Source organism: Streptomyces violaceorubidus, assembly GCF_000717995.1.
Taxonomy (GTDB): Bacteria; Actinomycetota; Actinomycetes; order Streptomycetales; family Streptomycetaceae; genus Streptomyces; species Streptomyces violaceorubidus.
On the sequence record NZ_JODM01000011.1, the window covers coordinates 1 to 57,671 of the forward strand.

The window sequence follows — 57,671 nt, forward strand, 5'->3', positions numbered from 1 at the left end:
GCCCGGTTACATTTCGAACCCGGAAGCTAAGCCTTACAGCGCCGATGGTACTGCAGGGGGGACCCTGTGGGAGAGTAGGACGCCGCCGAACAATTATTGAAAGGGCTGGTCCCGGAACTTCGGTTCCTGGACCAGCCCTTTTTTGTTCTCCGTCACTTCGAGTTCACGTTGCGGCCCGACCATCCCACATATGGGTACTGCAGCAATGCTCAGGGCCGCCGGCGTGGGCGTCGGTGACGAGGTCGTCGTACCTGCGTTCGGGAACGTGGAGGTCGCCGAGGCCGTGGCCCTGGTGGGCGCGTCGCCAGTCTTCGCCGACATAGATCCGGCGACCTACTGCTTGGACGCCTCTCTGGTGGAGGCGGCGCTGACGCCCAGGACCGCGGCCATCGTCGTCGTGCACCGGTTCGGGCGGCCGGCGGACATGGGGTCGCTGCACCGGATCGGGCAGCGGCACGGTCTGCTCGTGCTGGAGCGGGGCGAGTCCGAGGTGCCGTACGACGAGATAGCGCGGCGCAGGCAGCGGGCGGCCTACCTCGACGGGAAGTTGAGGGGCGTTCGGACCCCGGACGGGGGTGACGGGCACACCTACCAGCAGTACGTGGTGCGGGTGCCGGGGAACGGGCGGCCTGATCGCGACGCCTTCGCCCGCGCGGTGCGGGGGAGGGGTGTCGAGTGCCGGGTGCCGGTGAAGACGCCGGTGCACCGGATGCCTGGATTCCGGCGGTGTGTGTCCCTGCCGGAGACGGAGCGGGCCGTCGACGAGACGCTCGCGCTGCCGGTCGAAGCCGCCTTGACCAAGCGGGACATGCAGCGGATCGTGTCCGCCTGCAATGCGCTCGGTGGGCTGCTGCAACCCGCGTACTGAGGCAATGCCCGTGGTTGGGAGCACCGGCTTGTTCGGGGTATGATCTATTCCGTTGCCGCGAGGGAAACCTTGAAAAGCGACAGGCCCCTATAGCTCAGTCGGTAGAGCGTCTCCATGGTAAGGAGAAGGTCAACGGTTCGATTCCGTTTGGGGGCTCCAGTACAAAGGCCCCGCCCCATTGGGCGGGGCCTTTTGCATGCCCGCGCATGCCCTGGTCAGTCCGTGTGCGGCTCCGGGACACGCATCGCGAGGATCGCCATGTCGTCGGACGGGGCGTCGGACGCGAAGCGTTCCACCGCGCGCATGATGCGGGCGGCCACCGCGCCCGCCGTCAGGCCCGTGCAGGTCGTCAGGACGTCGGCGAGGCCGTCGTCGCCGAGCATGCGGGTGCCCTCGCGGCGTTCGGTGACGCCGTCCGTGACGCAGAGCAGGACGTCGCCCGGGTCGAGGGTGACCGTCTGCTCGTAGAGCTCCAGGTCCTCGATGACGCCGAGGAGGGGCTGCGGTTCGGCGGCGGGCTCGACCGTGCCGTCCTGGCGCAGGCGGAGCGGGAGCGGGTGGCCGGCGCAGACCACCTTCAGCTCGGCGCTGCCGTCCTCCTGCGGGCGCATCTCACCGTAGAGCAGCGTGAGGAAGCGGCTGCGGGCGCCCTCGTCGAGGATGGCGGAGTTGAGGCGCTCCAGGACCTCCGGGCCGCTGAGGCCCTCGCGGGCCAGCAGGCGCAGGGCGTGCCGGGCAAGGCCCGTGACGGCCGCCGCGTTGGGGCCCGTACCGCAGACGTCGCCGATGGCGAAGCCGTAGGCGTCGTCGCTGATGGGGAAGAGGTCGTAGAAGTCGCCGCCGACCTCGTTGCCCTCGCCCGCCGCGCGGTAGATGACGTCGACCTCGACGCCCTCCACGACGGGCAGTTCGGGGGGCAGGAGGCTGCGCTGGAGGGACTGGCTGATGGCCGTGCGCTCCGAGTACAGCCGGGCGTTGTCCAGGGCCAGGGCGGCCCGGCGGGACAGGTCCTCGGCGAGTTCGAGGATCTCCTGGCGGAAGTGGTCGTCGGTGGGCTTGCCCAGGGTGAGCATGCCGATGACGCGGTTGCGGGCGACCAGCGGCAGGACGACGGTCTCGCCGCCGACCGCGGAGGCCGTGGCGAGGGTCGGGCCGATGCCGGTGCTCACCGGCTGGGGCGCGCCGCCGCTGAGGCCGAGGTCGCGCATGGAGGTGCGCAGCGCCGCCTGGTGGGCCATCTCGGCGGGAGCCGTCCACACGCGGGCGCCCGGGGTGGGCACCGGGTCGGGCGGGGCGATCTTCGACAGCAGGGACTTGATGCCGTCGATGAGCTCCTCGTCCTCGTGCAGGACATAGGACAGGTACGGGTCCGAGGACTGGTCGGCGATGGTGTAGACGGCGCACCAGGTGGCCAGCGTCGGGACCGTCATCTGGGCCATGAGGGCCAGCGTCTGGTCGCGGTCGAGGGTGCCGGCGAGGAGGTCGGAGGCCTCGACGAGGAAGCTGAGCGAGCCGCGGCGCAGCCGCTCCAGCTCGCCCAGGCGGGCCGACTCGACGGCCAGCGCGATCCGGTCGGCGGCGAACTGGAGGCGCAGCGCCTCCTCGTTGGAGTACCGGCCGGGCGCCTCGGCGGCGACGCCTAGGGAGCCGGTGAGGCGGCCCTCGACCTTGAGGGGGACGGTGACGACCGAGCGCATGCCCGTGCTGTTGAGCAGCGGGACGGCGCCGGGGACGGACTCGAGGTCGTCGTGGACGGCGGGCATGCGCGCCGAGCCGTAGCGGCCGGGTCCCGCCTCGACGGGGACGCGGGCGAAACGCTGCCGGGCGGAGGGCAGGCCGGTGGAGGCGCGGACCTCCAGCTCCGTTTCGTCGTCGGTCGCCAGGAGCAGGAAGGCTGCGTCGGCGTCGAGCATGTCGCGAGCGCGTTCGACCGTGCGCTGGAGGAGACCGTCGAGGTCGTCCGGGGCCGGTGAGCCGATGAACACCTCGAAGGGGTCCGCGCTCTGGCCCTCGCCGGACGAGGAGTCGGAGGCCGGTACGCGCAGCGGGGTCTGCAGCACCGCGCGTTCGTGGTCGCGCACGAGCAGGCAGACCGTGGAGGGCTCGCCGTCGGCGTCGCGGACGCGCAGGTGGGAGGCGTAGACCGGGGTGACACGGCCGTTGGCGCCCCGCATGCCGTAGCTGCCCTCCCAGCGGGAGAGCTGGAGTGCCTCGGCGATGCCGGTGCTGGTGCCGGGGGTGTGCGGCCAGGCGGCGAGGTCGGTCAGGGGCTTGCCGGTGACCTGGTCGGCGGAGTAGCCGAAGAGCTCCTCCGCGTCCTCGTTCCAGGAGGTGACCGTGCCGCCGCGGTCGATCTGGACGACGGCGACGCGGACCCGGCCGTCGGCGAGCGGCAGCAGGGAGGCCGGGAGGGAGGGGCCGGCCGCGCGGGTGCCGACCGGACGCTCCGGCAGGTGGAGGTGGAACCAGACGTTCTTCAGGGTGGGGGTGTACTCGACGCCCCAGCGGTCGGCCAGGGCCGCGCACAGCTGGAGCCCGCGGCCGCCCTCCCGGTCGGGGCTGCCCATGTCGGCGGGGGAGCCCTGGAGGGGGACCTCGCGCTCGGGGTAGTGGTCGGCCACTTCGATCCGTACGCCGTCGTCGCTGCGCAGGCACAGGACGTCGGCGGTGGTGCCGGCGTGGACCACGGCATTGGTCACCAGCTCGCTGGTGAGCACCACGGCGTCGTCGACGATGTCGGCATGGCCCCAGCCCTGGAGCGTGTCGCGGACGAAGGACCGGGCGCTCGCCACGGATCGTCCGACGGGCTCGAAGCTGGCGGCCGCGCGCGCGGTGATCACAGAACTCCTCGACCCTCTCTCCCCGTGCACGGCCTCCTGGCCGAGCGGCTCGCGCCGCTGCTGCGGCAGTCCACCCGTCGGCCCGGGATCCGGGGGCTGCTCCCCCGGGATCAGTCCGGTGGTCATTCCGGCCGCCCCTCCGATGCCCGCTCGTCTCCGTGCCACCGCCCAGACCGGACGGGACCGGTTCGGCTGGACAGCCGTATGCAAGGTTACTTACCTTCGCCGTCCATCCGGAGGCCGGTCTGCAGTGTTTCCGCCCAGAGGGTGTGCGGACGATGTGCGAAGCTGCCGAACTGTTATGGCCTGGTTCGGCCGGGGTGAAACACTGGGCAAGCTGCTTGTGAAGGTCCGGGCAGGTGAATGCGCGCCGAGTCGGGTGGGCAGCAGCCCTGGAAGCGGTCCGGCGCGCCGGGCCGGACCGCCCGGCATCACGGGAAACAAGCGGAAGGAACCGGTCCGCCGAGCCTTGGCGGCCGGGCACAGCGGTATCGGTCGACCCCTGCGGGAGGGACACAGTGGAGTCTGGCGCAGCGACGCGGGCCACGAAGACGCGCGCGAAAGGCGGACAGTCCCTGAGTAACCAGGGCTCGTCGCGGGGTGGCGGGGCGCGGAGCGGCAGTACGACGGTGGACACGGCCGCGCTGAACCGGCTGCTCGCGGCGCTGGTGTCCATGCGCGAGGGGAACTTCCGCCGTCGGCTCACGGTGTCCGGCGACGGCGTGATGTCGGAGATCGCGGCGGTCTTCAACGAGGTGGCCGACCGCAATCTGCACCTCACGGGTGAGCTGGCCCGGGTGCGGCGCGTGGTCGGGCGCGAGGGAAAGCTCACGGAGCGGCTGGAGACCGGGGCCTGCGAAGGGTCCTGGGCGGCCGCGATCGACCACTCGAACGCGCTGGTGGACGACCTCGTACGGCCCGTCTCCGAGGTCAGCCGGGTGCTCTCGGCGGTGGCGGACGGTGATCTGTCGCCCCGCATGGAGCTGCGGACGCAGAACGACGAGGGCACCGGGCAGCCGCTGCGCGGCGAGTTCCTGAAGGTCGGCCGGACCGTGAACAACCTGGTCGACCAGTTGTCGACGTTCACGGACGAGGTCACGCGGGTGGCCAGCGAGGTCGGCACCGAGGGCAAGCTGGGCGGTCAGGCCCGGGTGCGCGGAATGTCCGGGTCGTGGAAGGACCTGACGGACTCCGTCAACACGATGGCGTACCGGCTCACCGCGCAGGTGCGGGACATCGCGCTGGTGACGACGGCGGTGGCCAAGGGTGACCTGTCCCGGAAGGTCACGGTGCACGTGGCCGGGGAGATGCTGGAGCTGAAGAACACCGTCAACACGATGGTGGACCAGCTCCTGGCGTTCTCGTCCGAGGTGACGCGGGTGGCCCGTGAGGTGGGCACCGAGGGCGCTCTGGGCGGGCAGGCGCAGGTGCCGGGCGTGGCCGGGGTGTGGAAGGAGCTGACCGACTCCGTCAACACCATGGCCGGGAACTTGACGGCCCAGGTGCGGGAGATCTCGCACGTCACGACGGCGGTCGCCAACGGTGACCTGTCGAAGAAGGTGACGGTGCCGGCCCGCGGCGAGGTCGCGCAGCTCGCCGAGACGATCAACCAGATGACCGAGACGCTGCGGATCTTCGCGGACGAGGTCACGCGGGTGGCCAACGAGACCGGTGGTGAGGGGCAGCTCGGCGGCCAGGCGAACGTGCCGGGCGCGGCCGGCATCTGGAAGGACCTGACGGACTCCGTCAACACCGTCTTCCGGAACCTGACCACTCAGGTGCGGGACATCGCCGCGGTCACGACCGCCGTGGCCAGCGGTGACCTGTCGCAGAAGGTCACGGTGGACGTGGCCGGGGAGATGCTGGAGCTGAAGAACACCGTCAACACGATGGTGGACCAGCTCTCCGCCTTCGGTGCCGAGGTCACGAGGGTGGCCCGTGAGGTCGGTGTCGAGGGCGAGCTGGGCGGGCAGGCGCAGGTGCCGGGGGCGGCGGGGACGTGGAAGGACCTGACGGACTCCGTCAACACCGCGTTCCGCAACCTCACCGGACAGGTGAGGAACATCGCCCAGGTGACGACGGCGGTGGCCAACGGCGACCTGTCGCAGAAGGTCACCGTGGACGTCTCCGGCGAGATGCTCCAGCTGAAGAACACCGTCAACACGATGGTCGACCAGCTCTCCAGCTTCGCCGGCCAGGTCACGCGGATGGCCCGGGACGTGGGCACGGAGGGCCGCCTCGGCGGTCAGGCCCGGGTCGACGGCGTGTCGGGTACCTGGAAGGAGCTGACGGACTCCGTCAACTCCATGGCCGGCAATCTGACCTCCCAGGTGCGCAACATCGCGCAGGTGACGACGGCGGTGGCGCGCGGTGACCTGTCCCAGAAGATCGACGTGGACGCGCGCGGCGAGATCCTGGAGCTGAAGAACACCATCAACACGATGGTGGACCAGCTCTCCAGCTTCGCCGAACAGGTCACCCGGGTCGCCCGCGAGGTGGGCACGGAGGGCCGCCTCGGCGGTCAGGCGCAGGTGCCCGGGGTCGCCGGTGTGTGGCGGGACCTGACCGACTCGGTGAACGGCATGGCCGGCAACCTCACCGCGCAGGTGCGCAACATCGCGCAGGTCGCGACGGCGGTGGCGCGCGGTGACCTGTCCCAGAAGATCACCGTGGACGCGCGCGGGGAGATCCTGGAGCTGAAGAACACCCTGAACACGATGGTGGACCAGCTGTCGTCGTTCGCCCAGGAGGTCACGCGCGTCGCGCGCGAGGTGGGCACCGAGGGCATCCTCGGCGGCCAGGCCGAGGTGCAGGGCGTCTCCGGCACATGGAAGGACCTCACGCAGTCCGTGAACGGCATGGCCAACAACCTGACCATGCAGGTGCGCAACATCGCCGAGGTGACGACCGCGGTCGCCAAGGGCGACCTGTCGAAGAAGATCACCGTCGACGCCAAGGGCGAGATCCTCGAACTGGTCACCACCGTCAACACCATGGTGGACCAGCTGTCGTCCTTCGCCGAGCAGGTCACGCGGGTGGCCCGCGAGGTGGGCACGGAGGGCATCCTCGGTGGTCAGGCGAGTGTGCCCGGCGTCGTGGGCATCTGGAAGGACCTCAACGACAACGTCAACCTGATGGCCAAGAACCTCACGGTCCAGGTGCGGAACATCTCCCAGGTGGCCGCGGCCGTTGCCAACGGCGACCTGACGCGGACGGTGACGATCGAGGCGCGCGGCGAGGTCGCGCAGCTCGCGGACACCTTCAACACCATGGTGCGGACGCTGCGGTCCTTCGCCGACCAGGTGACCAAGGTGGCCCGCGAGGTGGGCACCGACGGCATCCTGGGCGGCCAGGCGCAGGTGCCGGGTGTGTCGGGGACGTGGAAGGACCTCACCGAGTCGGTGAACCAGATGGCGTCCAACCTGACCGGTCAGGTGCGCAACATCGCCATGGTCACCACGGCGATCGCCAAGGGCGACCTGACCAAGAAGATCGACATCGACGCGCGCGGCGAGATCCTGGAGCTGAAGACGACCATCAACACGATGGTGGACCAGCTGTCGTCCTTCGCCGAGGAGGTCACCCGCGTCGCCCGCGAGGTGGGCACGGAGGGGCAGCTCGGCGGTCAGGCACGCGTGCGGGACGTCGACGGCACCTGGCGCGACCTGACGGAGTCGGTGAACGAGATGGCGGGGAACCTCACCCGGCAGGTGCGGGCCATCGCGCGGGTGGCGACCGCGGTGACGCGCGGCGACCTGAACCTGAAGATCGACGTGGACGCCTCCGGGGAGATCTCGGAGCTGCAGGACTACATCAACAAGATGATCGCCAACCTGCGCGACACCACGATCGCCAACAAGGAGCAGGACTGGCTCAAGGGCAATCTGGCCCGGATCTCCGGACTCATGCAGGGCCGCCGCGACCTCCAGGACGTGGCCTCGCTGATCATGAGCGAGCTGACGCCGGTGGTCTCCGCGCAGCACGGGGCGTTCTTCCTCGCGATGCCCCTGGTCGACGGCCAGGAGCAGGCGGGTGCCGAGGGCGACGCGTACGAGCTGCGCATGCTCGGGTCGTACGGCTACTCGATGGGCTCCATGCCCACCTCCTTCCGGCCGGGGGAGGCGCTGGTCGGCACGGCCGCCCAGGAGAAGCGCACGATCCTCGTGGAGAACGCGCCGACCGGTTACCTGAAGATCTCCTCCGGGCTCGGCGAGGCCCCGCCCGCGCAGGTGATCGTGTTGCCGGTGCTGTTCGAGGGGCAGGTGCTCGGTGTCATCGAGCTGGCGTCGTTCACGCCGTTCACCCACATCCAGAAGGACTTCCTGAACCAGATCGCCGAGATGATCGCGACGAGCGTCAACACCATCTCGGTGAACACCAAGACGGAGGTCCTGCTGAGCCAGTCGCAGGAGCTGACCGAGCAACTGCGGGAGCGGTCGGAGGAGTTGGAGCAGCGGCAGAAGGCGCTCCAGTCGTCCAACGCCGAACTGGAGGAGAAGGCAGAGCTGCTGGCGCAGCAGAACCGCGACATCGAGGTGAAGAACACCGAGATCGAGGAGGCGCGGCAGGTCCTGGAGGAGCGCGCCGAGCAGTTGGCGGTCTCCATGCGCTACAAGAGCGAGTTCCTGGCCAACATGTCGCACGAGCTGCGTACGCCGCTCAACTCGCTGCTGATCCTGGCCAAGTTGCTCGCCGACAACGCCGACGCGAACCTCACCCCGAAGCAGGTCGAGTTCGCCGAGACGATCCACGGAGCCGGTTCCGACCTGCTCCAGCTGATCAACGACATCCTCGACCTGTCGAAGGTCGACGCGGGGAAGATGGACGTCTCCCCGACACGCATCGCCCTGGTCCAGCTCGTGGACTACGTGGAGGCCACCTTCCGGCCGCTGAGCGCGGAGAAGGGCCTGGACCTGTCGGTGCGGGTGTCGCCGGGACTGCCCGCCACCATGCACACCGACGAGCAGCGGCTGCTCCAGGTGCTGCGCAACCTGCTGTCCAACGCGGTGAAGTTCACCGACTCGGGCTCAGTCGAGCTGGTCATCCGGCCGGCCCGGGACGAGGTGCCGCGGGCCATCCGGGAGCAGTTGCTGGAGGCCGGTTCGGTGAACGACCCGGACGCCGAGCTGATCGCGTTCTCCGTGAGCGACACGGGCATCGGGATCGCGGCCAGCAAGATGCAGGTGATCTTCGAGGCGTTCAAGCAGGCCGACGGCACCACGAGTCGCAAGTACGGCGGTACGGGCCTCGGGCTGTCCATCTCGAGGGAGATCGCGCAGCTGCTCGGGGGTGAGATCCACGCGCAGAGCGAACCGGGCCGCGGATCGACCTTCACGCTCTACCTGCCGCTGCACCCGAGCGAACTGCCCCCGCACGGCTACCAGCAGCCGCTGCCCTCCGCGGAGGCCGGTGAGGGGCCGACGTCCTCGGGTGCCGCGGGCGAGGTCGCGGGCACGGAGTTCCAGGCGCCGGCCGAGGTCAAGTCGTACCAGGACTCGCAGAACGGTGCGGCGGCGCTGTTCCGGCGCCGGCGCAAGTCGGCCGCGGACAACGAGGAGCGGCCCGAGCCGCAGGAGCGGCAGCCGGGCGCCGGGCGGGAGTCGGAGTCGGCACCGCACGCGCACCGGGGCATCCGGTTCGGCGGGCAGAAGGTGCTGATCGTCGACGACGACATCCGCAACGTCTTCGCCCTGACCAGCGTCCTGGAGCAGCACGGTCTGTCCGTGCTGTACGCCGAGAACGGGCGCGAGGGCATCGAGGTCCTGGAGCAGCACGAGGACGTGGCGGTCGTCCTGATGGACATCATGATGCCGGAGATGGACGGCTACGCGACGACCACGGCGATCCGCCGGATGCCCCAGTTCGCCGGTCTGCCGATCATCGCGCTGACCGCGAAGGCGATGAAGGGCGACCGGGAGAAGGCGATCGAGTCCGGAGCCTCCGACTACGTGACCAAGCCGGTCGACCCCGACCACCTGCTGGAGGTCATGCAGCAGTGGATGCGCGAGGAGTGAGCGCGGGGACCCGGTGACGGTGGCCGGGACCGGTGGCGGTGGCGGGACCGGGGGCGGGGGCCCGGCGGGAAGCGGCGGGTACGTTCGGACCCGGGGCCCGTAGTACGTTCGGGCACGGTGGCCTCGTACGTACGGGCACCTTCCGTGCGGTTCGCCCGGGTGGTGTGCGAACGTGGGGTGTGTGTGCACGGCGGGAACCTTCGGAGCCCACGCGCAGTCGCTGACTCAGCGTGCCCGAAGCCGTGTAGGAGTACGGGATTCGGGGAACCTTCTGGTCTCCCGCCGCGTTTCTGCTACGAGCACAGTGACATCACGGTGACAGGGTGTGGCGACAGGCGGGGTGCGGCTACGATGACCGGCACAAGGACGGACGGCGCAAGGGAGCCGTCCCACGGGGCGGCACCCGCCGGTGCCGTGCCGAGTCCTGTGGACAGGGGAGGCCCCACGCCGGGGCGAGGAGGGCGGGCCATGGTGCAGAAGGCCAAGATCCTCCTGGTCGATGACCGGCCGGAGAATCTGCTGGCGCTGGAGGCGATCCTCTCGGCGCTCGATCAGACGCTGGTGCGGGCATCGTCCGGGGAGGAAGCGCTCAAAGCACTGCTCACGGACGACTTCGCGGTCATCCTGCTGGACGTCCAGATGCCGGGCATGGACGGTTTCGAGACCGCCGCGCACATCAAGCGGCGAGAGCGGACCCGGGACATCCCGATCATCTTCCTCACCGCGATCAACCACGGCCCGCACCACACCTTCCGCGGGTACGCGGCGGGCGCGGTGGACTACATCTCCAAGCCGTTCGACCCCTGGGTGCTGCGGGCCAAGGTCTCGGTCTTCGTCGAGCTGTACATGAAGAACTGCCAGCTGCGTGAGCAGGCGGCGCTGCTGCGGCTCCAGTTGGAGGGCAACGGCAAGGCGGAGGCCGGCGAGGCCAAGGAGCCCGCGGGGCTGCTCGCCGAGCTGTCGGCGCGGCTGGCGGCCGTGGAGGAGCAGGCGGAGGCGCTGTCCAAGCAGCTCGGCGACGAGTCGACGGACGCGGCCGCGGTGGCGACGGCAGCCCATCTGGAGCGCAAGCTCACCGGGCTGCGGCGGGCGCTGGACGCCCTGGAGCCGGGCACGTCCGGAGGCCAGGCCGCCGTCAACTGACGCCGCGAGCGCCCTCTGCTGCCCGCGAGTCCCGCCCGGGCGGTCCGCGTGGCCGCCCGTGCGGTGTTCTGTGAGTGCTTGTCAGGGGCTGTGGTGGAAGCGTCAGTTCCGTCCCGGCGCGGGGGCGACACGAACGGGTGAAGCGGTAGGCACACGTGTCGACCGCCGTCTCCCCCGGTAACCTCACAACCATGGCCTCACGTCCCTCCGCAGCCAAGAAGCCGCCCGCGAAGAAGACGGCCGCTCCCGCGAAGGGCCCTGCCAAGAAGGCCGCGGTGAAGAAGCCGCCCGCGAAGAAGGCGCCCGCCAAGAAGGCCGCGGCGAAGAAGCCCGCGCCCAAACCGGCTCCGAACCCCACCGGGGGCGTGTACCGACTGGTGCGCGCCCTCTGGCTGGGCCTCGCGCACGCAGTGGGCGCGGTCTTCCGCGGTATAGGGCAGGGCGCCAAGAACCTCGACCCGGCCCACCGCAAGGACGGCGTCGCCCTGCTGTTGCTCGGCGTCGCCCTGATCGTCGCCGCGGGCACCTGGGCCGACCTCAGGGGACCCGTCGGCGACCTCGTCGAGATCCTCGTGACCGGCGCCTTCGGCCGCCTCGACCTGCTGGTGCCGATCCTGTTCGGCGCCGTCGCCGTACGCCTGATCCGGCACCCCGAGAAGCCCGAGGCCAACGGACGGATCGTGATCGGCCTGTCCGCGCTCGTCATCGGGGTGCTGGGCCAGGTGCACATCGCCTGCGGCTCGCCGGCCCGCAGTGACGGCATGCAGGCCATAAGGGACGCCGGCGGTCTCATCGGCTGGGGCGCGGCGACCCCGCTGTCGTACACGATGACCGACGTGCTGGCCGTGCCGCTGCTCGTGCTGCTCACCGTCTTCGGGCTGCTCGTCGTCACGGCCACCCCGGTCAACGCGATTCCGCAGCGGCTGCGGCAGCTCGGGGTGCGGCTCGGTGTGGTCAGCGACCCGGAGGCGGACGCGTTCACGGACGACGACGAGCGCTACGACGAGCAGTGGCGCGAGGCGCTGCCCGCCCCGTCCCGCAGGCGCGGGGCGCCCGCCGCCGAGCCCTACGACCCCGACGCGGCCGAGCAGGAGGCGCTCAGCCGGCGCCGCGGCAGGCCCCGGCGGTCCGCGGTGCCCCAGCCCGAGATGAACCGTCCGATGGACGCCGTGGACGTCGCCGCGGCGGCCGCCGCTGCGCTCGACGGCGCCGTACTGCACGGGATGCCGCCCTCGCCGCTGGTCGCCGATCTCACCCAGGGCGTGAGCACGGGGGACCGCGAGTCCACGACCCCGACGCCCACACCCGTGCCGGCCGCGCGGCCGCAGCCGGGGAAGCTCAGGAAGGACGCCGCCGAGGCGCCCGCACAACCGCCGACGGGGGGCGCGGTCCCGGACCTGACCAAGACGCCGCTGCCCAGGGAACGGGACCTGCCGCCGCGCGCCGAGCAGCTCCAGCTCTCCGGCGACATCACCTACGCGCTGCCCGCGCTCGACCTCCTCACGCGCGGTGGTCCCGGCAAGTCCCGCAGCGCCGCCAACGACGCCATAGTGGCCTCGCTGACCACCGTCTTCACCGAGTTCAAGGTCGACGCCGCCGTCACCGGCTTCACCCGCGGACCGACGGTCACGCGCTACGAGGTCGAGCTCGGTCCCGCCGTGAAGGTCGAGCGGATCACCGCGCTGACCAAGAACATCGCGTACGCCGTCGCCAGCCCCGACGTGCGGATCATCAGCCCGATCCCCGGCAAGTCCGCGGTCGGCATCGAGATCCCCAACACCGACCGGGAAATGGTCAACCTCGGGGACGTGCTGCGCCTCGCCGAGTCCGCCGAGGACGACGACCCGATGCTGGTCGCCTTCGGCAAGGACGTCGAGGGCGGCTACGTCATGCACTCGCTGGCGAAGATGCCGCACATGCTGGTGGCCGGAGCCACCGGTTCCGGCAAGTCGTCCTGCATCAACTGCCTGATCACCTCGATCATGATGCGGGCGACCCCGGAGGACGTCCGGATGATCCTGGTCGACCCCAAGCGCGTCGAGCTGACCGCGTACGAGGGCATCCCGCACCTGATCACGCCGATCATCACCAACCCGAAGCGGGCCGCCGAGGCGCTCCAGTGGGTCGTGCGCGAGATGGACCTGCGCTACGACGACCTCGCCGCCTACGGCTACCGGCACATCGACGACTTCAACCGCGCGGTGCGCGAGGGCAAGGTCAAGCCGCCCGAGGGCAGCGAGCGCGAACTCCAGCCGTACCCGTACCTGCTGGTGATCGTGGACGAGCTGGCCGACCTGATGATGGTCGCGCCGCGGGACGTCGAGGACGCGATCGTGCGGATCACCCAGCTCGCGCGTGCGGCCGGCATCCACCTGGTGCTCGCCACCCAGCGGCCGTCCGTGGACGTCGTCACCGGTCTGATCAAGGCCAACGTGCCCTCGCGGCTCGCCTTCGCCACCTCCTCGCTCGCCGACTCCCGGGTCATCCTCGACCAGCCCGGCGCCGAGAAGCTCATCGGCAAGGGCGACGGCCTCTTCCTGCCGATGGGCGCGAACAAGCCGACCCGTATGCAGGGCGCGTTCGTGACCGAGGAGGAGGTCGCGGTCGTCGTCCAGCACTGCAAGGACCAGATGGCGCCGGTCTTCCGGGACGACGTCACCGTGGGCACCAAGCAGAAGAAGGAGATCGACGAGGACATCGGCGACGACCTCGACCTGCTGTGCCAGGCGGCCGAGCTGGTGGTCTCCACGCAGTTCGGATCGACCTCGATGCTCCAGCGCAAGCTGCGCGTCGGCTTCGCGAAGGCCGGGCGGCTGATGGACCTGATGGAGTCGCGGAGCATCGTCGGGCCGAGCGAAGGCTCGAAGGCTCGTGACGTCCTGGTGAAGCCTGACGAGCTGGACGGCGTGCTCGCGGTGATCCGGGGGGAGTCCGAAGGGTAGGGGCGGGTAGACGAAGGTTCCGCCGACAGGGGGTCACGAGGGCCGGGCGGCCCATCGTGACTCACCCGTTAGGGACCATTGAGCAACCGTTTCCCCAGGCCCTACGTCAAGTTGAGGGAAGTGACAAACAGGTAGTCCACCATCGGAGTGCCGGGCCATTCCGATGGCGTAAAGGTCGTACCGCCCGCTTGCCCCACCCGTTTGCACCCCCCCTAGACTGAACGCCCAGCACAGGCGGCTAAACGCTCGAAAGGCGCCCCCGTGTCCAACGGCAACTCCCCCGAAGACGAGCGTCCGATCGAAGACGTGTCCCACGAAGTCCCCGCGGACGTTTCCGAGGAAGCCCGCCCCTCCGTCGGCCGCGCCCTCAAGCAGGCCCGGATCGCCGCGGGGCTGACCGTCGACGACATCACCACCGCCACCCGCGTCCGCATCGCCATCGTGCACGCCATCGAGGCGGACGACTTCGCGCCCTGCGGCGGCGACGTCTACGCGCGCGGTCACATCCGCACCCTGGCCAAGGCCGTCGGGCTCGACCCCGCCGAGCTGCTGGCGCAGTTCGACGCCGAGCGCGGCGGGCGCCCGGCGCCGACGCCGACCGCGCCCCTGTTCGAGGCGGAGCGCATCCGTCCCGAGCGGCGCGGACCCAACTGGACCGCCGCCATGGTGGCCGCGATCGTCGCCGTGATCGGTTTCGTCGGCTTCACGTTCGTCAAGGGCGGCGACGACGGCGGCAACGAGGCGAGCGTCGCCGAGGGGGCCCAGCCGTCGTCCGGCGAGTCCGCCTCGTCGAGCGCCAGGCCCGAGAAGCCCGCCGACCCCGAGCCGCAGCCGAGCGACAGCGCCATCGCCGCCGCGCCCGCGGACAAGGTGACCGTGAAGGTCAGCGCCACCGAGGGCCGCAGCTGGATCTCCGCCCAGGACCACAACGGCCGGCTGCTCTTCGACGGACTGCTCAAGCAGGGCGACTCCAAGACCTTCCAGGACAACGAGAAGGTCAAGCTCGTCCTCGGCGACGCCGGAGCCATCCAGCTCTACGTCAACGGCAAGAAGATCGAGGACGACTTCCAGCCCGGCGCCGTCGAGCGCCTCACGTACACCAAGGGCGACCCGCAGGTCGGATAGGCGACCCGCAGGTCGGATGGGGGACGCGGGGGACATGCCGGGACGGGGTTGGCCGGGATCGGCCAACCCCTTCGACATGGGCCGTCGGCGGGACGAAGTAGTCTTGAGCCCATGCCTGAAAGCCGTACCGTCGCACTCGTCACCCTTGGCTGCGCCCGTAACGAGGTGGACTCGGAGGAGCTCGCCGGCCGTCTGGAGGCGGACGGCTGGAAGCTCGTCGACGACGCCGAGGAAGCGGACGTCGCCGTCGTGAACACGTGCGGCTTCGTCGAGGCCGCCAAGAAGGACTCCGTGGACGCCCTCCTGGAGGCCAACGACCTCAAGGGCCACGGAAGAACGCAGGCCGTCGTGGCGGTGGGCTGCATGGCCGAGCGGTACGGCAAGGAGCTGGCCGACGCCCTCCCGGAGGCCGACGGCGTCCTCGGCTTCGACGACTACGCCGACATCTCCGACCGCCTGCAGACCATCCTGAACGGCGGCATCCACGCCGCGCACACCCCGCGCGACCGGCGCAAGCTGCTGCCGATCAGCCCCGCCGAGCGCCAGGAGGCCGGAGCTGCCGTCGCCCTGCCGGGCCACGGTCCGTCCGACCTCCCCGAGGGCGTCGCCCCCGCCTCCGGGCCCCGCGCGCCTCTGCGCCGCCGTCTGGACGGCTCCCCGGTCGCCTCGGTGAAGCTGGCCTCCGGCTGCGACCGGCGCTGCTCCTTCTGCGCCATCCCGTCCTTCCGCGGCTCCTTCATCTCGCGCCGCCCGAGCGACGTGCTGAACGAGACGCGGTGGCTGGCCGAGCAGGGCGTCAAGGAGATCATGCTGGTCTCCGAGAACAACACCTCGTACGGCAAGGACCTCGGCGACATCCGGCTGCTGGAGTCGCTGCTGCCCGAGCTGGCCGACGTCGACGGCATCGAGCGGGTGCGGGTCAGCTACCTCCAGCCGGCCGAGATGCGCCCCGGCCTGATCGACGTGCTCACCTCCACCGAGAAGGTCGTGCCCTACTTCGACCTCTCCTTCCAGCACTCCGCGCCGAACGTGCTGCGCGCGATGCGCCGCTTCGGTGACACCGACCGCTTCCTGGAACTGCTGGACACCATCCGGAGCAAGGCGCCCGAGGCGGGCGTGCGCTCCAACTTCATCGTCGGCTTCCCCGGCGAGACCGAGGCGGACCTCGCCGAGCTGGAGCGGTTCCTGAACCATGCCCGGCTGGACGCCATCGGCGTCTTCGGCTACTCCGACGAGGAGGGCACCGAGGCGGCGACCTACGGCGACAAGCTGGACGAGGACGTCGTCGCCGAGCGGCTGGCGCACGTCTCCCGCCTCGCCGAGGAACTGGTCTCGCAGCGGGCCGACGAGCGCGTCGGCGCGACCGTGCGGGTACTCGTCGAGTCCGTGGACCCCGCCGACGAGGGCGACGGCGTGCGCGGCCGCGCGGAGCACCAGGCGCCCGAGACGGACGGCCAGGTGCTGCTCACGAGCGGCGAGGGCCTGAGTGTCGGTCGTATGGTCGACGCGAAGGTGGTCGGTACGGAGGGTGTCGACCTGGTGGCCGAACCGCTGCTGGGATCGCCCGAGTGGAGTGAGGAGGCCGGCAGATGACCGGAGTCCCGGCGTCCGCGGCGGGTGGCTCCTCCAGTGCGCGCAGGACCGGCCCGCGCGGCGCCTCGGGCGCGGCCCAGGAGCCGGATGAGCGCACGAGTCCGGGAGACGCGGTGGACCGGGGCACGGCGGAACGGGGCGCGACCGAGGGCGGAGCGACCGGGCGCGGTGGCAAGATCGCGGCCGCGGCCGTCAACCAGGCGAGCGTCTGGAACGTCGCCAATCTGCTGACGATGCTCCGGCTGCTCCTCGTGCCGGCCTTCGTCGCCCTGATGCTCGGCAACGGCGGGTACGACCCGGCCTGGCGCTCCTTCGCCTGGGCCGCCTTCGCCATCGCCATGATCACCGACCTCTTCGACGGTCACCTGGCGCGCACCTACGACCTCGTCACCGACTTCGGGAAGATCGCCGACCCCATCGCCGACAAGGCGATCATGGGCGCGGCGCTCATCTGCCTGTCCGCGCTGGGCGACCTGCCGTGGTGGGTGACGGCCGTCATCCTCGGCCGGGAACTCGGGATCACCGTCCTGCGTTTTGTGGTCATCCGGTACGGAGTCATCCCCGCGAGCCGGGGCGGCAAGCTCAAGACGCTCACCCAGGGCATCGCCGTCGGCATGTACGTCCTGGCGCTGACGGGGCCCCTGGCCACCCTGAGGTTCTGGGTGATGGCCGTGGCGGTCGTCCTGACCGTGGCGACCGGACTGGACTATGTGAAGCAGGCCATCGTGCTGCGCCGCCGGGGAATCGCCGAACGCAGAGCGGCGTTGAAGGAGACGGAAGTTTGAGTTCCACGGCCGCCGACGTGGTGCGACTACTCACAGTCAGGGGCGAGACCCTCGCGGTCGCCGAGTCACTGACCGGTGGGATGGTCGCCGCCGCGCTCACGGCGGTCCCCGGGGCGTCCAAGGCCTTCCGGGGCTCCGTCACCGCCTACGCGACGGAACTGAAGCGGGAGCTGCTCGGCGTCGACGGCGAGCTGCTCGCGGCGCGCGGGGCCGTGGATCCGCAGGTCGCCGCCCGGATGGCGGCAGGTGTGCGCACGGCGCTGGGCGCCGACTGGGGCATCGCGACGACGGGTGTCGCCGGTCCCGACCCGCAGGACGGGCAGCCCGTGGGCACGGTCTTCGTGGCCGTGGACGGGCCTTTCGGGGCCGAACAGGGTTGCGCCGATGGCGGAAAAGTGGAGGCGCTGCGGTTGAACGGCGACCGCGCGGAAATTCGTATGGAGAGTGTACGGAGCGTACTCGCACTTCTTTTGAGGGAGCTTGCGAGCGAACAGACCGGGAATGAGCGGGCACAGGATACGGAACGGAACGGGGGGTTTTGATGTTTGCAGCCCTGAGTGAACACGACATCGCTCCCCGCACGGCCGCGGCGCGAGGCGGTACGGTGGGGCGTGAAGGATGCGGTAACACGGTCCGAGGAGGGAGCCACCGATGATTCTGCTCCGTCGCCTGCTGGGTGACGTGCTGCGTCGGCAGCGCCAACGCCAGGGCCGTACTCTGCGCGAAGTCTCCTCGTCCGCCCGAGTCTCACTCGGCTATCTCTCCGAGGTGGAGCGGGGGCAGAAGGAGGCTTCTTCCGAGCTGCTCTCCGCCATCTGCGACGCGCTGGACGTACGGATGTCCGAGCTCATGCGGGAAGTGAGCGACGAACTCGCCCTCGCCGAGCTGGCCCAGTCCGCTGCGGCGACGCCCAGCGAGACCGTACCGGCACCGGTGCGTCCGATGCTGGGTTCCGTCTCGGTGACCGGCGTGCCACCGGAACGGGTGACCATCAAGGCGCCCGCCGAGGCAGTGGACGTCGTCGCCGCCTGAGCGTCCGAGAACGTGTGCGTGTGAGGCCCCGGCCGGGGTCGCTCCGGGAGACCGGAGGGACGAGGCCGGGGCTTTCGCGTGCCTGGGTGCGTCCCTGCGTGCGTCTCCGGGTGCGGGTGCGTCTCCGGGTGCGGGTGCGTGTGAGGTCGCGTGGGCGCCGTCGGTGGTGCGCCGCCCGTTTGCCGGTCGGTGGGGGTGCGGTCATCGTGGAAGGTGATGGCCGGGGGGCGAACCGACGGAGGCGTGGATGTACGTCGTGAAGAGCCCGTTGTCCGACGCGGACCTGAAGACCGTCTCGGAGGCGTTGCAGGGAGCCCTCGTCGACCTGGTCGACCTGGCCCTGGTGGCGAAGCAGATCCACTGGAACGTGGTCGGCCCGCGCTTCCGCTCCGTACATCTCCAGCTGGACGAACTGGTCGGCACCGCCCGCACGCACTCGGACACCGTGGCGGAGCGTGCCTCGGCGCTGGGCGTCCCCCCGGACGGGCGGGCCGCCACGGTCGCCGTCGGCAGCGGCATCGACGTGACTCCCGAGGGCTGGGTGAACGACACCACCGCCGTACAGACCATCGTGGACGCGTTGGGCGCGGTGATCGGGCGGATGCGCGAGCGGATCTCGGCGAGCGGTGACCCCGACCCCGTGAGCCAGGACATCTTCATCCAGGTCACGGCCGATCTCGAGAAGCAGCACTGGATGTTCCAGGCCGAAAACGGATGACGCGGGATGGCTCCGGCGCGGACGGCTCGCCGGGCGGTCGCGCTGGGTCTCGGTGTGCTGTGGTGGTGGGCCGTGCTGCGCCTGGCGCTGGAGCCCGGCGCCGGGGTGATCGAAGGGGCGGTCGCGGTCGGCGGCTGGGGGCTGAGTGTGCTGCCGGTGCACTGTGTGCCGCGACGCCGGGCCGCGGGGGCGCTGGGCGCGGGACGGTGGCGCCGGGCCCTGCGCGGGCCGGAGCGGAGCCCGGTCCCGAACCGCCCGGACGGGCGCTGATCTGCGCCGACCCGGGCGCCGCAGAAGCACGTCGCGGTACTGGAGCGGGCCGGCGGCGTGGTCAGGGAACGCCGCGGACGGGTGCGGCGGAGTCCGACCTGCTCGCCCAGGGACAGGAAGCCGCACCCGGAACGCCCCGACCCACGGAAGGACAGAGCCGATGAGTGTCACCAGCCTGGACAAGGACCTGGACAACCTGACCCTCACCCTGGTCGCCGACTTCGCGGCCCCCGCCGAACGGGTGTGGCAGCTGTGGTCCGATCCCCGGCGACTGGAGCGCTGGTGGGGACCGCCGGCCTACCCGGCGACGGTGGAGGAGCACGACCTGACCCCGGGCGGGGACGTCACGTACTTCATGACCGGCCCGGAGGGCGAGAAGTACCGCGGCTGGTGGCGGGTCGCCACGGTCGACGCCCCGAGGTCGCTGGAGTTCACCGACGGGTTCGCCGACGAGGACGGGGTGCCGAACGCCGCGATGCCGACGACCGCGAACCGGGTCACGCTCACCGAGAGCGCGGGCGGCACCCGGATGGAGATGCGGGCGGTCTTCGACACCAGGGAGCAGATGGACCAGCTCATGACGATGGGCATGGACGACGGCCTGCGCGAGGCGGCCGGTCAGATGGACGCCCTGCTCACCGCCGGCTGAACCGCCCCGCGACTTCCCCGGCGGCTTCCTCAGCGCCTTGTGCGGGCCCCCGCGCCGCGGCTCGGACGCGGTGACGGGCCGCGCTGGCAGGCCGGGCACCAGTAGGTCGGGCGCTCGCGGGAGCCGTCGCCCTGGTCGGCCACCCGGACCGAGGTGCCGCAGCGCAGGCAGGGACGGGGTGCCCGGCCGTACACGAACAGGTCCTGGCCGCGCAGGCCCGTGGTGCGGCGGACCGGGCGGTCTCGGTTGGTCTCCAGGAGCTTCTTCGCGAGCGTGGGCAGCAGCGCGGCCCGATCGGCGGGCAGCTCGCCGACCGGCAGCCAGGGCGTGACGCCGAGCAGGAAGCACAGCTCGCTCTTGTAGACGTTGCCGATACCGGCGAGATTGCGCTGGTCCAGCAGGGCCTCGCCGAGCGGGCGGGCCGGGTCCGCGCACAGGTTGTCCAGGGCCCGCGCCGGGTCCCAGTCGGGCCCGAGCAGGTCGGGGCCGAGATGCCCGACGGCACGCTGCTCGTCGGCGGTGCGCAGGATGTCCAGCACCGGGAGACGGTAGCCGACGGCGGTGCGGTCGGCGGTGCCGAGGACCACCCGGATCTGGTGCGCGGGGCCGCCGCTCCAGCGCTGACCGGGCGCGAACACCTTCCAGGAGCCGTCCATGCGCAGGTGCGAGTGGACCGTCAGGCCGCCCTCGACCCGGGTGAGCAGGTGCTTGCCGCGCGGGGTGACGTCCAGGACGGTGCGGCCGGTGAGGTCGACGGTGGCGTACCGGGGGACGCGGAAGTCGCTCCGGGTCAGCACCTTGCCCGCGAGGGCGTCGTGCAGCCGTCGCGCTGCCTGCCAGACCGTGTCTCCTTCGGGCATGGCTCAAGGGTGACAGGGTCACGCCCTGATGCGCAGGCCGCGCGGGGTGGCGATGAAGCCGGCTCCCTCCAGGAGAGGGCCGAAGGGAGAGGTCAGGGCCGCCGTGCCGTTGACGCGCTCCACCGTGACCGTGCCGAGGGAACCGGCGCGGGCCGCCTCCGCGAGGGCCTCGGCGGCGGCCCGCAGACGCGGGTCCTCCGTGGGCGGCCGGTCGGGGTCGGAGGGCCACAGCAGGAGGGTCTTGCCGCCGCGCTCCATGTAGAGCGCCGGTTCGCCCTCGACGAGCACCACCAGGGAGCCCGCCTTGCGGCCGGGCTTGTGCGTCGCACCGGTGGGCGGCTCGGGCCAGCCGAGGGCCGCACCGTACGCGTTCGCCGGGTCGGCGGCGGCCAGGACGACGGCCCGCGGACCGGTGGCGCCACGGCCGCGAAGGCCGGGGGATCCGGCGTCGTACAGGCCGCGCCGGCCCTGGAAGCCCTCGTGCGCGCCGCTCCCGCGCGGGCCCCCGGCGCCCGGCTCGGCGTAGTCGCGAGGCGAGATGTAGTCCCCCCGGGAGGGCGAACGGCCCAGGTGGTCGGGGTCGGCGAAGACGTCGTCGAAGGGTGCCGGGCCTCCCGGGTGTCCCTGGGATCCCGGACCTCCCCGGCCGCCTCCTTGGTCGCCCGGGGCGAAGTCGGCGAAGGGGTCCGGGGCGGCGTCGGGGCCTCCTGCGCCGCTGGACGCGGTGTCGCCGAAGGGGTCCAGGGGGCCGAGCGGGCCGAGGGGACGGTGGGGGAAGTCGCCGGCCGCTTCGGCGGAGGCGTCGGGCGCGGGCCGGTTCACGGAGCCGTCGCGGGTGAACTCCTCCGGTCCGGCCGGGCCGTCGCCGCGCTCGCGGGCGTTGGCCACCGCGCGCAGCCGGTCCACGGCACCCTCCATGGCGAACTGCGCCGCCCCGAGCCCCTCCACCACGTACCCGCGCCGGGCCTGGCCGCTCTCCTCGAACGCGGCCAGGATCCGGTACACCGCCGAGAAGCCGCCCTCGACGCCCTCCGCGGCGACGGCGCCGCGGGTCACCACGCCGTGCCGGTCGAGGAGCGAGCGGGCCAGGGCGTGGGCCCGCACCGTGCCGTCGGCCTCGCGGGCCGGGAGCAGCGACCAGCGGCCCGCCACCGTCGGCGGACCGGTGCGGGACGCCGGGCGGGCGGCGGCCGTCAGCGAGCCGTACCGGCCGCGGGGCACCGCGCGCTTGGCACGGTGGGCCGTGGAGCCCGCGGTGCGCCCGGAGCCCAGCAGGGAGCGCAGGGGCGCGAGCGTGTCGTTCGTCAGCCGTCCGGACCAGGCCAGGTCCCACAGGGCGTCGGCCAGCTGCGGATCGGTGGCCTCCGGGTGGGTGGTGGCGCGGACCTGGTCGGCGATCTGGCGGAAGAACAGGCCGTACCCGCCCGAGAGAGCGGTCAGGACGGACTCGTGCAGGGCGGTCGTCTCCAGGGGATGCGGCGGCGGCAGAAGCAGCGGGGCCGCGTCCGCGAGGTAGAGGGAGACCCAGCCGTCCTTGCCGGGCAGCGAACCCGCTCCGGCCCACACCACCTCGCCGGCGGCCGTCAGCTCGTCCAGCATGGCGGGGGAGTAGTTGGCCACGCGGGAGGGAAGGACCAGCTTCTCCAGGGCGGAGGCGGGCACGGAGGCGCCCTGCAACTGCTCGACGGCGCGCACCAGCCCGTCGACGCCCCGCAGCGTGTGACCCTTGCCGATGTGCTGCCACTGGGGGAGGAACTGACCGAGCGCGGCCGGAGCCACCGGCTCCAGCTCGTGCCGCAGCGCGGCCAGGGAACGGCGGCGCAGCCTGCGCAGGACGGTCGCGTCGCACCACTCCTGGCCGATGCCGGCCGGATGGAACTCGCCCTGCACGACCCGCCCCGCCCCCGCGAGCCGTTGCAGGGCGCCCTCGGTGACCGCCACGCCCAGACCGAAGCGGGCCGCCGCGGTGACCGAGGTGAAGGGGCCGTGGGTGCGGGCGTGGCGGGCGAGGAGGTCGCCGAGCGGGTCCTTGACCGGCTCGGTGAAGGCCTCCGGCACCCCGACGGGCAGTGCCGTGCCCAGCGCGTCGCGCAGTCGGCCCGCGTCCTCGATCGCCGCCCAGTGGTCGGCACCGGCGATCCGCACCCTGATCGCGCGGCGGGCCGCGGCCAGCTCGAGTGCCCACTGCGGCTCGGCGCCCCGCTCGGCCAGCTCCGCGTCCGTCAGCGGGCCGAGCACCCGCAGGAGGTCGGCGACGCCCTCGGCGTCCTTGATGCGGCGGTCCTCGGTGAGCCACTGCAGCTCGCGCTCCAGCTCGGTGAGGACCTCCGCGTCGAGCAGTTCGCGCAGCTCGGCCTGGCCGAGCAGCTCCGCCAGCAGCCGCGAGTCCAGGGACAGGGCGGCGGCCCGGCGCTCGGCGAGCGGTGAGTCGCCCTCGTAGAGGAACTGGGCGACATAGCCGAAGAGCAGGGAGCGGGCGAAGGGGGACGGCTCGGGGGTGGTGACCTCGACCAGGCGGACCTTGCGGGCCTCCAGGTCGCCCATCAGCTCGACCAGGCCGGGTACGTCGAAGACGTCCTGGAGGCACTCGCGGACGGCTTCCAGGACGATCGGGAACGAGCCGTACTCGCTGGCCACCTCCAGCAGCTGCGCGGCGCGCTGGCGCTGCTGCCACAGCGGGGTGCGCTTGCCCGGGCTGCGGCGCGGCAGCAGCAGCGCGCGGGCGGCGCACTCGCGGAAGCGGGACGCGAACAGCGCCGAGCCGCCGACCTGGTCGGTGACGACCCGGTCGACCTCGCCCTTGTCGAAGACGACGTCGGCCGCGCCGACGGGAGCCTTCTCCGCGTCGTACTCGAGGCCCGGCTTCGCGGGGTCCTGGTCGAGGAAGTCCAGGCCCATGAGGTCGGCGTCGGGCAGGCGCAGCACGATGCCGTCGTCGGCATGCATGACCTGGGCGTCCATGCCGTACCGCTCGGTCAGCCGGGCGCCCAGGGCGAGGGCCCAGGGGGCGTGGACCTGGGCGCCGAAGGGGGAGTGGACCACGACCCGCCAGTCGCCCAGCTCGTCCCGGAAGCGCTCGACGACGATGGTGCGGTCGTCGGGGACGTGACCGCAGGCCTCGCGCTGCTCGTCGAGGTACGACAGCACGTTGTCCGCGGCCCAGGCGTCCAGACCCGCGGTGACCAGGCGCAGCCGGGCGTCCTCCTTGGACAGGGCGCCGACCTCCCGCAGGAACGCGCCCAGCGCGCGGCCCAGCTCCAGGGGGCGGCCCAGCTGGTCGCCCTTCCAGAACGGCAGCCTGCCCGGCACGCCCGGCGCCGGGGAGACCAGGACCCGGTCGCGCGTGATGTCCTCGATCCGCCAGGAGCTGGTGCCCAGCGTGAAGACGTCGCCCACGCGGGACTCGTACACCATCTCCTCGTCCAGCTCGCCGACCCGGCCGCCGCCCTTCTTCGGGTCGGCGCCGGCCAAAAACACCCCGAAGAGCCCGCGGTCGGGGATCGTGCCCCCGGACGTCACGGCGAGCCGCTGGGCCCCCGGGCGGCCGGTGACCGTGCCGGCGATCCGGTCCCACACCACGCGCGGGCGCAGCTCGGCGAAGGCGTCGGAGGGATAGCGGCCGGCGAGCATGTCCAGGACGGCGGTGAAGGCCGACTCGGGGAGCGAGGCGAAGGGCGCGGCGCGGCGGACGGTGGCGAGGAGGTCGTCGACCTGCCAGGTGTCCAGCGCGGTCATCGCCACCAGCTGCTGAGCCAGCACGTCCAGCGGGTTGGCGGGGATCCTCAGGGCTTCGATGGCGCCGCTGCGCATGCGCTCGGTGACGACGGCCGACTGCACCAGGTCGCCGCGGTACTTCGGGAAGACCACGCCGGTGGAGACCGCGCCGACCTGGTGCCCCGCGCGGCCGACGCGCTGGAGTCCGGAGGCCACGGAGGGCGGCGACTCGACCTGGACCACCAGGTCGACGGCGCCCATGTCGATGCCCAGCTCCAGGCTGGAGGTCGTGACGACGGCGGGCAGCCGGCCCGCCTTGAGGTCCTCCTCCACGAGGGCGCGCTGCTCCTTGGAGACCGAGCCGTGGTGGGCGCGGGCGATCACGGGCGGGGCGCCATGGGCGGCGCCCGAGCCGCCCATCAGGTCGGCGGGGGAGTGGTGCTCGTCCAGGGGCTCGCCGGTGGCCCGCTCGTACGCGATCTCGTTGAGCCGGTTGCACAGGCGCTCGGCCAGCCGCCGGGAGTTGGCGAAGACGATCGTGGAGCGGTGCGACTGGACCAGGTCGGTGATCCGCTCCTCGACGTGCGGCCAGATCGACGGGCGCTCCGCGCCCTCGTTGCCGTCCGCGACCGGGGAGCCGCCCAGCTCGCCGAGGTCCTCGACCGGGACGACGACGGACAGGTCGAACTCCTTGCCCGACTTGGGCTGGACGATCTCGACCCGGCCGCGCGGGGCGAGGAAGCGGGCGACCTCGTCCACCGGGCGCACCGTCGCGGACAGACCGATGCGGCGGGCCGGCTTCGGCAGCAGCTCGTCCAGCCGCTCCAGGGTGAGCGCGAGATGGGCGCCGCGCTTGGTGCCGGCGACCGCGTGCACCTCGTCCAGGATCACCGTCTCGATGCCGGTCAGCGCGTCGCGCGTGGCCGACGTCAGCATCAGGAACAGCGACTCCGGGGTGGTGATCAGGATGTCCGGCGGCCGTGTGGACAGGGCGCGGCGCTCGGCGGCCGGGGTGTCGCCGGAGCGGATGCCGACCTTGACCTCGGGCTCGGGCAGGCCGAGGCGCACGGACTCCTGGCGGATGCCGGTCAGGGGGCTGCGGAGGTTGCGCTCGACGTCGACAGCCAGGGCCTTGAGCGGGGAGACGTACAGGACGCGGCAGCGCTTCTTGGGGTCGGCGGGCGGGGGCGTCGAGGTCAGCTGGTCCAGCGCGGCGAGGAAGGCGGCCAGCGTCTTGCCCGACCCGGTGGGGGCGACCACCAGCACGTCCGAACCCTGGGAGATGGCCTGCCACGCGCCCGCCTGGGCGGAGGTGGGCACGGAGAAGGCCCCCGTGAACCAGCCGCGGGTCGCGGGTGAGAAGCCGTCCAGGGCTCGGTGTGCGGAGCTGACCATGGATCCATCGTGCACCCGACCACTGACAATCGGCCCGAGCCGGCCCGAGCCGGCCCGAGCCGGCCCGAGCCGGCCCGAGCCGGGCGTACGGGCGGCCCCTCGTCGGCGCCGGGCGTCCGACCGGCCGGACGTCGGGGACGCCCGTGCGGGCCCCGGCGCCTGCGGGGGTTCGAACCGGGCGCGGAGCGGGAAAGCGGAGGCCGGACTGGTCGGAGAGCCGTCCGGGTTGCCGCCGAGGGCTGATCCGGCTGCCCGGGCCCGGGGCGCGGGGTCTGCCTCCTGCGCCCCCTCGTGCCTCCGCACTCCCCACGGGCGCGGGCGGCGGGCCCCGAGTGCCGTATGCGCGTGGGCCGGCCGCGCCCGCCCGCCGGACGCCCGATCCGGGCTGGCACCGGGGACGCGGTGAGGCGCGGCGAGGGTGGCGGAGAATGGGGGCATGGCGGGATCGGGCGAGCGGGCGCGGCACTGGCGGTACGACGAGCTGCCCGACGTCGACCTGCTCCGCGCCCAGTACATACGGAAGACCTTCGTGCGCCACACCCACGAGCACTTCGTCATCGCCGCCATCGCCGACGGTGTGGAGGTCTTCCACCACGGCGGCAGCGACCAGTACGCCGGAGCCGGCTCGCTCGCCCTGGTCAACCCGGACACCCCGCACACGGGGCGGGCCGGGGTGCCGGAGGGCTGGCGGTACGGGGCCGTCTACCCGGCGCCCGAGCTGGTGGCCGGGATCGCGGCGGAGACGACGACGCTGCGCGGGACACCGGGGTTCGTCCGGCCGGTGCTCGACGACCCGTACACCGTCGAGCTGGTGCACCGCGTGCTGCGGGCCGCCGACGAAGGGAACGCGCTGGCCGCCGACACCCTGCTGCGGGTGGCCGTGACCCGGCTGCTGCGACTGAACGGCGGACCGCTGCCCCGGCGCCAGGTGCGTACGGCCGGGGCCAGGACGGCGGCACGCGCGCGTGCGGTGCTGGAGGAGCGGATGGCCGACCCGCCGAGCCTGGAGCGGCTCGCCGGGGAGCTCGGGAGCAGTCCGTTCGCGCTGCTGCGGGCCTTCCGGGACGCCTACGGCATGCCGCCCCACACCTGGCTGACGGACGCCCGGGTGCGCCGGGCGCGGCGGCTGCTGGACACGGGGACCTCCCCGGCCGAGGCCGCCGTCGCCGTCGGGTTCACCGACCAGCCGCACCTCAACCGGCACTTCGCGCGGATCGTCGGCGTGCCGCCCGGTGCCTACCAGCGCGAGCGCAAGAACGTACAAGACGCGCGGCCGGGGCTGCTCCTACCGTTCGAGGCGTGACAGAACAGACAGCCCTTCCCGACGCTCCCGGCACGGGGGTCGCCGGCGCCAAACCGGACGCCGCCGTCGTACGGGACGCCCTCGGTGTCGGAGTCGCCGTCGGACTGTCCGGGTTCGCCTTCGGGGTGACCTCGGCCGGCAGCGGACTCGGCCTGGCCCAGACCTGTGCCCTCAGCCTCCTGGTGTTCACCGGGGCGTCGCAGTTCGCGCTCGTCGGCGCCCTCGCGGCCGGAGGCAATCCGCTCACCGCGGCGGCCGGTGCCTTCTTCCTGGGCGTGCGCAACGCCTTCTACGGGCTGCGCCTGTCGCAGTTGCTGGCCCTCCCGCGCGCGGTGCGGCCGTTCGCCGCGCAGTGGGTCATCGACGAGACGACGGCCGTGGCGCTCACCCAGCCCACGCGGCGCGGTGTCCGGATCGGGTTCACCGTCACCGGCCTCACCCTGTACGTCCTGTGGAACCTCACCACCCTCCTCGGCGCGCTGGGCGCGGAGGCCATCGGGGACACCGACGCCTGGGGCCTCGACGCGGCCGGTCCGGCGGTCTTCCTCGCGCTGCTGGCGCCGATGCTGAAGAACACCACCGAACGCGCGGTCGCCGCCCTGGCCGTCCTCCTGGGGCTCGGCCTGCTGCCCGTACTGCCCGCGGGCGTGCCCGTCCTGGTGGCCGCGCTGGCGGCGCCGCTCGTCCTGTGGGCGCGCGGACGCCGCGCGGGCGGTGCCGAGGCCGCTGCGGGCCGTGGGGCGGCCGAGGGGGAGAACGAGCGATGACCGTGTGGATCGCGATCGGCGTGACCGCGGTGGGCTGCTACGCGGTCAAGCTCCTCGGGCTGCTGGTGCCCGCGGGCGCCCTGGAACGGCCCCTGGTCCGGCGGCTCGCCGCGCTGCTGCCCGTCGCCCTCCTCGCGGCGCTCACCGCCCAGCAGACCTTCGCCGACGGACGGGAACTCGTGCTGGACGCGCGGGCCGCCGGAGTCGCCGCGGCCGCCGTCGCGCTGCTGCTGCGCGCCCCGTTCCTGCTCGTCGTCGCGGCGGCCGTGGTGGTCACCGCGGGCGTACGGGCCATGGGCGGCTGAGGCGGCGGGCCACCCGGCCGACCGGCCACCCGGCCGACCGGCGGTCAGGCGAGGGGACGGCCGTACGCCCGGAGGGTGCGCAGGGCGTGGAGCGTCACGCGGGCGCGGACCTCCAGCGCCGGGACGGGTGCCCAACGGCGCCGGCGCACCGGCCAGCCGCCGTCTTCCTCCTGCTCGGCGGCGAGGAAGTCGAGCGAACGGGTCATCTCCTCGTCCGTGAACCACGCGCGCGCGAGCGAACGGGGATCGCGCGCGTAGTCGTGCGGGAAGTGGTACTCGCCCGGGGCATGGCCGGGAGGGACCGGATACGTGTCGAGACCGGCCGGGTCCAGCACGGCGAGGCGCCGCTCGTGCACCAGCCGACCCAGCCGGTCGGCCGCGGCCCGCGCGCGCGTACGGTCCGGAGCGCCGTCCAGGAAGGCCACGGCGGCCTCGATCTCGTACGGGTGCGGGGACACCAGCGACTCGGCTGCCTGCCAGCAGAAGTCCGTGGCCCTGAACAGCCAGGCGTGCCAGACCTCGTTGCGGTGCAGCAGACCCACCACCGGACCGGTGACGAGCAGCGCACCGGGAGGATCCGCGTCGACCGGCACGAAGGGCGCGGCCGGGTACCCGTCCCGGCTCGCACGGGTCACCGGCAGGGCACCGTCGGGCGTGGACACGGAGGTCAGATAGCGGCAGACCCGCTCGGCCCGCTGCCCGCCGCAGCGGCCGACGGCGTCCAGGACGCGCAGCGCGCACGCGGTGTGCAGGGGCTGGCTGACCGGGCCGCGCAGATCGGGGTCCAACGCGTGGCCGTACCCGCCGTCCTCGTTGCGGTAGGCCTCCAGAGCGGCCTCCACCGGGTCGGGGTTCCCGCCGCGGAAGTGGTACGCGAACAGCCGCTGCTCCAGTACGCGCGCGGTGAGCCAGACGAAGCGCTCCGCGCGCGCGAGCGGTGAACGCGAGTCCCGGGCGCGGTCGGCGGCGGGCGGTGGGATCGCGGGGAGGGGGGACGCTCCGGTTTCGGCCATGGCTCAGACCGTAGGCCGAAAAGCGGTTCCGGCAGGCGGTCCCGGCTCAGGGCCCACTCTCAGGGGCGGGATACTGGAGGCATGCGGTTGACGGTCTTCTGGGAGCGGATGACGGATCACTTCGGTCCGGGGTATGCCGACACCTTCGCGCGCGATCACGTGATGACGGAGCTGGGCGGGCGTACGGTGCACGAGGCGCTGGACGCCGGATGGGACGCCAAGGACGTGTGGCGGGTGGTGTGCACCGTCATGAGCGTGCCTCGGGAACAGCGGTGACGGTTCACGAAGATCTCCGGACGGGGCTCCTCCGCCGGTGGAGTGGGCGAGACTTGCTCCGTGGCATCCACTGACGAGACCGGGCAGGCCGCCCGGCACCCATCCCAGGCCGGCACCACGCCGCCCTCCGGCCCCCCGGCCGACCGGGCCGCCGCCGGACCGGGCGCCCGCATGCCGCGCTGGCTGCCGCGCGCGATGGTGCTGGCCCTCGCGCTCATCGCCGCCTTCCAGCTGGGCAGCTGGGCCTTCCACCAGCTCACCGGGCTGCTGATCAACATCCTCATCGCCTTCTTCCTGGCCCTGGCCATCGAGCCCGCGGTGAGCTGGATGGCCGGGCGTGGGATGCGCCGGGGGTTCGCCACCTTCCTCGTCTTCCTCGCCGTGCTGATCGCCGCCGCGGGGTTCGTCACCCTGCTCGGCTCGATGCTCGCCGGGCAGATCGTCAAGATGGTCGAGGACTTCCCGGACTACCTCGACTCCGTCATCAACTGGATCAACGGCCACTTCCACACCGAACTGCGGCGGGTCGACATCCAGGAGGGCCTGCTCCGCTCCGACTGGCTGCGCAACTACGTCCAGAACAGCGCGACGGGCGTCCTCGACGTGTCGGCGCAGGTCCTCGGCGGTCTCTTCCGGCTGCTGACGATCGTGCTGTTCTCGTTCTACTTCGCCGCCGACGGCCCCCGGCTGCGGCGCGGACTCTGCTCCGTCCTGCCGCCCGCCCGCCAGGCCGAGGTCCTGCGCGCGTGGGAGATCGCCGTGGACAAGACCGGCGGCTACCTGTACTCACGCGGCCTGATGGCGCTGATCTCCGGCATCGCGCACTACATCCTGCTGGAGATCCTGGAGGTGCCCTACGCGCCCGCGCTCGCCGTGTGGGTGGGTCTGGTGTCCCAGTTCATCCCCACCATCGGCACCTATCTCGCGGGCGCCCTGCCCATGCTGATCGCGTTCACCGTCAATCCCTGGTACGCGCTGTGGGTGCTGGTCTTCGTGGTGATCTACCAACAGTTCGAGAACTACGTGCTGCAGCCCAAGCTGACGTCCAAGACCGTGGACATCCACCCCGCGGTCGCCTTCGGTTCCGTCATCGCGGGCACCGCCCTGCTGGGCGCCGTCGGCGCGCTGATCGCCATTCCGGCGGTCGCGACGCTGCAGGCGTTCCTCGGGGCGTACGTCAAGCGCTACGACGTCACGGACGATCCGCGTGTCCAGGGGCGCCGCGACCGCCGGGCGGTGTCCGGTACGTCCACGCGGCTGCGCAACCTGTGGACCCGGCGCCCGGAACGGGGACGCCCGGGGCCGGAGGGCCCGGAGAGCACCGGGGACGGCGACTCCTCCTCCTGAGAGGCGGCACGCCCGCCCTGTACTCCGGCGGGAGCGAGAGCCGGAGCGGGATCAGCCCTGCGGCTCCTGGGGCGAGCCGACACCGGCCGGCACCATCACTTCCACCAGCAGTTCGGCGTCGAGACTGATGCCGACCTTGGCCACGGTGTCCCCTCTCGTCCCCGTTCCCGGTGCTGCACCCGCATCCGACCACCTGGCTCGCCGGCCCGCGGACGTACGCTCGGAAGGGCCGCGTGGTGCGCTTGACACGAAAATCGAACATCCATTCTTATGGAGGCTCCGGCGGGGCTCGTGACGGGTGATTCGAGTGGGTTCGGGGGGAGATGCACCCGAGTTATCCACAGGCCGGACCCGCATCCGGGCCCATTGTCAGTGGCAGGCATTAGCGTCTTTGACGTGAAGCGATCGAATCAAGCAAACCGGGTGGAACCCATGGCAGGAACCGACCGCGAGAAGGCCCTGGACGCCGCGCTCGCACAGATTGAACGGCAGTTCGGCAAGGGCGCGGTCATGCGCATGGGCGAGCGGCCGAACGAACCCATCGAGGTCATCCCGACCGGGTCGACCGCGCTCGACGTGGCCCTCGGCGTCGGTGGCCTCCCGCGTGGCCGTGTCGTGGAGGTCTACGGCCCCGAGTCCTCCGGCAAGACGACCCTGACCCTGCACGCGGTGGCGAACGCCCAGAAGGCCGGCGGCCAGGTCGCGTTCGTGGACGCCGAGCACGCCCTCGACCCCGAGTACGCCAAGAAGCTCGGCGTCGACATCGACAACCTGATCCTCTCCCAGCCGGACAACGGCGAGCAGGCCCTGGAGATCGTGGACATGCTGGTCCGCTCCGGCGCCCTCGACCTCATCGTCATCGACTCCGTCGCCGCGCTCGTCCCGCGCGCGGAGATCGAGGGCGAGATGGGCGACAGCCACGTCGGTCTGCAGGCCCGGCTGATGAGCCAGGCCCTGCGGAAGATCACCAGCGCGCTCAACCAGTCCAAGACCACCGCGATCTTCATCAACCAGCTCCGCGAGAAGATCGGCGTGATGTTCGGCTCCCCGGAGACCACGACCGGAGGCCGGGCGCTGAAGTTCTACGCCTCCGTGCGCATCGACATCCGCCGCATCGAGACGCTGAAGGACGGCACGGAGGCGGTCGGCAACCGCACCCGCTGCAAGGTCGTCAAGAACAAGGTCGCGCCGCCCTTCAAGCAGGCCGAGTTCGACATCCTCTACGGCCAGGGCATCAGCCGCGAGGGCGGTCTGATCGACATGGGCGTGGAGCACGGCTTCGTCCGCAAGGCCGGTGCCTGGTACACGTACGAGGGCGACCAGCTCGGCCAGGGCAAGGAGAACGCGCGCAACTTCCTGAAGGACAACCCCGACCTGGCCAACGAGATCGAGAAGAAGATCAAGGAGAAGCTGGGCGTCGGCGTGCGTCCCGAGGAGCCGGCGACCGAGCCCGGCGCGGACGCCGCCTCCGCCGCCACGGCCGACGCCGCACCGGCGGTGCCCGCGCCCACGACCGCCAAGGCCACCAAATCCAAGGCCGCGGCAGCCAAGAGCTGACCCGTGACCCGACGAACCGACTGGGCCGAGTACACGAGCGGCCCCGCCGGGCCGGGCGACGGCGCGTACGGGGCGGCTGCGGCCCCGTACGAGACGGGCCCCCGCGCCGTGGATCCCTCCGTGGATCCCGCCGATGACGGCGAGGTGTGCCGCGGTGACGGCGAGGCGCGCCACGGCGGTGGGCGGGGCCGCGGAGGGGGCGGTCCGCGCGGACGCCGTCGGCGCGAGCGTGCGGGGCCGTCCGCCGAGGACGGAGGCGTCACTTCCTCGTCGAGGGCCGAGAAGGGGGAGCCTCCGCGGGACCCGGTCGAGCAGGCACGGGCGATCTGCCTGCGCCTGCTCACCGGGACCCCGCGCACCCGCAGGCAACTGGCCGACGCCCTGCGCAAGCGGGAGATCCCGGACGAGGCCGCGGAAGAGGTGCTGTCCAGGTTCGAGGAGGTCGGCCTGATCAACGACGGTGCCTTCGCCGAGGCCTGGGTGGAGTCACGGCACCACGGTCGCGGGCTGGCCAGGCGCGCTCTCGCCAGAGAGCTGCGCACCAAGGGCGTCGACGCCACACTCATCGACGCGGCGGTCTCCCAGCTGGACACCGGGCAGGAGGAGGAGACCGCGCGCGAGCTGGTCGCCCGCAAGCTGCGCGCCACCCGGGGCCTGGACCGCGACAAGAGGCTGCGCCGCCTCGCGGGCATGCTGGCCCGCAAAGGCTATCCCGAGGGCCTGGCCCTGCGGGTGGTCCGCCAGGCGTTGGAGGAGGAGGGCGAGGACACGGAGGGTCTCGGCGACGAGGGGTTCTGAGCCGGGGTCCGACCCGGGGCACTCGGGGAGCGGCCCGGCAGTCGGGCGGGGGAGGGCCGCGAGGGCCGCGCGGGATGACCGGTTATCCCGCGTTCCCGGAAGGCTGAGGGCCCTGCGCACGGCGGTCCCGCCCGCGCCGTCCTGGCCGCACGAGCCGCGGCCACCGCGGGCGTGTCCCGTCGGGTCAGAAGACCGGCGGCCGCGCCTGGCCGCACGAGCCGCGGCCACCGCGCGGGTGTCCCGTCGGGTCGAAAGACCGGCGGTCGGCGGACCCGCGCGGATACCGGCACCCCCGTGCCGCCCGCCGACTACCGAGACCGATCGGCGGCCACGGGCAGGCCCGCCGCGCGCCAGGCCTGGAAGCCGCCGATCAGATCGGTGGCCCGGCGCAGACCCAGACGGTGCAGGGACTCCGCCGCCAGACTGGAGGCGTAACCCTCGTCGCACACCACGACCACCCGCACGTCGTGGTCCGTCGCCTCCGGGACGCGATGGCTGCCCTGCGGGTCCAGCCGCCATTCCAGTTCGTTGCGCTCGATCACCAGGGCGCCGGGAATCACACCGTCCCGCTCGCGCAGAGCGGCGTACCGGATGTCGACCAGCAGCGCCGTGCCGGCCTCGGCGGCGTCGTACGCCTCCTGCGGTGCGGTCCGCCGGTATCCGGCGCGTACGCGCTCCAGCAGGGCGTCGATGCCCGTGGGCCCGCTCACTGCCAGTCCTGCGGGCGCTCGACCTGCTCCAGGCGCAGGGTCTGTCCGCTGCGGCTGTAGCGGCGGATCTGCGGCAGCGGCGGGTAGTAGGCGTGCACGGACACCGCGTGGCGGTCGGTCGACTCGTTGAGGACCTCGTGCACGTGGTGCCGGCCGAAGGCGCGTCCCTTGCCGACACTCAGCCGGCGTTCCCGGTCCACACCGTCGCTGAGTTCGAGGGTCTTCCAGCCGTCGGTGGGCAGTCGGGCGGCGAGGGCGTTCTCCCTGAGCACGCCCGCGGCCGTGACGAAGGCGCCCACGGAGTCGGCGTGGTCGTGCCAGCCGGTGCCCGTGCCGGGCGGCCAGCCGATCAACCAGGCCTCGCTGCCGCCCGGCCCGGCCAGCCGCACCCAGGTGCGGCCCTCGGGGTCGAGCGGCAGGGAGGCGACCAGTTCGGCGTCGGCAGCCGCACGCCGTACGAAGTCGAGGAGTTCGGCCTGTGTCGGCGCGGCCGTGGCGGCCGTGGCGGCCGAGGTGCCGGTGGCGGGGGGAAGGGAGGAGAGGGACATGGGTACCGTCCTGGGAGTTCGCTGGGGAGCGCGCGGCGGCACGTGCGAGCGACGGCGCGCGCGAAGAAGAGGGAAGGCGAATTCAGCAGGACGGACGACACACGCAGCCCGCATAGCGGACGAGATCCATATGGACCCTCCGCCACAGGCGCACACAGGTGTCGGTCACGATCCGGAGTAGACCATGACGGTGCCGACCGGTCAACTCTGCGTCACCATGCGGACAGTGCCCGCCCACCGGGGACCGAGGACAGGAGACAGCAGGCACGGGACCCACCGCGGTCGACCGGGCGGCGGGCGCCCCGCTCAACGCGACCCGGCCGCCGCCTCCGCCCCCTCCTCGGCCTCCGTCGCCGCCCCGGCCGCCGCCCCGCCCAGCGCGCTCTCCGCGGCCGCGTAGAGATCGGCCGGCCGTACCCCGTTCAGCGCCGTGACCAGGTGGCCGTCGGGCCGCACCAGCAGCACCGTGTGCGCCGCGGCACCGGGATAGCTCTCGGTGACCAGCAACTCGGCACGGTGGGGCAGCGCCGTCACCGCGGCCGCCAGCCTGGGCATGATCCCGGCCGTCACCCAGTGCTTGCGCGCCCACACCCCGGTACCCGGCGCGATCAGCACCACCAGCAGTGCCCCGCGCCCCAGCCGGTCGCGCAGCCGCACGAAGGTGCCGTCCTCCGCCGTGACCCGCACATCGGTCACGGGCGTGCCGGGCGGTGTGTCCACGGCCACCTCACCGGCGAGGCCCCGGGGCGCGAGGGGCGAGCCGGCGTACGTCCCCGGCGCTCCCAGTGCCCCGCGCCCGAGGTGACCGTCCGCCAGCAGCGCGTCGTTGCCGCGGGCGGCGCCGGGGACGTAGGAGCGCAGTCCGCCGCCGCCGCGCAGCATCGGGAGCAGTTGGTCGGCGGCTCGCAGGCGCGCGGAGATCGCCGCCCGCCGCTCCTCCTGGTAGCTGTCCAGCAGTGCCTCGCGCGGCCCGTAATGCCAGGCCAGGGCCAGTTTCCAGGCGAGGTTGTCGGCGTCGAGCAGCCCCTCTTCGAGGCCCTGCGTGCCCAGCGCCCCCAGCAGGTGCGCCGCGTCCCCGGCGAGCAGCACGCGGCCCACCCGCCAGCGCCGGGCGAGGCGGTGGTGGACCGTGTGGACGCCGGTGTCGAGGAGTTCGTACGCCGGCGTCGAGCCTTCGGACCATCCGGCGAGGGTCTCGCGGACCCGGTTCACGAGGAGTTCGGGTGTGACCAGGTCCTTGCCCGGCGGCAGCAGCCAGTCCAGGCGCCACACGCCGTCCGGCAGCGGGCGGCCGACCACCTCGCCGGCCGACGGCCCGGTTGTCCGCCACGGGGGCAGGCGGTGGAGCACCGCCTCGTCGGTCCACGGGAGTTCCGTGCGCAGGGCGGCGACGGCGTATCGTTCCACCGCCGTACGGCCGGGGAAGCGGATGTCCTGGAGCTTGCGGACGGTGGAGCGGGGCCCGTCGCAGCCGACCAGGTAACTGCCCCGCCACCAGGTGCCGGCCGGGCCCCGGGTGTGGGCCGTGACGCCGGACCTCTCCTGCTCGATGCCGTCGAGCCGGCTGTCCACGGCGATCCTGACGAGCCGCTCACGGGCGAGCGCCGTGCGCAGGACCCCGGTCAGCTCGTGCTGGGCGAGGTGCAGGGGCGTCGGGTCGGTGTCGCCGAACACGACCTCGCGTGTCACCTGCTTGCGCCGCATCGACCGCCATCCGGCCCAACGCGAGCCGAGCCCGGTCAGCGGCGTGCCGGTCAGCCGCTCGACGAGCGCGACGGCCTCCTCGCGCAGGACGACGGTGCGCGCCGGGCGGGGTTCGTCCTTGCCCGGCCCCTCGTCGAGGACGACGCAGGGCACCTCCTGCCGCGCCAGCGCCAGGGCGAGCGTGAGCCCGACGGGCCCCGCTCCGGTGATGATCACCGGGTCCACGGTGCGGCGCCCCCTGCCCGTGGCGGTGTCCCGGGGGACGTGGGTGAACAGGACATTGGAGCAGGGTGCACGGTCACAGAACGTATGCAACCTATTGCCGCTGCTTGCGTCAAGCGACGGAGGCCGTGGCGATCATGCCACGGCCTCCGTCGTCGACCAGCTGTCGGTCATACGAGATGACCGAGTGTCAGATGTGCTAGAGCTTGCCGACGGCCCCGGCGTCGGCGGTCTCGACGTCGTCCGCGCTGAGCACCGCGCCCGTCGACTTCTTCCCCCGCCGCAGCCGGCGCTCCAGCCAGCTCGCGAAGCTCGTGAGGGCGAAGTTGAGCGCGATGTAGATCACGGCGACCACGGTGTAGCTGGCGATCACGTTGGCGCCGTAGTAGCCGCTCATCGTGTTGGCCGACGCGAGCAGTTCGGGGAAGGTGAGGATGGCGCCGCCGAGCGCGGTGTCCTTGAGGATCACGACGAGCTGGCTGACGATGGCCGGCAGCATCGCCGTGACCGCCTGCGGCAGCAGGATCAGCCGCATGACCTGGCCCTTGCGCAGCCCGATCGCCATCGCGCCCTCGGCCTGTCCCTTGGGGAGGGCGAGGATGCCGGACCGGACGATCTCGGCGAGGACGGAGGCGTTGTACAGCACCAGGCCGGTGACGACGGCGTAAAGCGGGCGGTCGTCCGAGCTGACGTTCGTGTACTCCGCGAACAGCGCGAGACCGAAGATCATCAGGACCAGCACGGGGATGGACCGGAAGAACTCGACCACGACCGCGGCCGGTACCCGGACCCACCGGTGGTCGGAGAGCCGGGCGATGCCCAGGGCCGCGCCGAGCGGCAGGGCGATGACCACCGCGAGGACCGCGGCCTTCAGGGTGTTCTGCAGACCCGGCCAGATGTAGGTCGACCACGCCTCGGTGCCGGTGAAGAAGGGCTTCCACAGCGCCCACTCCAGCTGGCCCTTCTCGTCGAGGGTGCTGAACACCCACCACAGCAGGGCGGCGAGGACGACCACGAAGACGACCGTGAAGATGACGTTGCGACGCTTGGCGCGGGGGCCCTGCGCGTCGTAGAGGATCGAGCTCATCGCTTCACCGCCACCTTCTTGCCCACCCAGCCGAGGATCAGGCCGGTCGGCAGCGTCAACACCACGAACACGAGAGCGATGACCGCGGAGATGAGCAGCAGCTGAGCCTCGTTCTCGATCATTTCCTTCATCAGCAGCGCCGTCTCCGCCACACCGATGGCGGCGGCGACCGTGGTGTTCTTGATCAGCGCGATCAGCACGTTCGCCAGCGGAACGACGGACGAGCGGAACGCCTGCGGCAGCACCACCAGGCGGAGCACCTGGCCGAAGCTCAGGCCCAGGGCCCGGGCCGCCTCCGCCTGGCCGACCGGCACCGTGTTGATGCCGGAGCGCAGCGCCTCGCACACGAACGACGACGTGTAGAGGATCAGGCCCAGGACGGCGAGCCGGAAGTTGATCGTCTCGAAGTCATTGCCTCCGCCGAGGGTGACTCCCAACGTCTGGTTCAGACCCAGCGACGCGAACAGGATGATCACGGTCAGCGGGATGTTCCGGACGATGTTCACGTACGCGGTTCCGAAACCGCGCATCAACGGCACCGGGCCGACCCGCATGGCCGCCAGTAGGGTGCCCCAGATCAGGGAGCCGACGGCCGAGAGCACAGCGAGCTGCACTGTCGTCCAGACGGCACCCGCCAGGTCGTAATCCTGAAGAAAGTCGAACACGATCTCCCGCGCTTCCGCGTGTAGGGATGCCCGCCCCGGTGCGCCGCCCCTGCCGTGGGGCGGCGCACCTCGTCAGGCCCGGCCTCAGCTCTTGATGTCGCCGATCTTCGGCGCCGGCTCGTTCTTGTAGTTGGCCGGGCCGAAGTTGTCCTTGACGGCCTTGTCCCAGGCACCGTCGGCGACCATGGCCTCCAGCGCGTCGTTGATCTTGTTCTTGAGGTCGCTGCCCTTCTTGACGCCGATGCCGTAGTTCTCGTTCGTCAGCTTGAAGCCGCCGAGCTTGAACTTGCCCTTGAACTGCGCCTGCGAGGCGTAACCGGCGAGGATCGAGTCGTCCGTGGTCAGCGCGTCGATGGCACCGTTCTGCAGGCCGGGCAGGCAGGCCGAGTACGTCGGGTACGGCTGCAGCTGGGCCTTGGGGGCCAGCTTGTCCTTGATGTTCTGCGCCGAGGTCGAGCCGGTGACCGAGCAGAGCTTCGCGTTGTTCAGGTCCTCCGGCGACTTGATCTTGTCGTCGTCGGCGCGCAGCAGCACGTCCTGGTGGGCCAGCAGGTACGGGCCGGCGAAGTCGACCTTCTCCGAGCGCTCGGGCGTGATCGAGTACGTGGCGGCGATGAAGTCGACGTCACCGCGCTGCAGCATGGTCTCGCGGTCGGCGCTCTTCGACTCCTTCCACTCGATCTGGTCCTCGGTGTAGCCGAGCTTCTTGGCGACGTACGTGGCGACGTCCACGTCGAAGCCCGCGTAGCCGTCCGGGGTCTTCTGGCCGAGGCCGGGCTGGTCGAACTTGATGCCGATGGTGACCTTCTTGCTGTCACCACCGGACGAGCCGCTGTCCTTGTCGTCGCCGCCACACGCGGTGGCGGCCAGGGCGAGGGCGAGCACGGCGGCCGAGGCGGCGGAGACCTTGCGAAGCTTCATGGTGAACATCCTTTGGCTGTGATCGAGCTGCGATCGGACGATCAGAGGATCAGGCGATCGGACGCGGCCGTCGGCGACGGGCCGCCGCGACGGGCGACGCGGGACGTCGGAGCCGCCCCGGGAAATCAGTGGTGCAGGATCTTCGACAGGAAGTCCTTGGCACGGTCGCTGCGCGGATTGCTGAAGAACTGGTCCGGCGTGGCCTCTTCGACGATCCGGCCGTCCGCCATGAACACGACGCGGTTGGCCGCAGAGCGGGCGAAGCCCATCTCGTGCGTGACCACGATCATGGTCATCCCGTCCTCGGCGAGCTGCTTCATGACCTCGAGGACCTCGTTGATCATCTCGGGGTCGAGGGCCGACGTCGGCTCGTCGAAGAGCATGACCTTCGGGTCCATGGCCAGCGCACGCGCGATGGCGACGCGCTGCTGCTGACCGCCGGAGAGCTGCGCGGGGTACTTGTCCGCCTGGGCGCCCACACCGACCCGGTCGAGCAGGGCGCGGGCCTTCTCCTCGGCCTTCTTGGCGTCGGCCTTGCGGACCTTGACCTGGCCGAGGGTCACGTTCTCGATCACCGTCTTGTGCGCGAAGAGGTTGAACGACTGGAAGACCATGCCGACGTCGGCCCGCAGCCGGGCCAGCTCCTTGCCCTCGGCGGGCAGCGGCTTGCCGTCGATCGTGATCGAACCGTCGTCGATGGTCTCCAGACGGTTGATGGTGCGGCACAGGGTGGACTTACCGGACCCCGAGGGCCCGATGACCACGACGACCTCGCCGCGGTGGATCGTCAGGTCGATGTCCTGGAGTACGTGCAACGCGCCGAAGTGCTTGTTGACGCTCTTCAGGACGACCAGTTCGCCGGTCGCAGCCTTGTTTTCCTTGGCCACCGATACTTCGGTCATCGCTCTCGGGCTCCGTCCTCCTGGGTTTCGCAGGACAGTAGTGACCCGGGACACGTGGCGTCTCTACATCTGAGCGAGATCTGAGCATCACGATCCGATAGCAATCGGACACGAGTCGTAGCACTGGTGAGCTGGGCGCGTCTCGGCCGGATAACTTCGAGCGGCCGCGACCGGAAGCCTCTTGACGCCGCCCCCCTCCATCGGCGTCACTGCACTGGACGCGCGCGCGTGCGCGTCCCCGCACCGCCCCGATTCCTACCCGCCCCGAGCGTACGGCCGATGAACCGAAGGGAGCCCGGATGAGACTGCTGCTCGTCGAGGACGACAACCACGTGGCCGCCGCCCTGTCCGCGATCCTGAAACGGCACGGCTTCGAGGTCACCCACGCGCGCAGCGGCGAGGAGGCGCTCCAGGCGCTCGTCCCCGAGGTCGACGGCTTCGGCGTCGTCCTGCTCGACCTGGGCCTGCCCGACCAGGACGGCTACGAGGTCTGCGGCAAGATCCGCAAGCGCACCAGCACCCCGGTCATCATGGTCACCGCACGCTCCGACGTGCGCTCCCGCATCCACGGCCTCAACCTCGGCGCCGACGACTACGTGGTCAAGCCGTACGACACCGGGGAACTGCTCGCCCGGATCCACGCCGTCAGCCGGCGCACCCTGCACGAGGAGGCCACCGGGAGCACCGAGACCGTCGTCCGCCTCGGCGGCGTGCGCATCGAGCTGCCGACACGTCAGGTGAGCGTGGACGGTTCGGTCGTCCAACTCACCCGCAAGGAGTTCGATCTGCTCGCCCTGCTCGCCCAGCGCCCAGGTGTGGTCTTTCGCCGCGAGCAGATCATCAGCGAGGTGTGGCGCACCAGCTGGGAGGGGACCGGGCGCACCCTGGAGGTGCACGTCGCCTCCCTGCGCTCGAAGCTGCACATGCCCGCGCTGATCGAGACCGTCCGCGGCGTCGGCTACCGCCTCGTCGCCCCCACCGCCTAGCGGGGCCGGGTGAGCACACGCCTGCTCCCGCTGCTCATCGTCCTGATGGCGGCCGTACTGCTCGCGCTCGGCGTGCCCCTCGGCGTCAGCGTCGCCCGCGCGGAGCAGCAGAAGGTCGTCATCGACCGCATAGACGACACGGCACGCTTCGCCGCGCTCGCCCAGTTCGTCACCGAGGACGGGACGGGCGGCTCGCGCCAGACCGACACGGACGAGCGCCTGGCGACCCTGCAGACCGAGCTGACCAGCTACTACGAGGTCTACGGCATCAAGGCGGGCGTCTTCTACCGCAACCACATCCCGATGGCCAACGCGCCCACGACGTGGTTCCTGCCGCAGACCGGCGAGGTCCGCGAGTCCTTCGACGAGGCGCTGCTCAGCCGCCGCAGCCACGACCCCCAGCAGGTGTGGCCCTGGCAGGACGGCACGCTCGTGGTGGCCTCGCCGGTCATCCGGGACGGCGACGTGGTCGCGGTCGTCGTCACCGAGTCGCCGACCGACTCGATGCGCTCGGGGATCCTGCGCGGCTGGCTGGTCATCGGCGCCGGGGAGGTCGCCGCGATGCTGCTCGCCGTCGGTGCCGCACTGCGGCTGACCGGGTGGGTGCTCAGGCCGGTGCGGGTGCTCGACGCCACCACCCACGACATCGCCACCGGGCGGCTCAAGTCGCGGGTCGCGCCGTCCGGGGGGCCGCCGGAGCTCAGACGCCTGGCCCGGTCGTTCAACGAGATGGCCGATCACGTGGAGGACGTGCTGGAACAGCAGCGGGCCTTCGTCGCCGACGCCTCGCACCAGCTGCGCAATCCGCTCGCCGCGCTCCTGCTGCGCATCGAGCTGCTCGCCCTGGAGCTGCCCGAGGGCAACGAGGAGATCGCCTCCGTCCAGACCGAGGGCAAACGCCTCGCCCGGGTCCTGGACGACCTGCTCGACCTGGCGCTCGCCGAGCACAGCCAGGCCGACCTGAAGGTCACCGACATCGGGGCGCTGGCCGCCGAGCGGGTGGCGGCCTGGGCACCGACGGCCGGGGCCAAGGGCGTACGGCTGGTCGGCGACTGCCCGCCGACCACCGGCTGGGCCGACCCGGTGAGCCTGTCGAGCGCCCTGGACGCGGTCATCGACAACGCGGTGAAGTTCACGCCGCGCGACGAGACCGTCCGGGTCGCCGTCTCCTCCACGGGGGAGGCTGCCACCGTCGTCGTCACCGACAACGGTCCCGGACTCACCGACGAGGAGCTCGTGCGCGTGGGCGACCGTTTCTGGCGCAGCGGCCGGCACCAGAACGTCAAGGGCTCCGGCCTGGGCCTGTCCATCTGTCGCGCCCTGCTGGAGGCGGGCGACGGCTCGATCTCCTTCGGCCGCCACGAGCCGCACGGCCTGGAGGTCACCGTCACCGTGCCCAGGACCGGTAAGGCGCTCACGGAGCCGCGGCGGGAACGGCCCTACGGCTTGACCGACCGGTAGTAGCGCCGGGCGCCCTCGTGCAGCTCCAGCGGGTCGGTGTAGATCGCCGTACGCAGGTCCACCAGTTGCGCGGAGTGCACGTGCGCGCCGATCCCGTCGCGGCTGTCGAGCACGGTCCGGGTCAGCCACTCGGTGAGGCGCGGATCGACGTCCGCGCGGGTGATCAGCAGGTTGGACACCGCCATCGTCGGCACCACCGCGCCGTTCTGGACGGTGGGGTAGGCCGACTCCGGCATGTTGGTGGTGCGGTAGTAGCGGGTCGCGCCGCCCGACTTGTGCAGCTTGGTGACCAGGTCGTCGCCGATCGGTACGAACCGGAAGGCGGAGCTCTCCGCAAGCTCCCTCAGGCCGTCCGTCGGTACGCCGCCGGACCAGAAGAACGCGTCCAGCTCGTCGCCGAGGCGCCCGGGGCCGGTGTCGATCCCGTCCGCCCGGGGCGTGATGTCCGTCTCCGGGTCGATGCCCACCGCCTTCAGCAGCCGGGTGGCTATCAGCCGCACCCCCGAGTTGGGCAGCCCGATGGCCACCCGCTTGCCGCGCAGGTCGGCCACCGACTGGATGTCGGAGTCGACCGGTACGACGAGCTGCACGTAGTCGTCGTACAGCCGGGTGACCCCGCGCAGTTCCTCGGCACCGGGCCGGCCGGCCAGTTTGTACGTCTCGACCGCGTCGGCGGCGGCGATGGTGAAGTCGGCCTTCCCGGACGCCACCCGCTCGACGTTCTCCTGCGAGCCCGCACTGGTCATCAGCCGCACGTCCAGGTCCGGCATGTCCTTGCGCAGCTCGGTGCGCAGCAGCTCGCCGTACTTCTGGTAGACGCCCGCGCGGGTGCCCGTGCTGAACGTGATCGTGCCGCCCGGCGGCTTCTCGCCCAGCGGCAGCAGCCACCACAGCAGCAGCCCGAGCACGACGGCACCGCCGACCGCGCCCTGGACGGCACGGCGCCTGCCGATACGGGAGAGCAGCGTGGACATGGGGGCGATCCTGCCAGGCGGCCCCCGCACTGACCAGGGCCGGGCTCACACGGCGGCAGCACGGCACGTGCCTGCCCGGCGTCGGTCCTGCCCAGCGCTGGACTCGGCCCGGTCGCCCCCCGAGCCCCGCGTGCGACGGCCCCGGCACCTGTGCGCCGGGGCCGCGTCCGTTGCGGTGGCCGTGCCGTGTCCGTGGCCGTGGTCCGTTTCCCTGGCCGCGGCCGGGACCGGGGTCAGTCGCCGACCGACGCCTCCGCCTCCGCCGCCCGGTGCGCCGTCCCCTCGGTGGGGCCGCCGGGACGGTCGGGGTTGTCCCGGCGCCGGAAGAGGCGCGTCGCCAGCGGCTCGGTGAAGCGCGCGGTGAGGGGACCGAGGACGACCAGGATGAGCACGTACGCCGTGGCCAGCGGGCCCAGCGACGGCTCGATGCCGGCCGAGACCGCGAGGCCCGCGATGACGATGGAGAACTCGCCGCGCGCCACGAGCGCGCCGCCCGCCCGCCACCGGCCCTTGACGGAGATCCCGGCCCGCCGCGCCGCCCAGTACCCGGTGGCGATCTTCGTCACGGCGGTCAGCAGCGCCAGCGCCAGCGCGGGCAGCACGACCGGCGGAATGCTCGCCGGGTCCGTGTGCAGCCCGAAGAACACGAAGAAGACCGCCGCGAACAGGTCCCGCAGCGGGCTCAGCAGCGTGTGCGCGCCCTCCGCGACCTCCCCGGACAGCGCGATGCCCACCAGGAAGGCGCCCACCGCGGCCGAGACCTGGAGCTGCTGGGCGACACCGGCGACCAGGATCGTCAGACCCAGCACCACCAGGAGCAGCTTCTCGGGGTCGTCGCTGGAGACGAAGCGGGAGATGAGCCGGCCGTAGCGCACCGCCACGAACAGCACCAGGCCCGCCGCGGCCAGCGCGACCGCCAGTGTGATGCTCCCGGTCATCAGACCGGCACCGGCGACCAGGGCCGTGACGATGGGCAGGTACACCGCCATCGCCAGGTCCTCCAGGACCAGCACGCTCAGGATCACCGGTGTCTCGCGGTTGCCGACCCGGCCCAGGTCGCCGAGAACCTTCGCGATCACACCGGACGACGAGATCCACGTCACGCCGGCCAGGACCACGGCGGCCACCGGACCCCAGCCCATCAGCAGCGCGGCCACCGCGCCCGGCACGGCGTTGAGCGCGCAGTCGACGAGGCCGGCCGGATAGTGGGACTTGAGGTTGGTCACCAGGTCGCTGGCCGTGTACTCCAGCCCCAGCATCAGCAGCAGGAGGATGACACCGATCTCGGCGCCGGTCGCGACGAACTCCTCACTCGCGCCGAGCGGGAGCAGCCCGCCCTCGCCGAAGGCCAGCCCGGCCAGCAGATACAGCGGAATGGGGGAGAGGCGGTAGCGGCCGGCGAACCGGCCGAGGAGCCCGAGCCCCAGGATGATGGAACCGAACTCGATCAGCAGAACCGCGGAGTGCACCGGCTCACTCCTGCCCGAGTATCGCGGCGGCGGCGTCGACGCCCTCACGGGTGCCGATGACGATCAAGGTGTCACCACCCACGAGCCGGAAGTCCGGCGCCGGTGAGGGAATCGCCTCGGCCCGCCGCAGCACCGCCACGATCGAGGCACCCGTCTCGGTCCGCAGCCGGGTGTCGCCCAACAGCCGCCCGTTCCAGCGGGAGGTGGCGGCCACCTCGATCCGCTCGGCGACCAGTCCCAGATCGGTGGTGTAGAGCAGGCTCGCGCTGTGGTGGGAGGGCTTCAGGGCGTCGATCAGCGCCCCCGCCTCGGGGGCGCTCAGCCGCAGCGAGTGGGCACAGGAATCGGGGTCGTCGGACCGGTACACGTTCACCGTGCGGGCACCGTCGCGGTGGGCCACCACCGACAGGTGACGGTGTTCCCGGGTCACCAGGTCGTACTGGACCCCGATACCCGGGAGCGGCGTCGCCCTCAGGCGTGGAGCTGACACGTGCTTTCCCCTCATTCGTCCTGCGTGGCCTGCCGCGCCTCGTGCTGCCCTGCTGCGTTCGCGCACGTGGGTGCCGTGCTCGCGACCTCGCCATGCTGCCATCCGCACGTACGGTGGCGATATGGGTGTCGTGACGGATATACGCAGCCGGGAGCGGTCGGCGAAGCTGGCCGCGGGGGTGTCGTGCGAGCGGGCCGGGAGGAGCGGGAAGAGGAACGTGTCGCTGTTCTGGCGGATCTTCTCGCTCAACGCCGCCGGCCTGGTCGTCGCCACCGCACTGCTACTGGGACCGGTCACCGTGTCGACGCCCGTGCTGGCCGGGGAGGCCCTCGTCCTGCTGGTGGGCCTCGCGGCGCTGCTGGTCGGCAACGCGGTCGTGCTGCGCATCGGACTCACCCCGCTGCACCGGCTGGGCCGGGCCATGTCCACCGCCGACCTGCTGGTGCCGGGGACCCGGCCCAGGGTCTCCGGACCGGCCGAGGCGGCGCAGCTGATCGCGACGTACAACACGATGCTGGACCGGCTCCAGGCCGAACGCACCGCCGGTGCGGGACGGGCGCTCAAGGCCCAGGAACGCGAACGCCACCGCATCGCCCGTGAACTCCACGACGAGGTCGGCCAGACCCTCACCGCCGTCCTCCTCCAGCTCAAGCGCGTCGCGGACCGGGTCCCCGGGGAACTGCGCGAGGAGGTGACCCTGGCGCAGGAGGCGACCCGGGCCGGGCTCGACGAGATCCGCCGCATCGCGCGCCGGCTGCGCCCCGGCGTCCTGGAGGAACTCGGTCTGGCCAGCGCCCTGCGCTCGCTCGCCGCCGAGTTCACGCACCACGGACTGACCGTCCAGCACCACATCCCCGGCGACCTGCCCCCGCTCGCCCCGGAGGACGAACTCGTGCTCTACCGGGTCGCCCAGGAAGGCCTCACCAACACCGCCCGCCACGCGTCCGCGGCCCGCGCGGCGCTCACGCTGCGCCCGCTTCCCGACGGCGCCGGAGTCGAACTGCTCGTCCGCGACGACGGCACCGGCCTCGGCACGGCCGTCGAGGGCACCGGCATCCGCGGGATGCGGGAGCGGGCCCTGCTGATAGGAGCCGAGATCCACTTCGAACCCGCCCCCGGAGGGGGCACCGCCGTACGCCTGCGCGTCCCCGCGTCGCCGCCCGGGGACCGTCCCGCAGACCGAACCGGAGACAGCCCCTGATGTCCCAACGGCCCCCGATCCGCGTCCTGCTCGCCGACGACCACACCCTCGTACGCCGCGGAGTCCGCCTCATCCTGGACGGCGAACCCGATCTGACGGTGGTCGCCGAGGCCGGTGACGGTGCCGAGGCGGTCGCGGCCGCGCGGGCCACCGAGGTCGACCTGGCCGTCCTGGACGTCGCCATGCCCCGCATGACCGGCCTCCAGGCGGCCCGCGAACTCTCCCGCCGCCTGCCCGGGCTGCGCATCCTGATCCTGACCATGTACGACAACGAGCAGTACTTCTTCGAGGCCCTCAAGGCGGGCGCCTGCGGATACGTCCTCAAGTCCGTCGCCGACCGCGACCTGGTCGAGGCGTGCCGGGCCGCCGTGCGCGACGAGCCGTTCATCTATCCCGGCGCGGAACGGGCCCTCGTCCGCTCCTACCTGGACCGCGTGCAGGGCGGTGGCGGCCTGCCCGAACGCCCGATCACCGAGCGCGAGGAGGAGATCCTCAAGCTCGTCGCCGAGGGCCACACCTCCAAGGAGATCGGCGAACTGCTCTTCATCAGCGCCAAGACCGTCGAACGCCACCGCGCGAACCTCCTCCAGAAGCTGGGCGTGCGCGACCGCCTGGAGCTCACCCGGTACGCGATCCGCGCGGGGCTCATCGAACCCTGAGCCCCCGCCCCACCGCGTGACGCCGGTCAGCAGCCGATCGGCACGGAGCCCACGGCCACGTCGTCGAACCGCAGGGTGTCGTCGCCCGTCGCGTAGCTTTCCCAGCCCAGTCGCAGGGCGGTCGGCCGGGGGGCGCCGCCGCGGGCGAGCCACTGCTGGTCGACGTCCTGCGTCGGTACCCCGTCGGCGTGCAGGCCGGGGACCTGTTCGTCGCCGAGCCAGGTGTCGAGGTGGCCGGCCGAGGTGTCGACCGCGAACCGCAGACACCGCCAGCCGTCCGTCGGCAGCGGCCTGCTCAGCGCGACCCCGGCCGGACTCTGCGCGGGCAGGGTGGCGTCGTCGCTCTCCCGGTTCCACTGGAGCGCGCCGTTCTGGCCGCCCACACGCAGCGCCCGGCCGCCCTGCGCGGAGTCCGGCATCGCCACGAAGGTGACGTGCGAGGTGGGCAGCGCGGTGGTGTGCCGGACCCACATGCGCACGTACAGCACGGGGCCGACCGACGACAGGTTTGCGGCATGGGCGACGAAGGCGTGGTTGCAGTAGCCGGCCCGGCCGTCCACGCGCAGCGACCTGCCGCCCCCGTGCGACACCGCCGAGTCGACGGCGACCGTGCCCGTGCCCTGGCAGTCGGGCGCGGTGAACCGCCACTCGCCGGACGGCTCGGGCCCGGCCTGGTCCTCGAAGCCCGAGCAGATCACGGCGTCACCGCACTCCGCGGACGGCGGCGGCGTGGTGGCGGGCGGCGTGGTCGGTGGCGTGGTGGTGGGCGGTGGTGTGGTGGGCGGTGTCCCGCCGTCACCGCCGCAGGAGGAGCCGTTCAGCGCGAAGTCGTCCGGCAGGGGGTCGGCGGACCGCCAGGTCCCCTGCACTCCGAACTCGGCGGTGCCGCCGGTGGCCAGCGCGCCGTTCCAGCCGGCGTCGACGGCGACGACGGACGCGCCGGTCTGCGTGACGGTCGCGTTCCACGCCGACGTCACCTGCTGATCACCGGCGTAGGTCCAGGTCAGGCGCCAGTCGTTCACCGCGGGGCCGAGGTTGGTGACCCGTACCCGGGCGGTGTAGCCGCCCGCCCAGGCATCGACGGCGTAGTCGACCCGGCAGGCGGCCGCTGCCGCACCGCTCGCGGGCATCGCCCCCAGCACCGACACCACCAGCGCGACGGCTGCCACCGCCGCGGTCCAGGGCCGGCGCAGCAATCGGAGAAGTCGGGTGCGCACAGGGTGCCTCCAGTGCGGGAGAAGGGATGCGTGAGCGCCCCTGCCGTGCGGGCTGTTGTGGGAGCGCTCCCACAACAGGACAGCGGGTCTGACGGTGTACTGTCAATATGTGCGCGGCGTGGGGTGCGATCGCGACCGCCTACTCTTGTTGCCATGAGCAGCATCGACCGGAGCCAGTCAGTGGGCGGCACGCGCACCTACGAAGTACGCACCTACGGGTGCCAGATGAACGTCCACGACTCCGAGCGATTGTCCGGCCTGCTGGAGGACGCGGGCTACGTCCGCGCCCCCGAGGGCGCCGACGGCGACGCGGACGTCGTCGTCTTCAACACCTGCGCCGTACGGGAGAACGCCGACAACAAGCTGTACGGCAACCTCGGCCACCTCGCCCCGAAGAAGGCGAGCCGCCCCGGCATGCAGATCGCGGTCGGCGGCTGCCTGGCGCAGAAGGACCGCGACACCATCGTGAAGCGGGCGCCCTGGGTGGACGTCGTCTTCGGCACCCACAACATCGGCAAGCTCCCGGTGCTGCTGGAGCGGGCCCGGGTGCAGGAGGAGGCGCAGGTCGAGATCGCCGAGTCCCTGGAGGCGTTCCCGTCCACGCTGCCCACCCGGCGCGAGAGCGCGTACGCGGCCTGGGTGTCCATCTCCGTCGGCTGCAACAACACCTGCACCTTCTGCATCGTCCCCGCGCTGCGCGGCAAGGAGAAGGACCGCCGGCCCGGCGACATCCTCGCCGAGGTCGAGGCCCTGGTCGCGGAGGGCGTCAGCGAGATCACCCTCCTCGGGCAGAACGTCAACGCCTACGGCTCCGACATCGGCGACCGCGAGGCGTTCAGCAAGCTGCTGCGCGCCTGCGGGAACATCGACGGGCTGGAGCGCGTCCGCTTCACCTCCCCGCACCCCCGCGACTTCACCGACGACGTCATCGCCGCGATGGCCGAGACGCCGAACGTGATGCCGCAGCTGCACATGCCGCTCCAGTCCGGCTCCGACCCGGTGCTCAAGGCGATGCGCCGCTCCTACCGCCAGGAGCGCTACCTGGGGATCATCGAGAAGGTGCGGGCCGCCATCCCGCACGCGGCGATCACCACCGACATCATCGTGGGCTTCCCCGGCGAGACCGAGGAGGATTTCGAGCAGACCCTGCACGTGGTGCGCGAGGCCCGCTTCGCCCAGGCCTTCACCTTCCAGTACTCCAAGCGTCCCGGGACCCCGGCCGCCGAGATGGAGGGCCAGATCCCCAAGGCGGTCGTCCAGGAGCGCTACGAGCGCCTGGTCGCCCTCCAGGAGGAGATCTCCTGGGAGGAGAACAAGAAGCAGGTCGGCCGCACCCTGGAGCTGATGGTCGCCGAGGGCGAGGGCCGCAAGGACGGCGCCACCCACCGCCTCTCCGGCCGCGCCCCCGACAACCGCCTGGTGCACTTCACCAAGCCCGACCAGGAGGTCCGGCCCGGTGACGTGGTGACCGTCGAGATCACCTACGCCGCCCCGCACCACCTCCTCGCCGAGGGGGCGGTGCTCGACGTGCGCCGCACCCGCGCGGGCGACGCCTGGGAGAAGCGCAACACGGCCGAGCAGACCAAGCCCGCCGGTGTGCTGCTCGGCCTGCCCAAGATCGGCGTCCCCGAGCCCCAGCCGGCCGCGGCGAGCGGCTGCGGCTGCGACTGACCGCGGGGGGATGCCCCAGCGGGTCGCGGCACGGGGATACCCTGCCGATCATGCTTGTCGCCGCCGCCGTCTGCCCCTGCCCGCCGCTCCTCGTGCCGGAGGTCGCCGCGGGCGCCGCACCCGAGCTGGACGCCGCGCGCGCCGCGTGCACGGACGCGCTGGGGGTGCTCGCCGCGTCCCGGCCCGACCGGCTCGTGGTCGTCGGACCCGCAAACCGCCCCGGGCCCGAGGTCTACCCGCAGGGCGCGCGGGGCTCCTTCCGGGGCTTCGGCGTGGACCTGGACGTGTACCTGGGCGCCGACAGCGGCGGTGCGGACGGGACCGAGCTGCCCTACGGACTGGCCGTGGGCGCCTGGCTGCTCGGGCGTACCGGCTGGACCGGAGTCCCCGTCGACGGCATCGGTGTCGGCGACGCGCTGTCCGCCGAGCGCTGCGCCGCCCTCGGCCGGGACGTCGCCGCGCGGGGTGGGCGGACGGCGCTGCTGGTGCTGGGCGACGCCAGCGCGTGCCGCACGCTGAAGGCGCCCGGCTACCTCGACGAGCGGGCGGCGCCCTTCGACGCGGAGGTGGGCCGCGCCCTGGGAGCGGCGGACCCGGCCGCACTCGCCGCGCTGGACGTCGCACTGGCCCGCGAGCTCAAGGTGTCCGGCCGGGCGCCCTGGCAGGTCCTCGCGGCCGCGGCCGACGACACGGACCTCACCGGCACACTGCTCTACGAGGACGCGCCCTACGGAGTCGGGTACATCGCGGCCACCTGGTCCTAGCGGCCGGGTGACACCGCGCCCTCGGGTGCCCGGAGCGGGGCGGGGGGTGCGGACGGGCGGGTGTGGTTCCGCCGGGCGGGGGCCGTGGACGGTCTGGGCCGTTCCGCCCGTTCCGGGCTCGCGGACGAGGCGGCGATCCATCGCTGCTGTTCCGCCTCCGCGGACGGTCCTGGCCGGTCTGCCGTTCAGGTCCCGGGCGCGGTCGGCGCCAGTTCGGCTCGGGGGGACGGCGACGGCCCGAGTCGGTCCACTGTCCGCGGCCGTAGGTGAGGCGGGGCCGGTGCACGGGGTCCGCTCCCGCTCCCCGGACGGTCCGGAGCCGCGTCGGCCAGCCGCAGCCCATGCACAGGCCCCGGCTCAGCCCCCGCCGGACGGCCGGGAGCGGCCCGGAGGACCGGCTCCGCGGACGAGCCGGAGCCGGTCCACCGGCCCGTTCCATGGACGGCCCGGAGGCGTGGCACCGCTCCGGCTCCGTGACCGTCCGACGGTGACGGTGCGCCCGGTCGGCGCACCCGGTCGGCGCACCCGGTCGGCGCGCCGGGTCAGGACGCCGGGGGCGGTCCGGCCGGAGGGGTGCCGCCGGGCGTTCCGCCAGGCGCGTCGCCGCCTCCTTCCCTGCCCGTGTCGTCCTTGTCGTCCTTGTGGGCGAGGCGGTCCATGGCGCCCTTGGCCTTGCCCGTGCCCGTCTGGATCCGGTCGCTGTACTTGCCCTTGGTCCGCTCGTCGACCGTCCGCGCCATCTTGTCGAGACCGCGGTCGATCTTGTCGCCGTGCTGCTGCGCGAGGTCGGAGACCTTGCCCTTCGCCGGTTCGAGTCTGGCCTTCAAGTTGTCCAGGAGACCCATGGTTCGCCTTCCCTCACGGGGCAGTCAGGTGCGGGCGCCCTTGTCGGCCTCGTTGTCGACGGCCTCCCCGGCGGACTGCTGCTTGGGGATGCCGACGCTCTCCGAGTCGTCGGCCTCGGCGGCGGCTGCGTCGGCGGCCTCGTCGGCCTCCGCCGTGTCGCGAGGACCGGCGTCGGCCGTCTCCACGGCCTCGGCAGCCTTCACCTCCGCCGCGTCCCCGGTGTCCGGGGTGTCGGTCCGCGTCTCCGCGCCCGACGCCTCCTCGGTGTTCTTCGACCTCCGAAAAAGCCGTGCAAAAACGCCCATATCAACTCCATACGTTACTCGTGCGGGCGAAATCCCGCGGCATCCGGTGCGTCCGTTTGCGTGGCCGGGGCCATGACCCGGTGGTCCGGGGAGCGGGAACCTCGCAACGGGCAACGACCCCGGCAGCCGACCGTCACGTAACTCGTTCGAGGGTCAGGTGAGAGGTTTGCGAGACTGGTGCGGTGAGCAGCACACCCCCCTCCCCCCGCGTCATCGCCGTAGTCGGACCCACCGCGGCCGGAAAGTCCGATCTGGGCGTCTTCCTGGCCGAGCGACTGGGCGGCGAGGTCGTCAACGCCGACTCCATGCAGCTGTACCGCGGGATGGACATCGGCACCGCCAAGCTGACGCCCGAGGAGCGCGGTGGCGTCCCGCATCATCTGCTGGACATCTGGGACGTGACGGTCACCGCGTCCGTCGCCGAGTACCAGCGCCTCGCGCGGGAGCGGATCGACGCGCTGCTCGGTGAAGGGCGCTGGCCCGTCCTGGTCGGCGGCTCCGGCCTGTACGTCCGCGGGGCCGTCGACCACCTGGAGTTCCCCGGCACCGACCCCGAGATCAGGACCCGCCTGGAGGAGGAGCTCGAACTGCGCGGCTCGGGTGCCCTGCACGCCCGCCTGGCCGCCGCCGACCCGGAGGCGGCGCGCGCCATCCTGCCCAGCAACGGGCGCCGGATCGTGCGGGCCCTGGAGGTGATCGAGATCACCGGCCGCCCCTTCACCGCGAACCTCCCCGGTCACGACTCCGTCTACGACACCGTGCAGATCGGCGTCGACGTGGCGCGCCCCGAACTGCACGAGCGCATCGCCCTGCGCGTCGACCGGATGTGGGAGGCCGGTCTGGTCGACGAGGTGCGCGCACTGGAGGCGCAGGGGCTGCGCGAGGGGCGTACGGCGTCGCGCGCGCTCGGCTACCAGCAGGTCCTCGCGGCGCTCGCCGGCGAGTGCACGCTCGACGAGGCCCGCGCCGAGACCGTCCGTGCCACCAAGCGCTTCGCGCGCCGTCAGGATTCGTGGTTCAGGCGCGATCCGCGGGTGCATTGGCTCAGTGGGGGTGTGGCGGATCGCACGGAACTTCCGCGGCTCGCCCTGTCGTTGGTCGAACGACCGGTTACAGCCTGATCACGTGATGGCATCGGGACGCCCCGGCCGTCATCCGGGCCTTCGGCGGCGTGCCATCATCGAGCTTCGATCGACCGAGTGAGTCCTAGTTGGGAGGGCGCGTGGCGATGGAGGCCGGCCCTCGCGACACCGCACCGAGCACCGAGCACGGCACCGCCGCCCCGGGCGGACCGGAGCCGGACGGCGGCGCCCTGAGCCCCGACGGCCCCGACGAGACGCCGCAGGGCGTCACCGGCGACGGTCCCGCGCCCGACGAGATGTACGGGGACGAGGTCGAGGTCGAGCTGCGTCCCCAGCGCCGCCTGCGGATCTGGCAGCTCGCGCCCATCGTGTGCCTGGCCGCGCTCGGCTCCCTGATGTTCGCCTTCCCGCTCGCCTTCGACTTCGGCGACAGCGGCGCCGTGATCGCGATGCTGGGCCTGCTGATCTGCTCCTGCGCGGCCGGCTGGGGCATGATGGCCGCCCGCCGGGTCGGATACACCTGGCCGGGTCTGCCCCAGCGCGGGTCGGGGCGCCGTGCCGACTGGCGGACGATCCTCGTGTACGCGCTGGCGGTCGCCGCGGTCGTCGTCCTGGCCGTGTGGCGGGTCGCCCGCCTGCGGGGCTGACGAATCCCTCCGCCCGGGGCCGTCCCGCGCCCCTCGTCGTCGTACCGTGCCCACCCCGTACGATCGAGGAATGAGCACGCGGATCGCCTTCCTCAAGGGTCACGGCACCGAGAACGACTTCGTGATCGTTCCCGACCCGGAGAACGCCATCGACCTGCCTCCCGCCGCCGTCGCCGCGCTGTGCGACCGTCGCGCGGGGCTCGGCGGGGACGGCCTGCTGCACGTGGTGCGGTCCGCGGCACACCCCGAGGCCCGGGGCATGGCCGCCGAGGCGGAGTGGTTCATGGACTACCGCAACGGCGACGGCTCGGTCGCGGAGATGTGCGGCAACGGCGTGCGGGTCTTCGCGCGCTACCTCCAGCGCGCGGGCCACGCCGCCGAGGGCGACCTCGCCATCGCCACGCGCGGGGGAGTGAAGCGCGTGCACATCGCCAAGTCCGTCTCCGACGGCGGCTTGGCCGCGGGCGACATCACCGTCGGCATGGGCCGCGCGCTGCTGCCCGAGACGGACGTCGAGGTGAGCGTGGGCGAGCGCAGCTGGCCCGCGCGGAACGTGAACATGGGCAACCCGCACGCGGTCGCCTTCGTCGCCGACCTCGCCCACGCCGGCGACCTGTACACCCCGCCGTCCCACGCTCCCGCCGACGCCTACCCGGACGGGGTCAACGTCGAGTTCGTGGTCGACCGGGGCCCCGGCCACGTCGCGATGCGCGTCCACGAACGCGGCTCCGGCGAGACCCGCTCCTGCGGCACCGGCGCGTGTGCCGTCGCGGTCGCCGCCGCCCGCCGGGACGGTGTCGACCCGGCGGTCACCGGTACCCCGGCCACGTACACCGTCGACGTGCCCGGCGGCACCCTGGTGATCACCGAGCGCCCGGACGGCGAGATCGAGATGACCGGGCCCGCCGTGATCGTCGCGGAGGGCGAGTTCGACTCGGCATGGCTGGAGGGGGTACGCGCCTGAAGGGGAACCCGGTGACCATGGCCGAGGTGAACCACAGCCCGGTCCATGACACTCAGTGCGAAAACGTAAACCCTCGGACCATCGCTCGAATGGGTGATCCGTTTCACGCTCGGCGAGAGGCGGTCGGCCGCACGTGATGGGCTCGATAGCATCAAGCACCGGCCCGGACGGGGGACCGACAGCATCCCCTGAGCCGTGTCCGCCCTGGGATTCCCCGTCCGCCGGTCCGCGCAGCCGGAGGTGCCCATGAATGCGGAGGCCGTGAATCCAGCGAGCCCGGGCCCCGTGCCGCCCGCGGCCACCGGTGCGGTCGCGCCGGCGCCCCGCAGGAAGGCCCGTCCCCGGATCGACCTGCGCCGGCTGGGCCGCGCCGCCCTGCTCGGCTCCGCCACCCGCAGCCGGGGCGGCCTCCCCGACGCCATCGGCCACGTCGTCGAGGCCCATCGCGCCCACCATCCCGACGCCGACCTCGACCCGCTGCGCCGCGCGTACGTCCTGGCCGAGTCCTCGCACCGCGGCCAGATGCGCAAGAGCGGCGAGCCGTACATCACCCACCCCCTCGCCGTCACGCTGATCCTCGCCGAGCTCGGCGCGGAGACCACCACCCTGACCGCCTCGCTCCTGCACGACACCGTCGAGGACACCGAGGTGACGCTCGACCAGGTCGGCGAGCAGTTCGGCGCCGAGGTCCGCTACCTCGTCGACGGCGTCACCAAGCTGGAGAAGGTCGACTACGGCGCCGCCGCCGAACCCGAGACCTTCCGCAAGATGCTCCTGGCCACCGGCAACGACGTCCGGGTGATGTCGATCAAACTCGCCGACCGGCTGCACAACATGCGCACCCTCGGCGTCATGCGCCGCGAGAAGCAGGAACGCATCGCCAAGGTCACCCGCGACGTCCTCATCCCGCTCGCCGAACGGCTCGGCGTCCAGGCGCTCAAGTCCGAGCTGGAGGACCTCGTCTTCGCGGTCATGCACCCTGAGGAGTACGCGCACACGCGGGACCTGGTCCAGGAGAACGCCGCCCGCTCCGACGACCCGCTCACCTCGGTGGCCGACGAGGTGCGGGGGGTGCTGCGCGAGGCCGACATCCCGGCCGAAGTCCTCATCCGCCCGCGCCACTTCGTCTCCGTGCACCGCGTCTCCCGCAAGCGCGGCACGCTCCGCGGCGCGGACTTCGGCCGCCTCCTGGTGCTCGTCCAGGAGGACGCCGACTGCTACGCCGTCCTCGGTGAACTGCACACCTGTATGACGCCCGTCGTCTCGGAGTTCAAGGACTTCATCGCCGTCCCCAAGTTCAACCTCTACCAGTCGCTGCACACGGCGGTGGCCCGCGCGGAGGACGGCCAGGTCGTCGAGGTCCTCATCCGCACCCACCAGATGCACAAGGTGGCCGAGGCCGGTGTGGTCGCGCTCGGCAACCCGTACGCGCCCCCGTCGGAGGAGCAGAGCACGGGCGACGGCGAGCGCGCCGACCCGACCCGGCCCGGCTGGCTGTCCCGGCTGCTCGACTGGCAGCGCGGCGCGCCCGACCCCGACACCTTCTGGTCCACCCTCCGCGCGGACCTCGCCCAGGACCGCGAGATCACCGTCTTCCGCCCCCACGGCGGCACCCTCGGCCTCCCCGAGGGCGCGACCTGCGTCGACGCCGCCTACGCCCAGTACGGCGAGGACGCGCACGCGACCATCGGCGCCCGGGTCAACGGCCGCCTGGCGACCATGAGCACGGTCCTGCGGGACGGCGACACCGTACAGCTCCTGATGGGGCAGGACGGCGCCTCCGAGCCCTCCAGGGAGTGGCTGGAGCACGCCCACACCCCCGCCGCGCGGATCGCCATCCAGCGCCGGCTCGCGGCCCATCCGGAGCCGGCGCCCGAGGCCGGGGAAGCGGCCCGCGGGGCCGTCGCACCCGAGGCCCAGGCCCACCCCGAGGCCCCACGTCCGGCCCCGGGCACCGCGCCCACCCGCCCCGCCTCCCCGGACGTCCTGGTCGACCTGCCCGGGGCCACCGTGCGGTTGGCGGGTTGCTGCACCCCCGTGCCGCCGGACGAGATCACCGGCTTCGCCGTGCGCGGGGGAGTGGTGACCGTGCACCGCGCCCAGTGCGCGGTGGTGGCGCGCATGAAGGGCGCCGGGCGCACGGAGGTCGGAGTGCGCTGGGGCGAGAGCACCGGGTGCCGGGTGACCCTCCTCGCCGAATCGTTCGGCCGCCCGCACCTCCTGGCCGACCTCACCGAGGCCATGGCCCTCGAAGGCGCCGAGATCGTCTCCGCGACCGTCGAGCCGCCCGACCGCCAGCGGGTCCGGCACAGCTACACCGTGGTGCTCCCGGACGCCGCCCGGCTGCCCGCCCTGATGCGGGCCATGCGCGAGGTGGCCGGCGTGTACGACGTCAGCCGGGCCCAGCCGCAGCCGACCGGCGCCTGAACCGGCACGCCGCGCGGGGACCCGTTCGGGTGCCCCGGGCGCGCCCCGTCGCCGCCGGGCAGGCGCGCGCTGATAGCCGTGAGGGATGCTGCACACCCCTCACCCCCCGACTCCGCGACCCCGCGCACGCTCCCGGCGCCGGCTCAGGGCCGCGGCGCTGCTCGCCTCCGCCGTCTCCGTCTGCCTGGTCGCCGCGAGCGCCCCGCCGACCCCGCTGGGTGTCGGCGACCGCCTCTTCCCGCAGCTGGGCAACCCGGGTTACGACGTGACCGCGTACGACCTCTCCTTCACCTACTCCGGCAGCAACAGCGCACCGCTGAAGGCCGTCACCACCATCGACGCCCGGACCACCACCGACCTGGACCGGCTCAACCTCGACTTCGCCCACGGCAAGGTCGACTCCGTGGAGGTCGACGGCGAACCCGCCGCCTTCGC

General features: G+C 72.4%; 48 protein-coding genes, 1 tRNA gene, 1 rRNA gene and 1 pseudogene (1 of these 51 running past the window's edge). 32 read left to right on the forward strand and 19 right to left on the reverse strand.

Going from position 1 to position 57,671, the window contains the following annotated elements:
• The 3 genes from rrf to IE94_RS0115995 form a co-directional block, all read left to right on the forward strand.
• Positions 1–91, forward strand: a 5S ribosomal RNA gene (gene rrf / locus IE94_RS37195); the annotation flags it as partial.
• A 114-nt stretch (positions 92–205) separates the two neighbouring features.
• On the forward strand, positions 206–868 hold the full coding sequence (locus IE94_RS0115990; protein ID WP_030184276.1) for a DegT/DnrJ/EryC1/StrS family aminotransferase: 663 nt from the start codon (positions 206–208) through the stop codon (positions 866–868).
• Between the two features lie 83 nt (positions 869–951).
• Positions 952–1,027 (forward strand) — tRNA-Thr (locus IE94_RS0115995).
• A 56-nt stretch (positions 1,028–1,083) separates the two neighbouring features.
• Here IE94_RS0115995 and IE94_RS0116000 read toward each other — a convergent pair.
• The gene (locus IE94_RS0116000; protein WP_030184279.1) at positions 1,084–3,834 is read right to left on the reverse strand and encodes a SpoIIE family protein phosphatase; all 2,751 of its coding nucleotides are present in this window, start codon (positions 3,832–3,834) and stop codon (positions 1,084–1,086) included.
• 392 nt (positions 3,835–4,226) lie between these two features.
• Between IE94_RS0116000 and IE94_RS0116005 the strand changes: the two genes are divergently transcribed.
• The 11 genes from IE94_RS0116005 to IE94_RS0116055 all read left to right on the forward strand — a co-directional run bounded on the left by IE94_RS0116005 (position 4,227) and on the right by IE94_RS0116055 (position 19,979).
• Positions 4,227–9,722, forward strand: a complete 5,496-nt coding sequence (locus tag IE94_RS0116005) for a HAMP domain-containing protein (RefSeq protein WP_030184281.1) — start codon at positions 4,227–4,229, stop codon at positions 9,720–9,722.
• A gap of 468 nt (positions 9,723–10,190) precedes the next feature.
• On the forward strand, positions 10,191–10,865 hold the full coding sequence (locus IE94_RS0116010; RefSeq protein WP_030184283.1) for a response regulator: 675 nt from the start codon (positions 10,191–10,193) through the stop codon (positions 10,863–10,865).
• A gap of 191 nt (positions 10,866–11,056) precedes the next feature.
• On the forward strand, positions 11,057–13,807 hold the full coding sequence (locus IE94_RS0116015) for a DNA translocase FtsK (RefSeq protein WP_030184286.1): 2,751 nt from the start codon (positions 11,057–11,059) through the stop codon (positions 13,805–13,807).
• A 261-nt stretch (positions 13,808–14,068) separates the two neighbouring features.
• Positions 14,069–14,932: a helix-turn-helix domain-containing protein gene (locus IE94_RS0116020; protein WP_030184289.1), complete on the forward strand. Its 864-nt coding sequence runs from the start codon at positions 14,069–14,071 to the stop codon at positions 14,930–14,932.
• A gap of 111 nt (positions 14,933–15,043) precedes the next feature.
• A complete protein-coding gene (gene rimO / locus IE94_RS0116025) occupies positions 15,044–16,525 on the forward strand; it encodes a 30S ribosomal protein S12 methylthiotransferase RimO (RefSeq protein ID WP_030184291.1) in 1,482 nt (493 codons plus the stop codon).
• The gene (gene pgsA / locus IE94_RS0116030; protein WP_030184292.1) at positions 16,522–17,310 is read left to right on the forward strand and encodes a CDP-diacylglycerol--glycerol-3-phosphate 3-phosphatidyltransferase; all 789 of its coding nucleotides are present in this window, start codon (positions 16,522–16,524) and stop codon (positions 17,308–17,310) included. Before rimO ends, pgsA begins: the two co-directional genes overlap by 4 nt.
• On the forward strand, positions 17,307–17,852 hold the full coding sequence (locus IE94_RS0116035; protein ID WP_030184294.1) for a CinA family protein: 546 nt from the start codon (positions 17,307–17,309) through the stop codon (positions 17,850–17,852). Before pgsA ends, IE94_RS0116035 begins: the two co-directional genes overlap by 4 nt.
• A 109-nt stretch (positions 17,853–17,961) precedes the next feature.
• Positions 17,962–18,342 carry a helix-turn-helix domain-containing protein gene (locus IE94_RS0116040; RefSeq protein ID WP_007387871.1) on the forward strand — a complete coding sequence of 127 codons (381 nt, stop codon included), beginning with the start codon at positions 17,962–17,964 and terminating at the stop codon, positions 18,340–18,342.
• Between the two features lie 247 nt (positions 18,343–18,589).
• Positions 18,590–19,060: a Dps family protein gene (locus tag IE94_RS0116045; protein WP_030184297.1), complete on the forward strand. Its 471-nt coding sequence runs from the start codon at positions 18,590–18,592 to the stop codon at positions 19,058–19,060.
• 6 nt (positions 19,061–19,066) lie between these two features.
• Entirely contained in the window at positions 19,067–19,330 is a 264-nt protein-coding gene (locus IE94_RS0116050) for a hypothetical protein (RefSeq protein WP_030184299.1), read from the forward strand.
• Between the two features lie 160 nt (positions 19,331–19,490).
• Entirely contained in the window at positions 19,491–19,979 is a 489-nt protein-coding gene (locus IE94_RS0116055; protein WP_030184302.1) for an SRPBCC family protein, read from the forward strand.
• Between the two features lie 29 nt (positions 19,980–20,008).
• Here the strand turns inward: IE94_RS0116055 and IE94_RS0116060 are convergent, their stop codons facing one another.
• On the reverse strand, positions 20,009–20,839 hold the full coding sequence (locus IE94_RS0116060; RefSeq protein ID WP_030184304.1) for a DNA-formamidopyrimidine glycosylase family protein: 831 nt from the start codon (positions 20,837–20,839) through the stop codon (positions 20,009–20,011).
• Between the two features lie 18 nt (positions 20,840–20,857).
• Entirely contained in the window at positions 20,858–25,948 is a 5,091-nt protein-coding gene (locus IE94_RS0116065) for an ATP-dependent helicase (RefSeq protein WP_030184306.1), read from the reverse strand.
• 436 nt (positions 25,949–26,384) lie between these two features.
• Between IE94_RS0116065 and IE94_RS0116070 the strand changes: the two genes are divergently transcribed.
• Genes IE94_RS0116070 through IE94_RS0116080 form a run of 3 tightly spaced genes read left to right on the forward strand, consistent with a single transcriptional unit; the run spans position 26,385 to position 28,323 of the window.
• Positions 26,385–27,251 (forward strand): AraC family transcriptional regulator, encoded by an 867-nt coding sequence (locus IE94_RS0116070; RefSeq protein WP_030184309.1) that lies wholly within the window; start codon positions 26,385–26,387, stop codon positions 27,249–27,251.
• Positions 27,248–28,018 (forward strand): AzlC family ABC transporter permease, encoded by a 771-nt coding sequence (locus IE94_RS0116075; RefSeq protein ID WP_030184312.1) that lies wholly within the window; start codon positions 27,248–27,250, stop codon positions 28,016–28,018. Before IE94_RS0116070 ends, IE94_RS0116075 begins: the two co-directional genes overlap by 4 nt.
• Positions 28,015–28,323, forward strand: a complete 309-nt coding sequence (locus tag IE94_RS0116080) for an AzlD domain-containing protein (protein ID WP_030184314.1) — start codon at positions 28,015–28,017, stop codon at positions 28,321–28,323. The genes IE94_RS0116075 and IE94_RS0116080 overlap by 4 nt, the downstream gene beginning before the upstream one ends.
• A 44-nt stretch (positions 28,324–28,367) precedes the next feature.
• Here IE94_RS0116080 and IE94_RS0116085 read toward each other — a convergent pair whose 3' ends face one another.
• Entirely contained in the window at positions 28,368–29,336 is a 969-nt protein-coding gene (locus IE94_RS0116085; RefSeq protein ID WP_030184316.1) for a hypothetical protein, read from the reverse strand.
• Positions 29,337–29,417: 81 nt separating this feature from the next.
• Between IE94_RS0116085 and IE94_RS0116090 the strand changes: the two genes are divergently transcribed.
• Both IE94_RS0116090 and IE94_RS0116095 read left to right on the forward strand, forming a co-directional pair.
• On the forward strand, positions 29,418–29,612 hold the full coding sequence (locus IE94_RS0116090; RefSeq protein WP_030184320.1) for a DUF3046 domain-containing protein: 195 nt from the start codon (positions 29,418–29,420) through the stop codon (positions 29,610–29,612).
• A gap of 60 nt (positions 29,613–29,672) precedes the next feature.
• Positions 29,673–30,959: an AI-2E family transporter gene (locus tag IE94_RS0116095; protein WP_209441070.1), complete on the forward strand. Its 1,287-nt coding sequence runs from the start codon at positions 29,673–29,675 to the stop codon at positions 30,957–30,959.
• A gap of 63 nt (positions 30,960–31,022) precedes the next feature.
• Here the strand turns inward: IE94_RS0116095 and IE94_RS39255 are convergent.
• Positions 31,023–31,103 (reverse strand): annotated as a pseudogene (locus tag IE94_RS39255) (DUF2191 domain-containing protein); the annotation flags it as partial.
• Between the two features lie 288 nt (positions 31,104–31,391).
• On the opposite strand from IE94_RS39255, the gene recA reads away from it, so the two are divergent.
• The gene (gene recA, locus IE94_RS0116105; RefSeq protein WP_030184325.1) at positions 31,392–32,516 is read left to right on the forward strand and encodes a recombinase RecA; all 1,125 of its coding nucleotides are present in this window, start codon (positions 31,392–31,394) and stop codon (positions 32,514–32,516) included.
• Positions 32,517–32,519: 3 nt separating this feature from the next.
• Positions 32,520–33,314 carry a recombination regulator RecX gene (recX, locus tag IE94_RS0116110; protein WP_030184328.1) on the forward strand — a complete coding sequence of 265 codons (795 nt, stop codon included), beginning with the start codon at positions 32,520–32,522 and terminating at the stop codon, positions 33,312–33,314.
• Between the two features lie 308 nt (positions 33,315–33,622).
• On the opposite strand, the gene IE94_RS0116115 is transcribed toward recX, so the two are convergent.
• The 8 genes from IE94_RS0116115 to IE94_RS0116145 form a co-directional block, all read right to left on the reverse strand.
• Entirely contained in the window at positions 33,623–34,024 is a 402-nt protein-coding gene (locus IE94_RS0116115) for a rhodanese-like domain-containing protein (protein ID WP_030184329.1), read from the reverse strand.
• Entirely contained in the window at positions 34,021–34,572 is a 552-nt protein-coding gene (locus tag IE94_RS0116120) for a cupin domain-containing protein (RefSeq protein WP_030184331.1), read from the reverse strand. The genes IE94_RS0116115 and IE94_RS0116120 overlap by 4 nt, the downstream gene beginning before the upstream one ends.
• A gap of 82 nt (positions 34,573–34,654) precedes the next feature.
• Positions 34,655–34,849, reverse strand: coding sequence for a putative leader peptide (locus tag IE94_RS41840; protein ID WP_425337969.1), 195 nt, complete (start codon positions 34,847–34,849; stop codon positions 34,655–34,657).
• A gap of 29 nt (positions 34,850–34,878) precedes the next feature.
• On the reverse strand, positions 34,879–36,501 hold the full coding sequence (locus IE94_RS0116125) for an FAD-dependent monooxygenase (RefSeq protein WP_030184332.1): 1,623 nt from the start codon (positions 36,499–36,501) through the stop codon (positions 34,879–34,881).
• Positions 36,502–36,697: 196 nt separating this feature from the next.
• Entirely contained in the window at positions 36,698–37,585 is an 888-nt protein-coding gene (locus tag IE94_RS0116130; protein ID WP_030184334.1) for an amino acid ABC transporter permease, read from the reverse strand.
• Positions 37,582–38,250: an amino acid ABC transporter permease gene (locus IE94_RS0116135; RefSeq protein ID WP_030184337.1), complete on the reverse strand. Its 669-nt coding sequence runs from the start codon at positions 38,248–38,250 to the stop codon at positions 37,582–37,584. Before IE94_RS0116135 ends, IE94_RS0116130 begins: the two co-directional genes overlap by 4 nt.
• 84 nt (positions 38,251–38,334) lie before the next feature.
• On the reverse strand, positions 38,335–39,171 hold the full coding sequence (locus IE94_RS0116140; RefSeq protein WP_030184340.1) for a glutamate ABC transporter substrate-binding protein: 837 nt from the start codon (positions 39,169–39,171) through the stop codon (positions 38,335–38,337).
• Positions 39,172–39,296: 125 nt separating this feature from the next.
• Positions 39,297–40,073 (reverse strand): amino acid ABC transporter ATP-binding protein, encoded by a 777-nt coding sequence (locus tag IE94_RS0116145; RefSeq protein WP_030184341.1) that lies wholly within the window; start codon positions 40,071–40,073, stop codon positions 39,297–39,299.
• Between the two features lie 299 nt (positions 40,074–40,372).
• Between IE94_RS0116145 and IE94_RS0116150 the strand changes: the two genes are divergently transcribed.
• Together IE94_RS0116150 and IE94_RS0116155 are read left to right on the forward strand one after the other, a co-directional pair.
• A complete protein-coding gene (locus IE94_RS0116150) occupies positions 40,373–41,059 on the forward strand; it encodes a response regulator transcription factor (protein ID WP_030184343.1) in 687 nt (228 codons plus the stop codon).
• Positions 41,060–41,068: 9 nt separating this feature from the next.
• Positions 41,069–42,520: a HAMP domain-containing sensor histidine kinase gene (locus IE94_RS0116155; RefSeq protein WP_030184344.1), complete on the forward strand. Its 1,452-nt coding sequence runs from the start codon at positions 41,069–41,071 to the stop codon at positions 42,518–42,520.
• Here IE94_RS0116155 and IE94_RS0116160 read toward each other — a convergent pair.
• The 3 genes from IE94_RS0116160 to IE94_RS0116170 all read right to left on the reverse strand — a co-directional run bounded on the left by IE94_RS0116160 (position 42,499) and on the right by IE94_RS0116170 (position 45,453).
• Positions 42,499–43,494 (reverse strand): TAXI family TRAP transporter solute-binding subunit, encoded by a 996-nt coding sequence (locus tag IE94_RS0116160; protein ID WP_030184346.1) that lies wholly within the window; start codon positions 43,492–43,494, stop codon positions 42,499–42,501. The genes IE94_RS0116155 and IE94_RS0116160 overlap by 22 nt on opposite strands.
• A gap of 233 nt (positions 43,495–43,727) precedes the next feature.
• Positions 43,728–44,963: a cation:proton antiporter gene (locus tag IE94_RS0116165; RefSeq protein ID WP_030184348.1), complete on the reverse strand. Its 1,236-nt coding sequence runs from the start codon at positions 44,961–44,963 to the stop codon at positions 43,728–43,730.
• Positions 44,964–44,967: 4 nt separating this feature from the next.
• Positions 44,968–45,453 carry a cation:proton antiporter regulatory subunit gene (locus tag IE94_RS0116170; protein WP_030184349.1) on the reverse strand — a complete coding sequence of 162 codons (486 nt, stop codon included), beginning with the start codon at positions 45,451–45,453 and terminating at the stop codon, positions 44,968–44,970.
• 121 nt (positions 45,454–45,574) lie between these two features.
• On the opposite strand from IE94_RS0116170, the gene IE94_RS0116175 reads away from it, so the two are divergent.
• Both IE94_RS0116175 and IE94_RS0116180 read left to right on the forward strand, forming a co-directional pair.
• On the forward strand, positions 45,575–46,654 hold the full coding sequence (locus tag IE94_RS0116175) for a HAMP domain-containing sensor histidine kinase (RefSeq protein ID WP_030184350.1): 1,080 nt from the start codon (positions 45,575–45,577) through the stop codon (positions 46,652–46,654).
• Entirely contained in the window at positions 46,654–47,313 is a 660-nt protein-coding gene (locus IE94_RS0116180) for a response regulator (protein ID WP_030184352.1), read from the forward strand. Before IE94_RS0116175 ends, IE94_RS0116180 begins: the two co-directional genes overlap by 1 nt.
• Positions 47,314–47,339: 26 nt before the next feature.
• On the opposite strand, the gene IE94_RS0116185 is transcribed toward IE94_RS0116180, so the two are convergent.
• On the reverse strand, positions 47,340–48,530 hold the full coding sequence (locus IE94_RS0116185; RefSeq protein WP_030184353.1) for a cellulose-binding domain-containing protein: 1,191 nt from the start codon (positions 48,528–48,530) through the stop codon (positions 47,340–47,342).
• A gap of 153 nt (positions 48,531–48,683) precedes the next feature.
• Here IE94_RS0116185 and miaB point away from each other — a divergent pair, with 153 nt between their 5' ends.
• Positions 48,684–50,201: a tRNA (N6-isopentenyl adenosine(37)-C2)-methylthiotransferase MiaB gene (miaB, locus tag IE94_RS0116190; protein ID WP_030184360.1), complete on the forward strand. Its 1,518-nt coding sequence runs from the start codon at positions 48,684–48,686 to the stop codon at positions 50,199–50,201.
• A gap of 50 nt (positions 50,202–50,251) precedes the next feature.
• Positions 50,252–50,965 (forward strand): class III extradiol dioxygenase subunit B-like domain-containing protein, encoded by a 714-nt coding sequence (locus IE94_RS0116195; RefSeq protein WP_030184362.1) that lies wholly within the window; start codon positions 50,252–50,254, stop codon positions 50,963–50,965.
• Between the two features lie 542 nt (positions 50,966–51,507).
• Here IE94_RS0116195 and IE94_RS0116200 read toward each other — a convergent pair.
• A complete protein-coding gene (locus IE94_RS0116200) occupies positions 51,508–51,810 on the reverse strand; it encodes an antitoxin (protein WP_030184363.1) in 303 nt (100 codons plus the stop codon).
• Positions 51,811–51,834: 24 nt separating this feature from the next.
• Positions 51,835–52,116 (reverse strand): hypothetical protein, encoded by a 282-nt coding sequence (locus IE94_RS0116205; protein ID WP_030184366.1) that lies wholly within the window; start codon positions 52,114–52,116, stop codon positions 51,835–51,837.
• 182 nt (positions 52,117–52,298) lie between these two features.
• Between IE94_RS0116205 and miaA the strand changes: the two genes are divergently transcribed.
• The 5 genes from miaA to IE94_RS0116230 all read left to right on the forward strand — a co-directional run.
• On the forward strand, positions 52,299–53,237 hold the full coding sequence (miaA, locus tag IE94_RS0116210) for a tRNA (adenosine(37)-N6)-dimethylallyltransferase MiaA (protein WP_030184368.1): 939 nt from the start codon (positions 52,299–52,301) through the stop codon (positions 53,235–53,237).
• A gap of 107 nt (positions 53,238–53,344) precedes the next feature.
• A complete protein-coding gene (locus IE94_RS0116215) occupies positions 53,345–53,845 on the forward strand; it encodes a hypothetical protein (protein ID WP_030184374.1) in 501 nt (166 codons plus the stop codon).
• A 70-nt stretch (positions 53,846–53,915) separates the two neighbouring features.
• Entirely contained in the window at positions 53,916–54,809 is an 894-nt protein-coding gene (gene dapF, locus IE94_RS0116220) for a diaminopimelate epimerase (RefSeq protein WP_030184377.1), read from the forward strand.
• Positions 54,810–55,055: 246 nt separating this feature from the next.
• Positions 55,056–57,236, forward strand: coding sequence for a RelA/SpoT family protein (locus IE94_RS0116225; RefSeq protein WP_030184379.1), 2,181 nt, complete (start codon positions 55,056–55,058; stop codon positions 57,234–57,236).
• Positions 57,237–57,321: 85 nt separating this feature from the next.
• Positions 57,322–57,671, forward strand: the beginning of a protein-coding gene (locus tag IE94_RS0116230; RefSeq protein WP_030184383.1) for a M1 family metallopeptidase. It continues 1,192 nt past the right edge of the window; only the first 350 of its 1,542 coding nucleotides appear in the window; it begins with the start codon at positions 57,322–57,324; the stop codon falls past the right edge of the window.

Excerpts from the sequence above, each read along its gene's own strand:
- IE94_RS0115990 (WP_030184276.1), top strand. The coding sequence starts at position 206 with ATGCTCAGGGCCGCCGGCGTGGGCGTCGGTGACGAGGTCGTCGTACCT.
- IE94_RS0116000 (WP_030184279.1), bottom strand. The coding sequence starts at position 3,834 with ATGACCACCGGACTGATCCCGGGGGAGCAGCCCCCGGATCCCGGGCCG.
- IE94_RS0116010 (WP_030184283.1), top strand. The coding sequence starts at position 10,191 with ATGGTGCAGAAGGCCAAGATCCTCCTGGTCGATGACCGGCCGGAGAAT.
- IE94_RS0116015 (WP_030184286.1), top strand. The coding sequence starts at position 11,057 with ATGGCCTCACGTCCCTCCGCAGCCAAGAAGCCGCCCGCGAAGAAGACG.
- rimO (WP_030184291.1), top strand. The coding sequence starts at position 15,044 with ATGCCTGAAAGCCGTACCGTCGCACTCGTCACCCTTGGCTGCGCCCGT.
- pgsA (WP_030184292.1), top strand. The coding sequence starts at position 16,522 with ATGACCGGAGTCCCGGCGTCCGCGGCGGGTGGCTCCTCCAGTGCGCGC.
- IE94_RS0116040 (WP_007387871.1), top strand. The coding sequence starts at position 17,962 with ATGATTCTGCTCCGTCGCCTGCTGGGTGACGTGCTGCGTCGGCAGCGC.
- IE94_RS0116045 (WP_030184297.1), top strand. The coding sequence starts at position 18,590 with ATGTACGTCGTGAAGAGCCCGTTGTCCGACGCGGACCTGAAGACCGTC.
- IE94_RS0116050 (WP_030184299.1), top strand. The coding sequence starts at position 19,067 with ATGGCTCCGGCGCGGACGGCTCGCCGGGCGGTCGCGCTGGGTCTCGGT.
- IE94_RS0116055 (WP_030184302.1), top strand. The coding sequence starts at position 19,491 with ATGAGTGTCACCAGCCTGGACAAGGACCTGGACAACCTGACCCTCACC.
- IE94_RS0116060 (WP_030184304.1), bottom strand. The coding sequence starts at position 20,839 with ATGCCCGAAGGAGACACGGTCTGGCAGGCAGCGCGACGGCTGCACGAC.
- IE94_RS0116065 (WP_030184306.1), bottom strand. The coding sequence starts at position 25,948 with ATGGTCAGCTCCGCACACCGAGCCCTGGACGGCTTCTCACCCGCGACC.
- IE94_RS0116070 (WP_030184309.1), top strand. The coding sequence starts at position 26,385 with ATGGCGGGATCGGGCGAGCGGGCGCGGCACTGGCGGTACGACGAGCTG.
- IE94_RS0116080 (WP_030184314.1), top strand. The coding sequence starts at position 28,015 with ATGACCGTGTGGATCGCGATCGGCGTGACCGCGGTGGGCTGCTACGCG.
- IE94_RS0116085 (WP_030184316.1), bottom strand. The coding sequence starts at position 29,336 with ATGGCCGAAACCGGAGCGTCCCCCCTCCCCGCGATCCCACCGCCCGCC.
- IE94_RS0116090 (WP_030184320.1), top strand. The coding sequence starts at position 29,418 with ATGCGGTTGACGGTCTTCTGGGAGCGGATGACGGATCACTTCGGTCCG.
- recA (WP_030184325.1), top strand. The coding sequence starts at position 31,392 with ATGGCAGGAACCGACCGCGAGAAGGCCCTGGACGCCGCGCTCGCACAG.
- IE94_RS0116120 (WP_030184331.1), bottom strand. The coding sequence starts at position 34,572 with ATGTCCCTCTCCTCCCTTCCCCCCGCCACCGGCACCTCGGCCGCCACG.
- IE94_RS0116130 (WP_030184334.1), bottom strand. The coding sequence starts at position 37,585 with ATGAGCTCGATCCTCTACGACGCGCAGGGCCCCCGCGCCAAGCGTCGC.
- IE94_RS0116140 (WP_030184340.1), bottom strand. The coding sequence starts at position 39,171 with ATGAAGCTTCGCAAGGTCTCCGCCGCCTCGGCCGCCGTGCTCGCCCTC.
- IE94_RS0116145 (WP_030184341.1), bottom strand. The coding sequence starts at position 40,073 with ATGACCGAAGTATCGGTGGCCAAGGAAAACAAGGCTGCGACCGGCGAA.
- IE94_RS0116150 (WP_030184343.1), top strand. The coding sequence starts at position 40,373 with ATGAGACTGCTGCTCGTCGAGGACGACAACCACGTGGCCGCCGCCCTG.
- IE94_RS0116160 (WP_030184346.1), bottom strand. The coding sequence starts at position 43,494 with ATGTCCACGCTGCTCTCCCGTATCGGCAGGCGCCGTGCCGTCCAGGGC.
- IE94_RS0116175 (WP_030184350.1), top strand. The coding sequence starts at position 45,575 with ATGGGTGTCGTGACGGATATACGCAGCCGGGAGCGGTCGGCGAAGCTG.
- IE94_RS0116180 (WP_030184352.1), top strand. The coding sequence starts at position 46,654 with ATGTCCCAACGGCCCCCGATCCGCGTCCTGCTCGCCGACGACCACACC.
- miaB (WP_030184360.1), top strand. The coding sequence starts at position 48,684 with ATGAGCAGCATCGACCGGAGCCAGTCAGTGGGCGGCACGCGCACCTAC.
- IE94_RS0116195 (WP_030184362.1), top strand. The coding sequence starts at position 50,252 with ATGCTTGTCGCCGCCGCCGTCTGCCCCTGCCCGCCGCTCCTCGTGCCG.
- IE94_RS0116200 (WP_030184363.1), bottom strand. The coding sequence starts at position 51,810 with ATGGGTCTCCTGGACAACTTGAAGGCCAGACTCGAACCGGCGAAGGGC.
- IE94_RS0116205 (WP_030184366.1), bottom strand. The coding sequence starts at position 52,116 with ATGGGCGTTTTTGCACGGCTTTTTCGGAGGTCGAAGAACACCGAGGAG.
- IE94_RS0116215 (WP_030184374.1), top strand. The coding sequence starts at position 53,345 with ATGGAGGCCGGCCCTCGCGACACCGCACCGAGCACCGAGCACGGCACC.
- dapF (WP_030184377.1), top strand. The coding sequence starts at position 53,916 with ATGAGCACGCGGATCGCCTTCCTCAAGGGTCACGGCACCGAGAACGAC.
- IE94_RS0116225 (WP_030184379.1), top strand. The coding sequence starts at position 55,056 with ATGAATGCGGAGGCCGTGAATCCAGCGAGCCCGGGCCCCGTGCCGCCC.